The sequence below is a fragment of the Pseudomonas sp. UYEF17 genome, from assembly GCF_040546125.1.
Classification (GTDB): domain Bacteria; phylum Pseudomonadota; class Gammaproteobacteria; order Pseudomonadales; family Pseudomonadaceae; genus Aquipseudomonas; species Aquipseudomonas putida_Z.
In genome coordinates, this window is record NZ_JBEPNE010000005.1 from 280,397 (window position 1) to 335,928 (window position 55,532).

Annotated in this window: 54 protein-coding genes (2 of these 54 running past the window's edge); 25 read left to right on the plus strand and 29 right to left on the minus strand. The window is 64.3% G+C overall.

Annotated elements, in window-relative coordinates; all coding sequences use genetic code 11:
- From ilvD to ABIB24_RS11050, 3 genes are all read right to left on the minus strand, one after another.
- Nucleotides 1-275: the 5' end (the start) of a dihydroxy-acid dehydratase gene (gene ilvD, locus ABIB24_RS11040; protein WP_274078235.1), read on the minus strand. The gene continues 1,567 nt to the left of window position 1, outside the view; the window shows 275 of its 1,842 coding nt (coding positions 1-275); it begins with the start codon at nt 273-275; the stop codon falls past the left edge of the window.
- 271 nt (nt 276-546) lie between these two features.
- Nucleotides 547-1,743 (minus strand): class I SAM-dependent rRNA methyltransferase, encoded by a 1,197-nt coding sequence (locus tag ABIB24_RS11045; protein WP_354316448.1) that lies wholly within the window; start codon nt 1,741-1,743, stop codon nt 547-549.
- A 201-nt stretch (nt 1,744-1,944) separates the two neighbouring features.
- Nucleotides 1,945-2,484: a type 1 glutamine amidotransferase domain-containing protein gene (locus tag ABIB24_RS11050; protein ID WP_137162601.1), complete on the minus strand. Its 540-nt coding sequence runs from the start codon at nt 2,482-2,484 to the stop codon at nt 1,945-1,947.
- Nucleotides 2,485-2,675: 191 nt separating this feature from the next.
- Here ABIB24_RS11050 and ABIB24_RS11055 point away from each other — a divergent pair, with 191 nt between their 5' ends.
- The gene (locus ABIB24_RS11055) at nt 2,676-3,494 is read left to right on the plus strand and encodes an HDOD domain-containing protein (RefSeq protein WP_170978883.1); all 819 of its coding nucleotides are present in this window, start codon (nt 2,676-2,678) and stop codon (nt 3,492-3,494) included.
- A 3-nt stretch (nt 3,495-3,497) separates the two neighbouring features.
- Nucleotides 3,498-4,310, plus strand: coding sequence for a bifunctional DNA-formamidopyrimidine glycosylase/DNA-(apurinic or apyrimidinic site) lyase (mutM, locus tag ABIB24_RS11060; protein WP_354316449.1), 813 nt, complete (start codon nt 3,498-3,500; stop codon nt 4,308-4,310).
- 156 nt (nt 4,311-4,466) lie between these two features.
- Here mutM and ABIB24_RS11065 read toward each other — a convergent pair whose 3' ends face one another.
- The 5 genes from ABIB24_RS11065 to ABIB24_RS11085 all read right to left on the minus strand — a co-directional run bounded on the left by ABIB24_RS11065 (nt 4,467) and on the right by ABIB24_RS11085 (nt 8,964).
- Nucleotides 4,467-4,718, minus strand: a complete 252-nt coding sequence (locus ABIB24_RS11065) for a YfhL family 4Fe-4S dicluster ferredoxin (protein WP_013974644.1) — start codon at nt 4,716-4,718, stop codon at nt 4,467-4,469.
- A 108-nt stretch (nt 4,719-4,826) separates the two neighbouring features.
- Nucleotides 4,827-5,306: a pantetheine-phosphate adenylyltransferase gene (gene coaD / locus ABIB24_RS11070; RefSeq protein WP_014861498.1), complete on the minus strand. Its 480-nt coding sequence runs from the start codon at nt 5,304-5,306 to the stop codon at nt 4,827-4,829.
- Nucleotides 5,307-5,418: 112 nt separating this feature from the next.
- Nucleotides 5,419-7,017 carry a GMC family oxidoreductase gene (locus ABIB24_RS11075; protein ID WP_354316451.1) on the minus strand — a complete coding sequence of 533 codons (1,599 nt, stop codon included), beginning with the start codon at nt 7,015-7,017 and terminating at the stop codon, nt 5,419-5,421.
- A gap of 20 nt (nt 7,018-7,037) precedes the next feature.
- Complete coding sequence (locus ABIB24_RS11080) at nt 7,038-7,523, minus strand: twin-arginine translocation pathway signal protein (RefSeq protein ID WP_274078233.1); 486 nt, start codon at nt 7,521-7,523, stop codon at nt 7,038-7,040.
- Nucleotides 7,524-7,533: 10 nt separating this feature from the next.
- On the minus strand, nt 7,534-8,964 hold the full coding sequence (locus tag ABIB24_RS11085; RefSeq protein ID WP_137162598.1) for a coniferyl aldehyde dehydrogenase: 1,431 nt from the start codon (nt 8,962-8,964) through the stop codon (nt 7,534-7,536).
- A 151-nt stretch (nt 8,965-9,115) separates the two neighbouring features.
- Between ABIB24_RS11085 and ABIB24_RS11090 the strand changes: the two genes are divergently transcribed.
- Nucleotides 9,116-9,781: a TetR/AcrR family transcriptional regulator gene (locus tag ABIB24_RS11090; RefSeq protein ID WP_025340981.1), complete on the plus strand. Its 666-nt coding sequence runs from the start codon at nt 9,116-9,118 to the stop codon at nt 9,779-9,781.
- Nucleotides 9,782-9,828: 47 nt separating this feature from the next.
- Nucleotides 9,829-10,683 carry a sulfurtransferase gene (locus ABIB24_RS11095; protein ID WP_025340980.1) on the plus strand — a complete coding sequence of 285 codons (855 nt, stop codon included), beginning with the start codon at nt 9,829-9,831 and terminating at the stop codon, nt 10,681-10,683.
- 140 nt (nt 10,684-10,823) lie between these two features.
- Here ABIB24_RS11095 and ABIB24_RS11100 read toward each other — a convergent pair whose 3' ends face one another.
- The 6 genes from ABIB24_RS11100 to ABIB24_RS11125 form a co-directional block, all read right to left on the minus strand.
- Nucleotides 10,824-11,816, minus strand: coding sequence for a hydrolase (locus ABIB24_RS11100; RefSeq protein ID WP_137162597.1), 993 nt, complete (start codon nt 11,814-11,816; stop codon nt 10,824-10,826).
- Between the two features lie 60 nt (nt 11,817-11,876).
- Nucleotides 11,877-13,250: a M16 family metallopeptidase gene (locus ABIB24_RS11105; RefSeq protein WP_137162596.1), complete on the minus strand. Its 1,374-nt coding sequence runs from the start codon at nt 13,248-13,250 to the stop codon at nt 11,877-11,879.
- Nucleotides 13,243-14,544: a M16 family metallopeptidase gene (locus ABIB24_RS11110; protein ID WP_274078232.1), complete on the minus strand. Its 1,302-nt coding sequence runs from the start codon at nt 14,542-14,544 to the stop codon at nt 13,243-13,245. Before ABIB24_RS11110 ends, ABIB24_RS11105 begins: the two co-directional genes overlap by 8 nt.
- Before the next feature lie 94 nt (nt 14,545-14,638).
- Nucleotides 14,639-15,241 (minus strand): 16S rRNA (guanine(966)-N(2))-methyltransferase RsmD, encoded by a 603-nt coding sequence (gene rsmD / locus ABIB24_RS11115; RefSeq protein ID WP_274078231.1) that lies wholly within the window; start codon nt 15,239-15,241, stop codon nt 14,639-14,641.
- Nucleotides 15,241-16,731 carry a M16 family metallopeptidase gene (locus tag ABIB24_RS11120; RefSeq protein ID WP_274078230.1) on the minus strand — a complete coding sequence of 497 codons (1,491 nt, stop codon included), beginning with the start codon at nt 16,729-16,731 and terminating at the stop codon, nt 15,241-15,243. Before ABIB24_RS11120 ends, rsmD begins: the two co-directional genes overlap by 1 nt.
- On the minus strand, nt 16,724-18,079 hold the full coding sequence (locus tag ABIB24_RS11125) for a M16 family metallopeptidase (protein ID WP_274078229.1): 1,356 nt from the start codon (nt 18,077-18,079) through the stop codon (nt 16,724-16,726). Before ABIB24_RS11125 ends, ABIB24_RS11120 begins: the two co-directional genes overlap by 8 nt.
- A gap of 230 nt (nt 18,080-18,309) precedes the next feature.
- Between ABIB24_RS11125 and ftsY the strand changes: the two genes are divergently transcribed.
- The 4 genes from ftsY (at nt 18,310) to rpoH (ending at nt 22,480) form a co-directional block, all read left to right on the plus strand.
- Nucleotides 18,310-19,821 (plus strand): signal recognition particle-docking protein FtsY, encoded by a 1,512-nt coding sequence (gene ftsY, locus ABIB24_RS11130; protein WP_274078228.1) that lies wholly within the window; start codon nt 18,310-18,312, stop codon nt 19,819-19,821.
- A 2-nt stretch (nt 19,822-19,823) separates the two neighbouring features.
- Nucleotides 19,824-20,495 (plus strand): cell division ATP-binding protein FtsE, encoded by a 672-nt coding sequence (gene ftsE, locus ABIB24_RS11135; RefSeq protein WP_013974630.1) that lies wholly within the window; start codon nt 19,824-19,826, stop codon nt 20,493-20,495.
- On the plus strand, nt 20,492-21,514 hold the full coding sequence (ftsX, locus tag ABIB24_RS11140; RefSeq protein WP_013974629.1) for a permease-like cell division protein FtsX: 1,023 nt from the start codon (nt 20,492-20,494) through the stop codon (nt 21,512-21,514). The genes ftsE and ftsX overlap by 4 nt, the downstream gene beginning before the upstream one ends.
- A 111-nt stretch (nt 21,515-21,625) precedes the next feature.
- Nucleotides 21,626-22,480, plus strand: coding sequence for an RNA polymerase sigma factor RpoH (gene rpoH, locus ABIB24_RS11145; protein ID WP_003249083.1), 855 nt, complete (start codon nt 21,626-21,628; stop codon nt 22,478-22,480).
- 182 nt (nt 22,481-22,662) lie between these two features.
- Here the strand turns inward: rpoH and mtgA are convergent, their stop codons facing one another.
- Complete coding sequence (gene mtgA / locus ABIB24_RS11150) at nt 22,663-23,373, minus strand: monofunctional biosynthetic peptidoglycan transglycosylase (RefSeq protein WP_137162590.1); 711 nt, start codon at nt 23,371-23,373, stop codon at nt 22,663-22,665.
- Nucleotides 23,374-23,437: 64 nt separating this feature from the next.
- Here mtgA and ABIB24_RS11155 point away from each other — a divergent pair, with 64 nt between their 5' ends.
- The 4 genes from ABIB24_RS11155 (at nt 23,438) to trmB (ending at nt 25,693) form a co-directional block, all read left to right on the plus strand.
- Nucleotides 23,438-23,809, plus strand: coding sequence for a DUF423 domain-containing protein (locus ABIB24_RS11155; protein ID WP_015272153.1), 372 nt, complete (start codon nt 23,438-23,440; stop codon nt 23,807-23,809).
- A 103-nt stretch (nt 23,810-23,912) separates the two neighbouring features.
- Nucleotides 23,913-24,113: a sulfur carrier protein ThiS gene (gene thiS, locus ABIB24_RS11160; RefSeq protein WP_003257817.1), complete on the plus strand. Its 201-nt coding sequence runs from the start codon at nt 23,913-23,915 to the stop codon at nt 24,111-24,113.
- Nucleotides 24,114-24,166: 53 nt separating this feature from the next.
- On the plus strand, nt 24,167-24,961 hold the full coding sequence (locus ABIB24_RS11165; RefSeq protein ID WP_013974625.1) for a thiazole synthase: 795 nt from the start codon (nt 24,167-24,169) through the stop codon (nt 24,959-24,961).
- 9 nt (nt 24,962-24,970) lie between these two features.
- Nucleotides 24,971-25,693: a tRNA (guanosine(46)-N7)-methyltransferase TrmB gene (gene trmB / locus ABIB24_RS11170; RefSeq protein ID WP_013974624.1), complete on the plus strand. Its 723-nt coding sequence runs from the start codon at nt 24,971-24,973 to the stop codon at nt 25,691-25,693.
- A gap of 799 nt (nt 25,694-26,492) precedes the next feature.
- Here trmB and ABIB24_RS11175 read toward each other — a convergent pair.
- From ABIB24_RS11175 to ABIB24_RS11215, 9 genes are all read right to left on the minus strand, one after another.
- Complete coding sequence (locus tag ABIB24_RS11175) at nt 26,493-26,819, minus strand: DUF3392 domain-containing protein (protein ID WP_003257821.1); 327 nt, start codon at nt 26,817-26,819, stop codon at nt 26,493-26,495.
- Nucleotides 26,820-26,828: 9 nt separating this feature from the next.
- Nucleotides 26,829-28,004, minus strand: coding sequence for a radical SAM family heme chaperone HemW (hemW, locus tag ABIB24_RS11180; RefSeq protein ID WP_075046652.1), 1,176 nt, complete (start codon nt 28,002-28,004; stop codon nt 26,829-26,831).
- Nucleotides 28,001-28,597, minus strand: coding sequence for an RdgB/HAM1 family non-canonical purine NTP pyrophosphatase (rdgB, locus tag ABIB24_RS11185; RefSeq protein ID WP_003257822.1), 597 nt, complete (start codon nt 28,595-28,597; stop codon nt 28,001-28,003). The genes hemW and rdgB overlap by 4 nt, the downstream gene beginning before the upstream one ends.
- Nucleotides 28,594-29,028, minus strand: coding sequence for a DUF4426 domain-containing protein (locus tag ABIB24_RS11190; RefSeq protein ID WP_354316453.1), 435 nt, complete (start codon nt 29,026-29,028; stop codon nt 28,594-28,596). The genes rdgB and ABIB24_RS11190 overlap by 4 nt, the downstream gene beginning before the upstream one ends.
- Before the next feature lie 22 nt (nt 29,029-29,050).
- Nucleotides 29,051-29,671: a methionine biosynthesis protein MetW gene (metW, locus tag ABIB24_RS11195; protein WP_015272149.1), complete on the minus strand. Its 621-nt coding sequence runs from the start codon at nt 29,669-29,671 to the stop codon at nt 29,051-29,053.
- 7 nt (nt 29,672-29,678) lie between these two features.
- Entirely contained in the window at nt 29,679-30,818 is a 1,140-nt protein-coding gene (gene metX, locus ABIB24_RS11200) for a homoserine O-succinyltransferase MetX (protein WP_013974620.1), read from the minus strand.
- A gap of 99 nt (nt 30,819-30,917) precedes the next feature.
- Entirely contained in the window at nt 30,918-31,508 is a 591-nt protein-coding gene (locus ABIB24_RS11205) for a YggT family protein (protein ID WP_013974619.1), read from the minus strand.
- Between the two features lie 10 nt (nt 31,509-31,518).
- A complete protein-coding gene (gene proC / locus ABIB24_RS11210) occupies nt 31,519-32,337 on the minus strand; it encodes a pyrroline-5-carboxylate reductase (protein ID WP_025340969.1) in 819 nt (272 codons plus the stop codon).
- A gap of 38 nt (nt 32,338-32,375) precedes the next feature.
- On the minus strand, nt 32,376-33,062 hold the full coding sequence (locus ABIB24_RS11215; RefSeq protein WP_274078227.1) for a YggS family pyridoxal phosphate-dependent enzyme: 687 nt from the start codon (nt 33,060-33,062) through the stop codon (nt 32,376-32,378).
- A gap of 65 nt (nt 33,063-33,127) precedes the next feature.
- Here ABIB24_RS11215 and ABIB24_RS11220 point away from each other — a divergent pair, with 65 nt between their 5' ends.
- A complete protein-coding gene (locus ABIB24_RS11220; protein ID WP_354316454.1) occupies nt 33,128-34,126 on the plus strand; it encodes a type IV pilus twitching motility protein PilT in 999 nt (332 codons plus the stop codon).
- Nucleotides 34,127-34,253: 127 nt separating this feature from the next.
- Here ABIB24_RS11220 and ABIB24_RS11225 read toward each other — a convergent pair whose 3' ends face one another.
- Nucleotides 34,254-34,889, minus strand: a complete 636-nt coding sequence (locus tag ABIB24_RS11225) for a C40 family peptidase (RefSeq protein WP_025340966.1) — start codon at nt 34,887-34,889, stop codon at nt 34,254-34,256.
- Between the two features lie 166 nt (nt 34,890-35,055).
- On the opposite strand from ABIB24_RS11225, the gene ABIB24_RS11230 reads away from it, so the two are divergent.
- The gene (locus tag ABIB24_RS11230) at nt 35,056-35,475 is read left to right on the plus strand and encodes an NINE protein (protein WP_013974614.1); all 420 of its coding nucleotides are present in this window, start codon (nt 35,056-35,058) and stop codon (nt 35,473-35,475) included.
- A gap of 146 nt (nt 35,476-35,621) precedes the next feature.
- Here the strand turns inward: ABIB24_RS11230 and ABIB24_RS11235 are convergent, their stop codons facing one another.
- The 3 genes from ABIB24_RS11235 to ABIB24_RS11245 form a co-directional block, all read right to left on the minus strand.
- Complete coding sequence (locus ABIB24_RS11235) at nt 35,622-36,320, minus strand: SPOR domain-containing protein (RefSeq protein ID WP_025340965.1); 699 nt, start codon at nt 36,318-36,320, stop codon at nt 35,622-35,624.
- Between the two features lies 1 nt (nt 36,321).
- A complete protein-coding gene (argS, locus tag ABIB24_RS11240) occupies nt 36,322-38,058 on the minus strand; it encodes an arginine--tRNA ligase (protein WP_137162586.1) in 1,737 nt (578 codons plus the stop codon).
- A gap of 229 nt (nt 38,059-38,287) precedes the next feature.
- On the minus strand, nt 38,288-40,507 hold the full coding sequence (locus ABIB24_RS11245; RefSeq protein ID WP_274119833.1) for a primosomal protein N': 2,220 nt from the start codon (nt 40,505-40,507) through the stop codon (nt 38,288-38,290).
- 167 nt (nt 40,508-40,674) lie between these two features.
- On the opposite strand from ABIB24_RS11245, the gene rpmE reads away from it, so the two are divergent.
- From rpmE to ABIB24_RS11260, 3 genes are all read left to right on the plus strand, one after another.
- Nucleotides 40,675-40,890, plus strand: coding sequence for a 50S ribosomal protein L31 (gene rpmE / locus ABIB24_RS11250; protein ID WP_003257833.1), 216 nt, complete (start codon nt 40,675-40,677; stop codon nt 40,888-40,890).
- A gap of 2 nt (nt 40,891-40,892) precedes the next feature.
- A complete protein-coding gene (locus tag ABIB24_RS11255) occupies nt 40,893-41,714 on the plus strand; it encodes a thermonuclease family protein (protein WP_137162584.1) in 822 nt (273 codons plus the stop codon).
- Nucleotides 41,715-41,891: 177 nt separating this feature from the next.
- On the plus strand, nt 41,892-43,160 hold the full coding sequence (locus ABIB24_RS11260) for a malic enzyme-like NAD(P)-binding protein (protein ID WP_137162583.1): 1,269 nt from the start codon (nt 41,892-41,894) through the stop codon (nt 43,158-43,160).
- A gap of 214 nt (nt 43,161-43,374) precedes the next feature.
- Here ABIB24_RS11260 and ABIB24_RS11265 read toward each other — a convergent pair whose 3' ends face one another.
- Nucleotides 43,375-45,825 (minus strand): penicillin-binding protein 1A, encoded by a 2,451-nt coding sequence (locus ABIB24_RS11265; protein WP_420793911.1) that lies wholly within the window; start codon nt 45,823-45,825, stop codon nt 43,375-43,377.
- Nucleotides 45,826-46,032: 207 nt separating this feature from the next.
- Here ABIB24_RS11265 and pilM point away from each other — a divergent pair, with 207 nt between their 5' ends.
- From pilM to gltB, 8 genes are all read left to right on the plus strand, one after another.
- A complete protein-coding gene (pilM, locus tag ABIB24_RS11270) occupies nt 46,033-46,914 on the plus strand; it encodes a type IV pilus biogenesis protein PilM (RefSeq protein WP_137162581.1) in 882 nt (293 codons plus the stop codon).
- Nucleotides 46,911-47,447, plus strand: coding sequence for a PilN domain-containing protein (locus tag ABIB24_RS11275; protein ID WP_137162580.1), 537 nt, complete (start codon nt 46,911-46,913; stop codon nt 47,445-47,447). The genes pilM and ABIB24_RS11275 overlap by 4 nt, the downstream gene beginning before the upstream one ends.
- An 11-nt stretch (nt 47,448-47,458) precedes the next feature.
- On the plus strand, nt 47,459-48,460 hold the full coding sequence (locus ABIB24_RS11280; RefSeq protein ID WP_137164748.1) for a pilus assembly protein PilP: 1,002 nt from the start codon (nt 47,459-47,461) through the stop codon (nt 48,458-48,460).
- Nucleotides 48,384-49,652 (plus strand): type IV pilus secretin PilQ, encoded by a 1,269-nt coding sequence (locus ABIB24_RS11285; RefSeq protein ID WP_137162579.1) that lies wholly within the window; start codon nt 48,384-48,386, stop codon nt 49,650-49,652. Before ABIB24_RS11280 ends, ABIB24_RS11285 begins: the two co-directional genes overlap by 77 nt.
- A 4-nt stretch (nt 49,653-49,656) precedes the next feature.
- Nucleotides 49,657-50,175, plus strand: coding sequence for a shikimate kinase AroK (gene aroK / locus ABIB24_RS11290; protein ID WP_025340956.1), 519 nt, complete (start codon nt 49,657-49,659; stop codon nt 50,173-50,175).
- A 96-nt stretch (nt 50,176-50,271) separates the two neighbouring features.
- On the plus strand, nt 50,272-51,369 hold the full coding sequence (gene aroB / locus ABIB24_RS11295; protein ID WP_015272135.1) for a 3-dehydroquinate synthase: 1,098 nt from the start codon (nt 50,272-50,274) through the stop codon (nt 51,367-51,369).
- 15 nt (nt 51,370-51,384) lie between these two features.
- On the plus strand, nt 51,385-53,019 hold the full coding sequence (locus tag ABIB24_RS11300) for an SPOR domain-containing protein (protein ID WP_137162578.1): 1,635 nt from the start codon (nt 51,385-51,387) through the stop codon (nt 53,017-53,019).
- A 372-nt stretch (nt 53,020-53,391) separates the two neighbouring features.
- Nucleotides 53,392-55,532: the start of a glutamate synthase large subunit gene (gltB, locus tag ABIB24_RS11305; protein WP_274078224.1), read on the plus strand. It continues 2,305 nt past the right edge of the window; 2,141 of the gene's 4,446 nt are visible here — the first part of the coding sequence; its start codon is at nt 53,392-53,394; its stop codon lies beyond the right edge, outside the window.

Below are 55,532 nucleotides of genomic sequence, written 5' to 3' on the forward strand. Positions count from 1 at the left end.
TAGAGCATGCCGTCGTGGCCCATGGCGATGCCGTCATCGACCGCGATGGTGTTGAATTCCTTGGCCACGCCACCGGCGCGTTCGATTTCGCGGGCGACCAGCTGGCCCAGGTCCTTCAGGTGCACGTGACCCGGGACGAACTGGGTGAACGAGTTGGCGATGGCGATGATCGGTTTCTTGAAATCTTCGTCCTTCATCCCGGTGGCGCGCCACAGGGCACGGGCGCCGGCCATGTTGCGGCCTTGGGTGGAAGTCTTGGAACGATAATCAGGCATGAAACACTCCTGGCGGCTTAATCAGGTCACAAAAAGGGGAGTGAGCTTCTCTTGTCCTTTGTACCGCAGGCCGGTTGCCACTGGCACGGATGGGGCCGAAGACCGCGCGGGATCGCCGCGTGCTTGGGCAGAGCTCATAAACCCGCCGGGGATGACTGGCGATGAATAGGCCGATTCTACACCGCTGGCGCGGCGAGGGAATGCAGATGTGGATAGCTGGCGGGGAGATTGCAGCAGGAAAGGGCCGCTTGGCGGCCCTTTTTAGCGGATATCAGCTGTTTGGCAGCAAGCGGCAGGTGATGCTCTTGATGTAGCGGGTTTCGGCGATGGCCGGGTGCACCGGGTGGTCCGGGCCCTGGCCGCCGCGTTCGAGCAACTGCAGGTTGCGGTCCAGGTGACGGGCGCTGGTCAGCAGGATGTTGTGCAGGTCGTCCTCGGGCAGGTGCATCGAGCACGAGGCGCTGACCAGGATGCCGTCCTTGGTCAGCATGCGCATGGCCTGTTCGTTCAGGCGGCGGTAGGCCGCTTCACCGTTCTTCAGGTCTTTCTTGCGCTTGATGAAGGCGGGTGGGTCGGCAATGATCACGTCGAAGCGCTCTTCGGCGGCCTTCATTTCGCGCAGGGCCTCGAACACATCGCCTTCGATGCAGGTCAGTTTCTCGCTGATGCCGTTCAGCGCGGCGTTACGCTCCACGCCGTCCAGGGCGAAGCCCGAGGCGTCGACGCAGAACACTTCGCTGGCGCCGAAGGCACCGGCTTGCACGCCCCAGCCACCGATGTAGCTGAACAGGTCGAGCACGCGCTTGCCTTTCACGTACGGTGCCAGGCGTGCACGGTTCATGCGGTGGTCGTAGAACCAGCCGGTCTTCTGGCCTTCGCGTACCGGGGCTTCGAACTTGACGCCGTTTTCTTCCAGCGGCACCCAGTCCGGCACTTCGCCATAGACGGTCTCGACATAGCGCTGCAGGCCTTCGGCGTCACGTGCGGAGGAGTCGTTCTTGAACAGGATGCCGCTTGGCTTGAGCACCTGTACCAGGGCTGCAATCACGTCGTCCTTGTGCGCTTCCATGGTGGCCGAGGCCAATTGCACCACGAGGATGTCGAAGAAGCGGTCGACAACCAGGCCTGGCAACAGGTCGGAATCGCCATAGACCAGGCGGTAGCACGGTTGGTCGAACAGGCGCTGGCGCAGCGACAGGGCGACGTTCAGGCGGTGCACCAGCAGCGACTTGTCCAGCGGCAGCTTGGCGTCGCGCGACAGCAGGCGGGCGCAGATCAGGTTGTTCGGGCTCAGTGCGACGATACCCAGCGGCTTGCCGTTGGCCGCCTCGAGAACAGCCTGCTGGCCGGCCTGGAAGCCTTGCAGCGGGGTCGCGCTTACGTCGACTTCGTTGCTGTAGACCCACAGGTGGCCGGCGCGCAGGCGGCGGTCGGCATTGGCTTTGAGGCGTAGGCTGGGCAGGGACATGACGTCGCTCCGGGAAAAAAGAGCGGGATTATAGCCTGTTGCCGGGCCGCATGCCCGTTGTGGGAGCGGCCTTGTGTCGCGAAAGGGCTGCGCAGCAGCCCCAGGGTTTCAGCAGCGCTGCATGGATTGCCGGGGCCGCTTTGCGGCCCTTTCGCGACACAAGGCCGCTCCTGCAGGTCTCGCGTAGGCCATGAGATGGCGTCAGGCTGCCAATGCCTTGATCAGTTGCTGGTTGAACGCCGGAATGTCGTCGGGTTGGCGGCTGGTGATCAGGTTGCCATCGACTACCACTTCTTCATCCACCCAGTCTCCGCCGGCATTGCGGATGTCGTCCTGCAGGGTCTTGTAGCTGGTCAGCCGCTTGCCCTTGGCTAACCCGCACGACACCAGCAACCAGCCACCGTGGCAGATCACCGCCAGCGGCTTGCCAGCCGAATCGTGGCTTTTCACCAGTTTCTGCGCGGCGGGGATCAACCGAATCGTGTCAGAGTTTTGCACGCCGCCGGGCAGCACCAGGGCATCGTAGAGGTCCAGGTGGGCGCTTTCGAAGGTTGCGTCCACGGCGAATGCGTCGGCCGGCTGGTCGTGGTTCCAGCCGCGTACCGTGCCCTCCTTGTCGCTGAGGATGTCCACCACCGCGCCGCTCTGTTCCAGGGCTTCGCGAGGGCCTGTCAGTTCCACTTGCTCGAAGCCGTCGGTGACCAGGAAAGCCACTCGCTTGCCGTTCAGTTCTGTACTCATGGGCCTTGCTCCTTTCCTTGATGAATATGAGAGAGAGGCCCGCATGGATAGAGTAAAGTTCCGGCGCAACGATTCAGTGGTTGGTCCCTTTCCGGTCTGGAGGGTTAGAATCGCCGGTCCCAAACGAGTGTGCACGTATGTCCCAAGAACTCAGCGCCGAACAGATCCAGCAAGCCTTGCAAGGCATCACCATCCCGCCGCAACCGCAGATCATGGTCGATCTGCAGTTCGAGCAGTACATGCCTGACCCGGACCTGGAAACCATCGCCAAGCTGATTTCCCAGGACCCGGGCCTCTCGGGCGCCTTGCTCAAACTGGTCAACTCCCCGCATTTCGGCCTTTCCAACAAGATCGGTTCGATCCAGCGCGCGGTGAACCTGCTGGGCAGCCGTTCGATCATCAACCTGATCAACGCCCAGTCGATCAAGGGCGAGATGAGCGACGAGACCATCGTTACCCTCAACCGCTTCTGGGACACCGCCCAGGACGTGGCGATGACCTGCCTGACCCTGGCCAAGCGCACCGGCATCCAGGCGGCGGACGAGGCCTACACCCTGGGCCTGTTCCATGACTGTGGCGTGCCGCTGATGCTCAAGCGCTTCCCCGACTACATGGATGTGCTGGAAGAGGCCTATGCCAAGGCCGACGACGAAACCCGCGTGGTCGACACCGAAAACCGCGCGTTCAACACCAATCATTCGGTGGTCGGCTATTTCACTGCGAAGTCCTGGCGCCTGCCCGAGCACCTCAGTGCGGCCATTGCCAACCACCACAACGCCCTGGCGGTGTTCCGCGACGAGAGTTCGCGCAATACCCAGAGCCAGCTTAAAAACCTGCTGGCGGTGCTGAAGATGGCCGAGCACATCTGCGCGTCGTACCGGGTGCTGGGCAACCAGGCCGTGGACCACGAATGGAATGTGGTCGGCCCGCTGGTGCTCGATTACATTGGCTTGTCGGAATACGATTTCGAAAACCTCAAGCAGAACATTCGCGAGTTGGGCGGGCACTGACACATGCCGGAATTGCCAGAAGTAGAAACCACCCGGCGCGGTATTGCGCCCCACCTGGAAGGCCAGCGCGTCAGCCGGGTGGTGGTACGTGACCGGCGCCTGCGCTGGCCGATTCCGGAAGACCTGGATGTGCGCCTGTCGGGGCAGCGCATCGTCAGTGTCGAGCGGCGCGCCAAGTACCTGTTGATCAATGCCGAGGTCGGCACCCTGATCAGTCACCTGGGCATGTCGGGCAACCTTCGCCTGGTCGAGCTGGGCTTGCCGGCGGCCAAGCATGAGCACGTGGATATCGAGCTGGAGTCGGGGTTGATGCTGCGCTACACCGACCCGCGCCGCTTTGGCGCGATGCTGTGGAGCCTGGACCCGCTCAACCACGAACTGCTGCTGCGCCTGGGGCCGGAGCCGCTGACCGACCTGTTCGACGGCGAGCGGCTGTTTCAGCTGTCCCGTGGGCGGTCGATGGCGGTCAAGCCGTTCATCATGGACAACGCGGTGGTGGTGGGGGTGGGCAACATCTACGCCACCGAGGCGCTGTTTGCCGCTGGCATCGACCCTCGACGGGAAGCGGGCGGGATTTCCTGGGCGCGTTACCTGAAGCTGGCGATCGAGATCAAGCGCGTGCTGGCGGCGGCGATCGAGCAGGGCGGCACCACGCTACGCGACTTCATCGGTGGCGACGGGCAGCCGGGGTACTTCCAGCAGGAATTGTTCGTGTACGGGCGGGGTGGGCAGCCGTGCAAGGTGTGTGGCACGGAGTTGCGCGAGGTGAAGCTGGGGCAGAGGGCGAGTGTGTATTGCCCGCGCTGCCAGCGCTGAGGCAAGTCACGCGGAAACTTGTAGGAGCGGCCTTGTGTCGCGATGGGCTGCGAAGCGGCCCCGGCAATTTCTGCTGCGGAGCTGAAATTTGGGGGCGCTTCGCACCCCATCGCGACACAAGGCCGCTCCTACAGGTACAGCGTAGGGCCGAGCGGATCAGGCCTTGCCAGTAATCCGGCGGTACTTGGCCATCAGCTCTTCTTCGGTTTCCGGGTGCGCTTCATCCAGCGGGATGCAGTCGACCGGGCAGACCTGCTGGCATTGCGGCTCGTCGTAATGGCCCACGCACTGGGTGCACAGGTTAGGGTCGATCACGTAGATCTCTTCGCCTTGGGAGATGGCCTCGTTCGGGCACTCGGGTTCGCAGACGTCGCAGTTGATGCAATCGTCGGTGATGATCAGGGACATGGGGACTCCGGCCGGGGCTCTGCGCCCGGGCATGTTCAACGCAGTGGGCACAATTGTGCCGCATTCGCGCCCGCAGTGCACGCGGGCGCGATGATCAGCCGCTAAAGGTCACTTCTTGAAGCGTTCGGTCAGCGCCTCGGCCACCACCGGGTGGACGAACTTGCTGATATCACCGCCCAGCGCGGCAATTTCCCGGACCAGGGTCGAGGAAATGAACGAATAGCGCTCCGAAGGCGTGAGGAACAGGCTCTCGACGTCGGGAGCCAGTTGCCGGTTCATGTTCGCCAGCTGGAACTCGTACTCGAAGTCGGACACCGCGCGCAGGCCACGCAGGAAGACGTTGGCGCCCTGTTCCTTGGCGAAATGCGCCAGCAGCGAGGAGAAGCCGATGACTTCGACATTGGGCAGGTGCTTGGTGACCTCACGGGCGAGCTCCACCCGTTGTTCCAGCGGGAACAGCGGGTTTTTCTTCGGGCTGGCCGCCACCGCGATGATCACGTGGTCGAACAACCGCGAGGCGCGCTCGACCAGGTCGCCATGGCCTTTGGTAATGGGGTCGAAAGTACCCGGGTACAACACTCGGTTCATCGCGTCATCCTGGCTGGAGTGCGTTGGGGAGTCGGATGGTAGCGCAGCGACGGCGCCCCGGCCAAGTCATGCGGCCGGCTGATGGCACTATAGACAGGGGGCCTGTTCCTTGTCATGCGCTGTGTGCCAGGCGGGCGACCAGCGCTTCGGTGAGCCTGGCGCTGATGGCATACACCGACAGTTGCGGGTTGGCGCCGATACTGGTGGGGAACAGCGAGCCGTCGTGAACCGACAGGTTTTCCAGCTGGTGATGGCGGCCAAGGCTGTCGCATACCGCCTGGCGCGGGTCGTCGCCGAGGGCGCAGCCACCCATCACGTGAGCGCTGCCCAGGCGCGTGCGGAACGGCTCCAGGCGCAACTGGTCGATCATGGCCAAGGCCTGCTCCAGGTTGGACGCGGCGCTGGCATCGCTGTGCACGGGGGTGACCTGGGTGGCGCCGGCGGCGAACTGGATCTGCGCCATGCTGCGGTAGGCGCGGCGCAGGCCGTCGCGCAGGTAGTCGGTGACCGGGTAATCGAGCACCGGTGAGCCATCGCCGCGCAGCTCCACGGCCCCTCCCTGGCTTTGCGGGTGGAAGCCGTCACGCAGCAGTGCCAGCATCACGTGGGTATGTGGCAGCTCGGCCATGCGCCGGGCATTCTCGTGACCATGCCCGCCCAGCAGCGTGCTGGCCAGGGCCGGGTGCAGCGGTGGTACTTCCAGCTTGTAGCCAACCGGGCCGTCGCTGCCGCCTTGCCATTGGAAATGGTCGCTGTAGATGGACTGCGGGGCGCCGTAATAGGGGTCGATACGGTCGTTGAAGCGTGCTGCACTGAAGTTGACCAGGTGCAGGAAGGTGCGTTTGCCCAGGCGGCCATGCGGGTCGGGCGCGTCGGAACGCAGCAGCAGGGCCGGGCTGTTGATGCCGCCACCGGCAAGTATGTAGTGACGCGCGCGAACGCGGACCTGCCGGCCTGTGGCGTGTATGCCCTGGCTATCCAGGGCCTGACATGACAGGCCCTGGATGCGCTCGCCGTTGTGTTCGAAGCGCTCGGCCCGAGCCAGGTACAGCAGCTCGCCGCCTTGTTCGAGGGTGGCGGGAATACGCGTTACCAGCATCGACTGCTTGGCATTCACCGGGCAACCCATGCCGCAGTAGCCCAGGTTCCAGCAGCCGCGCACGTTGCGCGGGATCACCGCCCAGCGGTAGCCCAGCTGTTCGCAGCCACGGCGCAGCACGTCGTTGTTGGCGTTCGGTGGCAGGGCCCAGGGGGTGATGCTCAGTTCCTGCTCGATGCGCTCGAACCAGGGGCGCATTTGCTCTTCGCCCAGGCCGCTCACGTTGTGGGCTGCGGCCCAGTGCGCCAGGGTCTGTGGCGGCGTGCGAAAGCTCGAGGTCCAGTTGACCAGCGTGGTGCCGCCCACGGCGCGGCCCTGGAGGATGGTGATGGCGCCATCCTTGCTCATGCGGCCCAGGCCTTCCTGGTACAGGCTGGCATAGGCTTCGTTTTCCAGCAGGTGGAAATCGCTGCTGGTCTTCAGCGGGCCTTCTTCGATCAGCAGCACCTTGAAGCTGGCAGTGCTGAGCATTTGCGCGCTGGTAGCGCCACCGGCACCGCTGCCGATCACGGCAACGTCGGCTTCCAGCGTGAGGTCGTGCTCCAGGCGCGAGGCGTCGTGGGTGATCCAGCCGCTTTCCAGGCCTTGGCGAAACGGGTCGGGTACAGGCATTGGCGCTGCTCTTGTTGTTTTCAGATTTTCGGTGGCCCGGGGTAGCCGCAGGCAGCCCAGGATTCGGGGCGTTCGTACCAGGCCATCTGCAGCAACTGCAGCAGCGAGGCGTGGCCCATGCGCAGCAGGTTCAGCGAGCTGTCCTGCCAACGTTGCAGGAAGGCCGTGACCTGCGCAGTGCCGGCTTGCTCCCAGGCGCCCCAGACCCCGGTCAGGGGGCCGCGGGTGAGTGGCAGGTTGAGCACGTCGAACAATTGCCGGGTGAGTTTGAGCATTTCCGGCGATAGCGCCGCCAGCTTGTGGTCGAGGCTATGCAGCACCAGTGTCTCGGCGGCCTGGGTGCCGGCCAGTACCACCGGGATCAGCGCGCGCAGCAGCGGCAAGTCGTCGTCGCGCAGTACCTGGTAACCCGTTGCGGCTGTCTGTGCGCTGCAGCCGACCAGGCTGGTACCGGCCAGAAAGACGCTGGCGCCAAGGCTGAAGCGCAGCAGTTCGCGGCGGTGCATGGGCTCGCCCTCAGCGGATGAAAAGCTTGAAGACCAGGCGCTGCAAGGCTTTGCCATAAGGCGGGTAGATCAGCCGGGCAGCGTTGAAGCGTTGCTTGGCCAGCACCGCCTTGGCCTTGCTGAAGGTCAGGAAGCCGTCGTGGCCATGGTAATGGCCCATGCCTGAAGGGCCTATGCCGCCGAACGGCAAGTCATCCTGGGCCACGTGCAGCAGGGTGTCGTTCAGGCACACTCCGCCGGAGTGGGTGTGGCGCAGCACCTGCTCCTGGGCTGCGCGGTCATAGCCGAAGTAGTAAAGCGCCAGCGGGCGCGGGCGCTGGTTGATGTAGGCCAGTGCCTGCTCGAGGCTGTCGTAGGGCACCAGCGGCAGCAATGGGCCGAAGATTTCGTCCTGCATCACCTGCATGCCGTCGTTCACCCCCAGCAGCAGGTGGGGTGGCAGGCGCCGGCCCTGGCGGGTTTCACCGGGGTACAGGTCGAGTACCTGCGCACCTTTGGCGTGGGCATCGTCCAGTAGATGTTGCAAGCGCTGCAGCTGGCGCTGGTTGATGATGGCGGTGAAGTCGGGGTTGCCGGCGATGCGCGGATACAGCCGGCGCACGGCACGCTGGTAGGCGTCGCTGAAGGCCTCCAGGCGCTCGCGTGGCACCAGCACGTAGTCGGGGGCGACGCAGGTCTGGCCGGCATTGAGGGTCTTGCCGAAGGCGATGCGCTCGGCGGCGCTGTCCAGCGGTACGTCGGCAGAGACTATGGCCGGCGACTTGCCACCCAGTTCCAGGGTGACGGGGGTCAGGTTGTGCGCTGCAGCCAGCATTACCTGGCGCCCCACGCTGGTGGCGCCGGTGAACAGCAGGTGATCGAACGGCAGGCGGGCAAAGGCCTGGCCTACCTCGACCTCGCCTAGCACCACGCTGACCAGGTCGGTGGGGAACACCTGCTCCAGCAGTTGCTTGAGCGCCTGGCCAGTGGCAGGGGTGGCTTCGCTGAGCTTGAGCATGACCCGGTTGCCGGCGGCCAGGGCGCAGGTCAGCGGGCCGATGGCAAGGAACAGCGGGTAGTTCCACGGCACGATGATGCCGACCACGCCCAGGGGTTGGTAGCGCACCTGAGCGCTGGCCGGCTGGAAGGCCAGGCCTACCTTGCGCCGGCTGGCGCGCATCCAGCGCTGCAGGTGCTTTTCGGCGTGGCGCAGGCCTTGCACCGAGGGTAGCAGCTCGGCCAGCAGGGTCTCGTCGGCGCTGCGCCCCTCAAAGTCCTGGCCGATTGCCTCAATCAGGTCGGCCTGGCCGGCCAGCAAGGCTTCCCGCAGGCTTTTCAGCCATTGGCGCCGCTGCGCCGCCGCTGGCAATGGGTTGCCGGCAAAGGCCTGGCGCTGGGTGGCGAACGTCGCCGCAAGGTCGAGGTCGGATTGCACAGGGGGCAAGGCACTGGGCGAGTTCATGGCGGCGTCGAGTCCGGGCAGGGAATCCCTAGAGCCTATACTCTAATTTGTACGATGGTGCGAATTTTTCCGCGTTGTCGAGCGGTGCATTCCACCGCCAATACGCCGTAAGATGACCCTTTGATGAAGGCCCGCAGACTGGGAGCTGAGCATGGCCCCGCGCATGAAGACCCGAGAGCGCATCGTGCAGAACAGCCTCGAGCTGTTCAACCAGCAGGGCGAACGCAGCGTCAGTACCAATCACATTGCCGCGCACATGGAAATTTCGCCCGGCAACCTGTATTACCACTTCCCCAACAAGCAGGCGATCATCGCTTTGCTGTTCAGCCAGTACGAAGAACTGGTGGACAGCTTCCTGCGCCCGCCGCAAGGCCGCGCGGCGACCGTGGAGGACAAGCGCTTCTACCTCAAGGCCCTGCTGGCGGCGATGTGGAACTACCGTTTTCTGCACCGCGACCTGGAGCACCTGCTGGACAGCGACCCGGAGCTGGCCGCCCGTTATCGGCGCTTTTCCGAGCGCTGCCTGCGCCAGGGCCAGGCGATCTACCGCGGCTTTGTCGAGGCGGGCATCCTGGCCATGGCACCAGCGCAGATCGAATCGCTGACCATCAACGCCTGGATCGTGTTGACGTCCTGGGTACGTTTTCTCAGCACCACGCGGGAGCATTCCGCGCACCTGGGTGAAGAAGCCTTCAAGCGCGGCGTCTACCAGGTACTGGTGCTGGAGCTCGGCTTCGTCACCGACAACGCCCGCAATGCCGTGGACGCCCTGTGCCAGGAATTCCATGTACCGTTCAACCAGGCCCTGGAGCACTAACCCAGGGCCTAAGTGCTATCGATAGTGCCATCGATCAGGAGATTGTCATGCCCCTTGCGCAATTGATCACCCCGCAGCAGTTGGCCGAGCGTCTGGGCTCGCCCAAGTTGGTGATCCTCGACTGCCGCTTTGCCCTCGAGGATGTGGACTATGGCCAACGCAGCTATGCCCAGGGGCATATTGCCGGGGCGCATTTTGCCGACCTGGAGCGTGACCTCAGCGGGCCGGTGAGCAAGGGGCGTACCGGGCGCCACCCGTTGCCGGATGCGCGCCGGCTGGTCGAGCGCCTGCGAGAGTGGGGCCTGGACGATGACAGCGAGGTGGTGCTGTACGACGACGGCCCTGGCGCTTTTGCTGCCCGTGCCTGGTGGCTGCTGGCCTGGCTGGGCAAGCGCAGCGGCGTGGCGATCCTCGACGGTGGCCTGAAGGCCTGGCATGCGGCGCACCTGCCGCTCAGCCTGGACCCGCCGCTCAAGCGGGAAGGCACCTTCAACGGTGAGCCGGACGGCAAGCTGCTGATCGATGCCGAGCACCTGGCCAAGCGCTTGGGTAACGCAGACCTGACCTTGATCGATGCGCGTGCCTTGCCGCGTTTCCGTGGCGAAGTGGAACCGATCGACCCGGTGGCGGGGCATATTCCGGGGGCGCAGTGCGCGGCGTTTACCGACAACCTGGGGGCTGATGGGCGTTTTCTGCAGCCGGACCAGCTAAAACAGCGCTTTGCCGAAAAGCTGGCCGGGCGGGCGCCGGAGCAGTTGGTGGCGTATTGCGGGTCAGGGGTGACGGCGTGTCATAACCTGTTTGCCCTGGCGTTGGCCGGGTACCCGCTGGGCAAGCTGTATGCCGGGTCGTGGAGTGAGTGGATCAACGATCCGCAGCATGGCGTAGCCACTGGCGAGTAAGCCGGTCAAATCCTGTAGGAGATCGCCCAGGCCCTGTGGGAGCGGGCGAGCCCGCGAAGCATGCAACGCGGTGGCTGGCACCGGCTGCGCCGGTGTTCGCGGGCGCGCCCGCTCCCACAGGGTTCCTGCAAAACAATCGCTTATGTGCCCTCCACCAGCCACTGTGGAATCCGCCGCTCCAGGTAATAGCCCGGGTTGCGCAGGCTGCCATCGACAAAGCCCACATGGCCGCCGCGGCTGTGCAGTTCGAAGCGGGTTTGCGGCGCCAGTTCGCGGGCCGTTGGCAGGCTGTGGCCGGAGACGAAAGGGTCATCGCTGGAGTGGATGATCAGCGTCGGCGTGCGGTTCTGGCCGAGGAAGAAATGACTCGATGAGCGGCGGTAGTAGTCGTGCGCATCGCGAAAACCGTTCAGCGGTGCGGTGACCTTGCCGTCGAAATCCCAGAACGTGCGCAGGTTGCCCAACGGCCCCAGCCGTTGCAGCGTCGCCAGCCCTTCATGCTGGCCCTTGTCGTGGAAGTGCCGCTGCTTGAGCTGCACATAAGCCAGCATCTCGCGCATGAAATGCGCCTGGTACACCTTTGAAAAGCCCTGGCCGATGCGGTCGGCGCAGTGGTCCAGGCGAAACGGCACCGACACCGCTACCGCAGCCTGCAACTGGCTGGCGACACCGCTTTCGCCCAGGTATTTCAGCAGCACATTGCCTCCCAGCGAATAACCCACCGCATACAACGGCGCCAACGGGCGCTGGGCGCGCAGGTGGCTGACGATTTCGGCCAGGTCTTCGCTGGCACCGGAATGGTAGCTGCGTGGCAGCAGGTTGGGCTCGCCCGAGCAACCGCGCCAGTTCACCGCCACGCTGGCCCAGCCGCGGCCTTGCAGCGCTTGCTGCAAGCCTTTGACGTAGGGCGAGTGGGAGGAACCGGTCAAACCGTGCAGCACCAGCACCAACGGCGCGTGGGGCTGGTGCGGGCCGTGCCAGTCCAGGTCGATGAAGTCGCCATCGGCCAGCCATAGCCGCTCGCGGTTGCGCTGCAGTTCAGGCAGCTTGCGCCACAGTGGCCCCCACAGAGTTTGCAGGTGGGGGTTGGACAGGCCGATGGCCGGGCGGAATGTGGCGCTGGGGCTGGGCATGCTAGGCGACTCGTGATGTGCCTGCCTAGAGTGCCATGAAACAACGCCACTGTACCTGCGCTATTGGTCGGTGGCTGGCAGCGGTTGCTGGTCGACACGTGGGCCGACACTGACCAGTACCTCGCAGTTCAAGTCGAGACGGTCTTGCATCGCCGCGCAGATATCTGCCGGGCTCAGCCTACCGATGCGCTCGATGTAGCTGTTCAGGTGGTCTGCAGGCTGATGTTGGTGGGTTATCTCCGTCAGCAATGCTGCCAGGCTGTTGTTTTGCGCCACACCACGCAGTAATTGCCCGGCCAGCTGTTTGCACGCCAGCTGCAGTTCGGCCTTGGTTGGCCCTTGCTCGATGAAATCGCACAGCAAGGTTGCTACCAGTTCCTGCGAGCATTGCACGTACCGTGGCGCGATGTCCCACTCTATGGTGAACAGCCCGCCGGCACTCAACGGCGAAGCGCGGCTGTAGATGCCGTAGGTCAACCCGCGACGTTGGCGCAGTTCCACCATCAGGCGCGATTCAAGGCCTGAAGCCAACACTTCACTGGCTAGCACAATGGCTGGGAAATCCGGGTCATTGGCGGGAACGTTCATGGGCAATGCCAGCAGCACTGCGCTGCTGTTGCCGGGCTGTTCGACGTTGATGGTTGCATGGGTAGCTTCCGGAACGGCTGGCAGGTCAGCGGCGGACCAGCCTTGCGGCAGGGCTTGGCTGATCTGTTGCGCGATGGCTTGCGCCTCGCTCAGGGTCAGGTCCCCGACAAGCACCATTTCCAGGTTGCTGGCGCTGTAGGCGCGTTGGTGGAATGCCCGCAAGTCTTCAGGGCTGACGGCGTTCACGCCTTGAATGGTGCTGCCCAGCGGGTTGCCATAGGGATGGCCCTGGAACAGATGGCGAAACGCCTCGCTACGCGCCCTGAGCCTGGGGCGCCGTTCGCGGGATGCGTTGTGCTGCACGAGCTGGCGCTTGATCTTTTCCAGGGCAGGCGCGGGGAAAGCCGGGTTTGCCACAAGGTCGGTAAACAGGTCCAGGGCTGGTGTGAGTATCGTTTTCGTGCTCACGCTGCGCAGGCTCAGCGTTGCATGCTCCAGGCGTATCTGCTTTTCCATGATCGCGCCCAGGCGCTCCATGCCCTCAGCTTGCCTGGCGCTGGTATAGCGCCGGCTGCCCTCGTCGAGCATGTACAGCGTCAAGGCTGCCAGGCCGGGTTGCAAGGTGTCCTGGGCCGTGCCTGCCTTGAACCGCAAGACCACATCGACGATAGGCAGCCCGCGGGCTTCGACGAACTTCACGCCTGTACCTGCTTCCGTGGTCCACGCCTGCACCTGCGTCTGAGGGGTTTCGAGCTGGTCCAGATCAACGCCTTGGACCGAGACCAGACCACTGTGACTTCCGTTGGCTACAGCCGGTTGCGGGATGCTCGCGATCTTGTCATTCATCGGTACTTTCCTTGTGGTGCATGAAGGTGAAGGCCGCACGGGCTTCAGTCAGGAATTCCAGCGCAATCAGGCCTACCTGCTCGGCTGTCACGGCTTCGATGGCTTGTCGCTCATCGTCCAGGGCAACGGGGTCCAGACCGCAGGCGGCCTGTTTGCCGATGGCCTCTGCCTGTTTGCCGATGTCGTCTCTTGCGAATAGTTGCCTGGCCAGCAGGCGAGCCTTGGCGCGTTGAAGATCTTCCTTGGAGGGGGCCGACTGGCGGAACGCTTCGATTTCCTGCATCAGCCTTTCGGCTGCTGCCTCCGGCGTAACCTGCGGGCTGCAGAACGCGTACAAGGTCAGCAGGCTGTCACCGCGCTGCCATGGCTCATAGGTCGCTCTCAGGCCCTGTAGCAGCGGAGTGTCTTGTATCAACAGGCGCTGCAGCGTGCTGGCGTGGCCTTCAGCAAGAATGTCCGGCAGCAGGCGCAGTGCGCAGGCTTGTGAGCCAGAGCGGGCGGTGCATTGGCTGGGAAGGTTGAAGCTGATGAGCACGCCGGTGTTCAGGCCATGCCAGCGCAGGGTCTGGCTGCGCCGAACCTGCCCAGAAGGCATTGTGGGTTTTTGCCGTGTTGGCAGGCGGTTGGCGGGGATCGCTGCAAAGTGCCGTGTAACCAGCTTTTGCAGCTGGGCCAGGGCAATGTCACCAGCCACGGCGAGCGTGGCATTGTTGGGGTGGTACCAGGTCTGGTACCAGGTGCGCGCCGCCGTCGGGGTCATATGGTCGAGGTCGGTCTTGTGGCCGGTCACGGGGTTGCCATAGCCGCTGTTGCCATAGACCAGCAACTGGTGATGTTCCACTGCCAGTGCCAAGGGGCTGTTGTCGATATCCTCGCGGCGCTCGGCCATGACTACTGCCAGTTCACGGGCAAAAGGCATGTCGCTGAGGGTGGCGCTGGCCATGACGTCGGCCAGCGCCTCCAAGGCAATTTCCAGGCGGTTGCGTGGCAAAGTCAGCGGAAAGACCGTGGCATCGGGGTAGGTAAAGGCATTTGGGTCACCGCCCAGGCGGCTCATGAGGGCTGAATACTGGCCTGGAGCCAGTTTGCTGCTGCCCTCGAACAGCAGATGCTCCAGGGCGTGGGACAGGCCGGTGTGGCCCTCAGGCTCGTAGCTGGAGCCTACGTGGTACCACAGCTGCACGCTGACCAGCGGCGCGCGGTTGTCTTCACGCAGGTAGACGCGCAGGCCGTTGGCGAGGGTGAAGGTGTACACCGAGCCTGCCAGCGCGGGTGGGGCGGGGTGGTCGGTCATGGTTGAAGTGCTCCTGCAAAATTGGAGGAGCAGCTTCAGCCATGAAGGCGATGAGTTTGTGGTAACTAAATACGGCAAACTCAGGCTTAGCGGATCAACCCCGTTGCCAAAGTGCGTAGTGCACCTGGCCGGTCTTCTTCTCGCGGTGCAGGCGCCAGTTGCCTGGTAACTGCAAGGTCGATGGTGCCGCCTCGCTTTCGGTATAGACCCATGCCTGTTCCCGCAGCCACTGGTTCTTCTCCAACAGGTTGCAGGTGTCGGCCAGCAGGTCCTGGTGGAACGGCGGGTCGAGGAACACCACGTCGAACTGCTGCTTGGCCGGGCCTTGCAGATAGCGCAGGGCGTCGGTCTGCAGGATCTGCCCGCGCGGGCAGCGCAGGATCTCGAGGTTGTTCTTCAGGTTGGCGATGGCAGCCGGATTGCTGTCCAGCGCGACGGCGTCCTCGGCCCCGCGGGACAGGGCTTCGAGCACCAGGGCGCCGCTGCCGGTGAAGGCGTCCAGCACGCGGGCACCCTCGATATAGGGCGCCAGCCAGTTGAACAGGGTTTCGCGCACACGGTCGGGCGTTGGCCGCAGGCCTTCGCCTTCCGGCACCGCCAGACGGCGGCTGCGCCATTCGCCGGCGATGATGCGCAGGTGGCCCTGGCCCTTGCTTTGGCCCGGTTGCGGGCGGGCGGGAGGGGTGGATCTTGGCATTAGTGCTCCGGTACCCCGAGCGGCTGCTCGGAGGGCTTGTCAGTGGGTGCTGGCAGCGGTTTTTGCGGCACTTTCGGGCCAGCGGTGACGATCACCAGTTTATCGGCTGACAGGTGTTTGTTCATGGCCGTTCTTACCTGCTCGACGGTGAGGGCCTGGGACTGCTGCATGAAGTCCTCCAGCCAGGTCAGCGGCAGGTTGTAGAAGCCAATGGCACCCAGTTGGCCGACGATGCTGGCGTTGCTGGCATTGGACAGCGGGAAGCTGCCGGCCAGTTCGCGCTTGGCATCGTCCAGCTCCTGCTGGGTGGGGCCGGCTTTGAGGTAGTCGGCGAGAATATCCTGCACCAGCTTGAGCGTGCCCTCGCTGAGTTCGGCACGGGTCTGCAGGTTGATCATGAACGGGCCGCGAACCTGCATCGGGCTGAACACCGAGTACACGCCGTAGGTCAGGCCGCGCTTTTCACGTACCTCGCTCATCAGCCGGGTGCCGAACGCACCGCCGCCGAGGATCTGGTTGCCCAGTGACAGGGCCGGCCAGTCCGGGTCCTGGCGGTCGATGCCGAGTTCGGCCAGCATCAGGTGGGTCTGCTTGGACGGGAAGTCGATGTGGGTCAGGCCTGCCTTGGCTTCGCCGGGTTGGGCCGGTGCGGCCAGCGCGGGGCCTTTGGGCAGACCGGCTGACACCTGGGCGGCGATGGCTTCGGCCTCGGCGCGGCTGAGGTCGCCGACCAGGGCGATGACCGCGTTGCCGCTGGTGTAGGCCTTGGCGTGGAAGGCGCGCAGCTGTGCCAGGGTGATGCCGCTGATGCTTTCGGCAGTGCCGTCGCTCGGGTGGGCGTAGGGGTGGTCGCCGTAGAGCTTGGCGAACAGGGCCTTGCCAGCGACCTTGCCGGGGTTCTGCTTTTCATACTCGAAGCCGGCCAGCATCTGGTTCTTGATGCGCTTGAGGGCGTCTTCGGGGAAGGTCGGCTTGCCAGCCACCTCGGCGAACAGCTTGAGCGCCGGTTCGCGCTTGTCCTTGGCGCTGAGGCTGCGCAGCGAGGCCACGGCCATATCGCGGTAGGAGCCGTTGCCAAAGTCGGCGCCCAGGCCCTCGAAGCCTTCGGCGATGGCAGTCACATCCTTGCCGGCTACGCCCTCGTTGAGCATGGCGTTGGTCAGGGCAGCCAGGCCTGGCGTTCCGCCATCCTGGCTGCTGCCGGCGGCGAAGGTGATGCGCAGGTCGAACATCGGCAGTTCGCGGGCCTCGACGAACAGTACCCGGGCACCTTCGGCGGTGTTCCAGTGCTGGATGTTCAACTGGCGCCGGCTGGGCGCCTTGCCATCCAGCTCGGCCAGCGACTGCAAGGTGTTGGCCGGGCGTGCCGCGTTGCTGTCGGCCTTGGCGGCGTTGTCGGCCATGGCCGGGGCGGCCAGCACCGCCGCCAGCGCCAGGGCGCGGATGCCCGTGGCCAGCAGGGTTGGGCGTGGTGCGCGGCGATCACTCATGAGCGGACTCCTCGGGCAATACATGGGCAACGCTCAGGCGTTCGCGGGTGAAGTAGGTGCGCGCGGCGCTCTGGATGTCCTGCGGGGTAACGCGCTTGAGCTCGTCCAGCTCGCTGTCGATCAGCTTCCAGGACAGGCCGACGGTTTCCAGCTGGCCGATGGTGGTGGCCTGGCTGCTGATGGAGTCGCGGTCGTAGACCAGGCCGGCAATGACCTGGGCGCGTACGCGCTCCAGCTCTTCGGCGCTGGGTGGGGTGGTCTTGAGCTCATCCAGTAGCTGCCAGACGCCTTTCTCGACATCGGCGAGGGTTTTCTGCTTCTGCACGTTCGGCGTGGCCGAGATCAGGAACAGGCTGTCGCCGCGGGTGAAGGCGTTGTAGCTGGAAGAAGCACCGGCCACCAACTCCTGGCCACGTTCCAGGCGTGCCGGCATGCGGGCGCTGTAGCCGCCGTCGAGCAGCGCCGAGATCAGGCGCAGGGCATGCACCGTACGCGGGTCCTTGGCGGTGGACAGGCCAGGTACGTTGAAACCGTAGATCAGGCTCGGCAACTGGGTGCGCACGTGCAGGGTCAGCTGGCGCTGGCCTGGTTCGGCCAGTTCGAGCGGCAACTTGGCCGGCGGCACGGCACGCTTGGGGATGCTGCCGAAGTACTTCTGCGCCAGGCCCTTGACCTCATCGGCGGTGACATCGCCGACTACCACCAGAGTGGCGTTGTTGGGGGCGTACCAGGATTCGTACCAGTGGCGCAGTTCCTCGACCTTCATGCGCTCCAGGTCGGCCATCCAGCCGATGGTCGGGGTGTGGTAGCCGCTGGCCGGGTAGGCCATGGCGCGGAACAGCTCGAACGCCTTGGAGTTGGGCTGGTCGTCGGTGCGCAGGCGGCGTTCTTCCTTGATCACCTCGATTTCACGGCTGAATTCGTCAGCGGGCAGGCGCAGGCTGGCCAGGCGGTCGGCCTCGAGTTCCAGGGCCACCGGCAGGCGGTCGCGTGCCAGCACCTGGTAATAGGCGGTGTAGTCGTCGCTGGTGAAGGCGTTTTCTTCGGCGCCAATGTCACGCAGTATGCGCGAAGCCTCGCCGGGGCCGACCTTGGCGCTGCCTTTGAACATCATGTGTTCCAGCGCGTGGGACAGGCCAGTCTGGCCCGGGGTTTCATAGCTGGAGCCAACCTTGTACCAGATCTGCGAGACCACCACCGGGGCGCGGTGGTCCTCGCGCACGACCACTTTCAGGCCGTTGTCGAGGATGAATTCGTGGGTGGGTTGCACATCGGCGGCGAAGGCCGCGAGCGGCAGGCAGAGCGTGCCGAGCAACAGGCCAGCGGCGCGGCGGGCTAGAGCATTCATACGGTGTTTAACCTGTTCGGCGGCCCGCTGGTTTAGCGTCGGCGGGCCAGGAGGTGCTAGGATACTGATCCGGTTGCCTGGCGACCATGCCTGTCGCCGTTCTGGCCCGCAGGACACTAAGACAAAACGTTGCGCATGAACCAGCCGGCTTCAAGATAGTCTGTTCTGCGTAGAGAGAATTCCCGATGCGCCATAGCTGGCCCATCGCTACCCTGAGATAGCCGTCTTCCATGTTTGGTTCCAACGACGACAAAAAAGCGCCGGCCGAGGCTGGTGAGAAGAAAGGCCTGTTCAGCTGGTTTCGCAAGAAACCGCAGCAACCTGTGGCAACGGGCGTGCCCGCGAATGAACCCCCAGCCGTCGAGCAGCCTGCAGCCGCTCCGGTCGAAGGGGCTACCGCCGAAGCGCCACAGGCCCCTGAACCCGTTCAGGCCCCTGCGGCCCCACAGCTGACAGAACCGCAGCAGGTCGCCGCACCCGTTCAATCCCCGGTGGTCGAGGCCCCTGTCCCCGAACCGGTTGCTTCCCAGCCGTTGCAGGCCCCTGAACCCGAGCCGGTCGCGTCCCAGCCACTGGTGGCACCTGCACCGCAGCCGGTCGCTTCCATGCCCTTGCAGGCGGCCCCGGTCGAGCCGGCCCCGGTCGTCGAGCCGGTCGCGCCGGTCAGCAACCTGGTGCTGCCGGTTGCCGAAGAGCCCGTGGCCCTGGTGCCGGATCTGGAGCCGAAAGCGCCGCCCGCCATCCCGGAACGCCCTGCACCAGAGCCTGCTGCCCCTGTGGCTGCAGCCCCGGTCGCCGCGCAGGCCGAGCAGGCCAAGCCCGGCTTCTTCGCCCGCCTCAAGCAGGGCCTGTCGAAGACCAGCGCCAGCATCGGCGAGGGCATGGCCAGCCTGTTCCTGGGCAAGAAGGTCATCGATGACGACCTGCTCGACGAAATCGAAACCCGACTGCTGACCGCCGACGTTGGCGTGGAAGCCACTTCCACCATCGTCCAGAACCTGACCCAGAAGGTTGCCCGCAAGCAGCTGGCTGACGCCGATGCCCTGTACAAGTCGCTGCAGGAAGAACTGGCTGCGCTGCTGCGCCCGGTCGAGCAGCCGCTGGTGGTGCAGGCGCAGAACAAGCCCTATGTGATTCTGGTGGTCGGTGTGAACGGCGCCGGCAAGACCACCACCATCGGCAAACTGGCCAAGAAGCTGCAGCTCGAAGGCAAGAAAGTGATGCTGGCTGCTGGCGACACCTTCCGTGCCGCTGCAGTCGAGCAGCTTCAGGTGTGGGGCGAGCGTAACCAGATCCCGGTGATCGCCCAGCACACCGGCGCCGACTCTGCTTCGGTGATCTTCGATGCCGTACAGGCCGCCAAGGCCCGTGGCGTCGACGTGCTGATCGCCGACACCGCTGGCCGCCTGCACACCAAAGACAACCTGATGGAAGAACTGAAGAAGGTTCGCCGGGTCATCGGCAAGCTCGACGCCGAGGCGCCGCACGAGGTGCTGCTGGTACTCGATGCGGGCACCGGCCAGAACGCCATCAGCCAGGCCAAGTACTTCAACCAGAGCGTCGAACTGACCGGCCTGGCCCTGACCAAGCTGGACGGCACTGCCAAGGGCGGGGTGATCTTCGCCCTGGCCAAGCAGTTCAAGCTGCCGATCCGCTTCATCGGTGTCGGAGAAGGCATCGACGACCTGCGTACCTTCGAAGCCGAGCCGTTCGTCAAGGCTCTGTTCGCCGAGCGAGACTGAACATGATCCGATTCGAACAGGTTGCCAAGCGCTATCCCAATGGTCATGTGGGTTTGCATGAGCTGAGTTTCCGGGCGCGCCGGGGCGAATTCCTGTTCGTCACCGGCCACTCGGGCGCGGGCAAGAGCACCTTGCTGCGCCTGCTGCTGGCCATGGAGCGCCCGACCAGCGGCAAGCTGATGCTGGCCGGGCAGGACCTGGGCCAGATCAGCAATTCGCAGATCCCGTTCCTGCGCCGGCAGATCGGCGTGGTGTTCCAGAACCACCAGCTGTTGTTCGACCGCACGGTGTTCAACAACATCGCCTTGCCGCTGCAGATTCTCGGCCTGTCCAAGGCCGAGGTCGCCAAGCGCGTGGACTCGGCACTGGAGCGAGTGTCGCTGGCCGACAAGGGCGAGCTGTTCCCGGCCGACCTGTCCACCGGGCAGCAGCAACGGGTAGGCATCGCCCGCGCCATCGTTCACCAGCCAGCCCTGCTGCTGGCCGACGAACCCACCGGTAACCTCGACCCGCGCCTGGCCGCGGAGATCATGGGGGTGTTCGAGGACATCAACCGCCTGGGTACCACGGTATTGATCGCCAGCCACGACCTGGCACTGATTGCGCGCATGCGCCACCGCATGCTGACCTTGCAGCGCGGCCGCTTGATCGGCGATGGGGAGGCCGGGCAATGAGCACTACACGTACGCCGAAGGTTTCCGAGCGGGTTGCGCCGAAACCGGCCGACCCGCAACCGGCGAAGAAAAAGCACGACGACGATGACGGCCCGGATTTCCGCACGCTGCTGCATGCCTGGCTGGAAAGCCACCGTGCCAGCATGGCCGACAGCCTGCGTCGGCTGGGCAAGCAGCCGATCGGCAGCTTCTTCACCTGCCTGGTGATGGCGGTGGCGCTGAGCATGCCCATGGGCCTGTCGCTGCTGCTGAAGAACGTCGAGAAGCTTGGCGGCTCGTGGCAGCGCGCCGCGCAGATTTCGCTGTATCTCAAGCTCGATGCAGGCAGCCGCGAAGGCGAGGCGCTGCGCGACGAGATCAAGGGCATGCCTGGCGTGGCCGACGCGCAGTATGTCAGCCGCGAGCAGGCGCTGGAGGAGTTCCAGCAACAGTCCGGCCTGGGCGAAGCCCTGCGTGAGCTGCCTGACAACCCGCTGCCTGGCGTGGTGGTGGTGACCCCTACCGAAGTCGACAAGCCGGCCCTGGAAGCCCTGCGCCAGCGCCTGTCGGAGCTGCCGCGGGTGGAAGTGGCGCAACTCGACCTGGTTTGGGTCGAGCGCCTGGCGGCCATCCTCAAGCTGGGTGACCGCTTTGTCTTTGGCCTGGCCGTGATGCTGATTTCCGCCCTGCTGTTAGTAATCGGTAACACAATTCGTCTACACATTGAAAACCGCCGTACCGAGATCGAAGTGATCAAGCTGGTCGGTGGCACGGATGCCTACGTACGCCGGCCTTTCCTGTACATGGGCGCGCTGTATGGCCTGGGTGCTGGGGTGATCGCATGGGGCATCCTGGCGTTTGGCCTGAACTGGCTGAACGAGGCGGTGGTAGGGCTTTCCGGGCTGTACGGCAGCGACTTCGCCCTGGGCGGGGTGCCGGCGTCCGATGGTCTGTCGCTCTTGATCGGAGCGGTGCTGTTGGGGTATATCGGTGCATGGATCGCAGTGGCCCGCCATTTGAACGAGCTGGCGCCGCGATAGTTTTTACGTGCCAGCATTGACAAATTCTTCACTATGGAACTTGTACCGTCGTTCCAGGTCAATGTTGGCAGCGCCCACAAGGCGCGAGTTCTGTAAGTCGGAGGTTCTTGAATGACCACATCGTTGCAACCTGCCTATGCCCTGGTACCCGGTGCAAACCTGGAAGCCTACGTGCACACGGTCAACAGCATCCCGCTGCTGACTGTCGAGCAGGAGCGTGATCTGGGCGAGCGTCTCTATTATGAGCAGGATGTCGAGGCCGCTCGTCAAATGGTGATGGCCCACCTGCGTTTCGTCGTACATATCGCCCGTAGCTATGCCGGCTACGGGCTGGCCCAGGCCGACCTGATCCAGGAAGGCAACGTCGGCCTGATGAAAGCCGTCAAGCGCTTCAACCCGGAAATGGGCGTGCGCCTGGTGTCGTTCGCCGTGCACTGGATCAAGGCAGAGATCCACGAGTTCATCCTGCGCAACTGGCGCATCGTCAAGGTGGCCACCACCAAGGCCCAGCGCAAACTGTTCTTCAACCTGCGCAGCCAGAAGAAGCGTCTGGCCTGGCTGAACAACGACGAAGTGCACCGCGTGGCGGAAAGCCTGGGCGTAGAGCCGCGTGAAGTGCGCGAGATGGAAAGCCGCCTCAGCGGCCAGGACATGGCGTTCGACCCGGCAGCGGAAGCTGACGACGACAGTGCCTTCCAGTCGCCTGCGCATTACCTGGAAGACCACCGTTACGACCCGGCGGTGCAGCTGGAGGATGCCGACTGGAGCGACAACTCCACCAGCAACCTGCACGAAGCACTGCAAGGGCTGGACGAGCGTAGCCGCGACATTCTCTACCAGCGCTGGTTGGCGGAAGAGAAGGCCACGTTGCATGAGCTGGCGGACAAGTACAGCGTTTCGGCTGAGCGGATTCGCCAGCTGGAGAAGAATGCGATGAACAAGGTCAAGGCGCTGATCGCGGCCTGATCGAGCCCTGGCTGCAAGGAAAAGCCGCTGGTCCGCATAGGGTGAGCGGCTTTTTTTTGGCCGGGGATTTTGGGGCCGCTTTGCGGCCCTTTCGCGACACAAGGCCGCTCCTACAAGAGACTGCGATCCCCTGTAGGAGCGGCCTTGTGTCGCGATGGGCTGCGCAGCAGCCCCAAAAAGGCTCAAAGTTTGCGCGAAGTGTCGAGCTGCATCAGGTAGCTGGGCCCACCCAACTGGCTCATCTGCCGGCGAATCCAGCCGGCCCGGCTGGCCACGTAGGTGCTCGGCCGGCTGGCACTCCACTTGATCGGGCTCGGCAGCACCGCCGCCAGCTGCGCCGCCTGCTGGCGGCTAAGCCTGCTCGCATCGACGCCAAAGTGGTAGCGCGCTGCCGCCTGGGCGCCAAACACACCTTTTCCCCATTCGGCACTGTTCAGGTAGACCTCGAGAATCCGCTCCTTCGACCAGAACAGCTCGATCAACGCGGTGAACCAGGCCTCCAGCCCTTTGCGGAACCAGCTGCGCCCGGACCACAGGAACAGGTTCTTGGCCACCTGCTGGGTCAGGGTGCTGGCACCGCGAATGCTGCCGCCGCGCTCGTTGTAGGCCAGCGCCGCCTGGATAGCCGGGATGTCGAAGCCCCAGTGGTTGGCGAACTTCTGGTCCTCGCCAGCAATGACCGCGACCTTGAGGTCGTCGGAGATGTTCTCCCACGGCTCCCAGTCGCGCTGCAGGTCGATCGGCTCGCCATTCACCCAGGACTGCACCTTGCGCTCGACCATCAGCGCCGTACCGGGTGGTGGCACCCAGCGGAACACCAGCACCAGCACGATGCTGCCGGCAGCGAACCAGAGCAGGGCGCGGGAGAGGCGGCGGAGAAGGGTTGGCAGCATGACGATGGCTTGGCCGTACGGGTGGAAGGGGCCATTATACAGACCCGATCCAAGGAGTCGTCCCATGCTTCGCAGCTTCCTGATGCTTGCCGCCTTTTTCGGCTTCACCGGTGTGGCCTTGGGCGCTTTCGCCGCCCACGGCCTGAAAAGCCGGCTGACGGCCGACTATCTGGCGATCTTCCAGACTGGTGTGACCTACCAGTTGGTGCATGCCCTGGCGATCTTCGCTGTCGCCGTGCTCTCGGTGCACCTGCCAGGGCGCCTGGTCGGCTGGGCTGGCGGCCTGTTTGCCGTGGGGATAGTACTGTTCTCCGGTAGCCTGTACCTGCTGACCCTCAGCGGCCTGGGCAAGCTCGGCATCATCACCCCGATTGGTGGCCTGTGCTTCCTCGCCGGCTGGCTGTGCCTGGGCCTGGCAGCCTGGCGGCTCGGTTGACCGAGTGGTCCACAATCGCGACTAATGGCGTGCAGCGCCCTTGGGTTGCAGGGCGGTTCAGCGCTAGAATGCGGGCCCCCAAAGAACAATGGTGGCCGTGCGCATGCGCATTCAACTGAACGGTGAACCTTACGAATTGCCCGCTGGCGAAAGCGTCGCGGCCCTGCTGGCCCGCCTGGAGCTGACCGGGCGCCGCGTCGCGGTGGAACTTAACCTGGATATCGTGCCGCGTAGCCAGCACGACAGCACGCTGTTGAACGACGGCGACCAGGTCGAAGTGGTCCACGCCATCGGTGGCGGCTGATTCCGGCCGGCGATTCACCTGCAAGCCCAGCAACCTTTTCCCGAGGAACAACCATGAGCAACGTTCGTAGCGACAAGCCCTTCACCCTGGCCGGGCGTACTTTCCAGTCGCGCCTGCTGGTCGGTACCGGCAAGTACCGTGACATGGAAGAAACCCGCCTGGCCATCGAAGCCTCGGGTGCCGAGATCGTCACCGTTGCCGTGCGCCGCACCAACATCGGCCAGAACCCGGGCGAGCCGAACCTGCTCGATGTGCTGCCACCGGACCGCTACACCATCCTGCCGAACACCGCTGGCTGCTACGACGCGGTCGAAGCCGTGCGCACCTGCCGCCTGGCCCGCGAACTGCTGGATGGCCACAACCTGGTCAAGCTGGAAGTACTGGCCGACCAGAAAACCCTGTTCCCCAATGTGATCGAAACCCTCAAGGCCGCCGAAGTGTTGGTCAAGGATGGTTTCGACGTGATGGTCTACACCAGCGACGATCCGATCATCGCCCGCCAGCTGGCCGAAGCCGGCTGCATCGCGGTCATGCCGCTGGCTGGCCTGATCGGTACCGGCCTGGGTATCTGCAACCCCTACAACCTGCAGATCATCCTGGAAGAGTCCAAGGTGCCGGTGCTGGTCGATGCTGGCGTGGGTACCGCCTCCGACGCCACCATCGCCATGGAAATGGGCTGTGAAGCGGTGCTGATGAACTCGGCCATCGCCCACGCCCAGCAGCCGGTGCTGATGGCCGAGGCCATGAAGCACGCCATCGTCGCCGGTCGCATGGCCTACCTGGCCGGCCGTATGCCGAAGAAACTCTATGCCAGCGCCTCTTCGCCGCTGGATGGTCTGATCAAGTAAGAGCCCCTGATGACTGAATCGCACGATACGCCGATCACCCCCGACGGCGAAGCCCGCCCGCACCGCCGCATCAAGAGTTTCGTGATGCGCGCCGGGCGCATGACCGAAGGCCAGCAACGTGGCCTGGAGCAGGGCGGCCCGCTGTACATCCTGCCGCTGGCCGACAGCCCGGTGGACTACGACCAGGTGTTCGGCCGCTCGGCGCCGCGTACCCTGGAGATCGGCTTCGGCATGGGCCATTCCCTGCTGGAAATGGCTGCTGCCGCGCCTGAACAGGACTTCATCGGTGTGGAAGTACACCGCCCGGGTGTTGGCGCGCTGCTCAACGGCGTGCTGACCCAGGGCCTGAAGAACCTGCGGGTATATGACTGCGATGCCATCGAAGTGCTGAACCGCTGCGTGGCGGACAACAGCCTCGACCGCCTGATGCTGTTCTTCCCCGACCCATGGCACAAGGCGCGCCACCACAAGCGCCGCATCGTCCAGCTGGAGTTCGCCGAGCTGGTACGACGCAAGCTCAAGCCCGGTGGCGTGTTCCACATGGCCACCGACTGGGAACCGTATGCCGAGTACATGCTGGAAGTGATGAGCGCTGCCCCGGGCTATCGCAACCGTGCGGCTGACGGTACCTACGTGCCGCGCCCGGAAGAGCGCCCGATCACCAAGTTCGAGCGCCGCGGCGAGCGGCTGGGGCATGGGGTTTGGGATTTGAAGTTCGAGAAGGTGGATTGACCGGCTGATACGGCCTTTCGATATGCCGATGCCTGCAGAAATGCAGGCGAAAAAAAACCGCCTTGAGAAGGGCGGTTTTTTTATGTGAGCGACAGGACTGAGTATCCTTCGCTCTGAGGTTTCACAGAAAACCCTCACACAGTTGGCTGATCATAGGCAGCGTAGCGGGGGAACGTCAATGCTCAGAAATATCCGGCATCACGTGTGTCGGAGCGGTTAACAGTCTTGGGTGAGCATTCCAAGTATCATCGCGCTGCTCCTGTGTGGATGAAATCAGTGATGGGCCGGGTAGGAGAAGAATTCTGCTTTCCGGCCCCTTCGACACGGCCTGAGAACCGTGCCGGTGCACCTCTTCGAAGGGCCATTGACCTGGCCACTTCACAGAAGACTCTCACACAGTTTTCGAAGGCATCGAAGTACCGGTTAGATGCTGGAAGATTGGCCCGCCAACACGGAGGCCAAGGCATATGAAGCGTTTGCTTGATGCGCTGAGCCGCGTTTGGACGTTCATCCGGATCTTGACTGTGCTCAAGACCGTTCGGGACTTCATGCGCGATCACTTCGATGATGCCCAGTAAGGGCTAGTCAGGTGGTAGGGCTGCCCTGGTTCACCGGGGCAGCTTTTACAACCCATCTCTGTACTCGCCAGATTACGCGGTCATTGTAGGAGCGGCCTTGTGTCGCGATGGGCCGCGTAGCGGCCCCAGGATGTCAGCGGTGAGGCAGCAATTGCTGGGGCCGCTTTGCGGCCTATCGCGACACAAGGCCGCTCCTGCAAGGTTCAGTGCAAGGCCGTGGCTCAGCCCCGTCGATCCGCCACCACCCCGATCAGCACCAGTACCACCAGCAACACCGGCGCCAGCGCGTAGTTGTTGAACTGGCTCAGCCCTTTCACCACCCAAGGCGTGGCATAGATCAGCGCCGCACCGCTGCCTATCATCACCAGCAAAGCCATGAACGGTACGCGCAGGGCGCCCGCCAGGCCGCCCAGGCGCTGTTCCACCCAGCCCTTGATATCGGTGCCGAAAAGCACCAGCAGGCAGCCTACCAAGGCCAGTGAAATCTCCGACAGGTTGCTGCGGCTCCAGCGAGAAACCGTCGCGAGCAGATCAAGTACCAGATCCATGGGTCATCCTTAGGTCAAGAAATACTGCAGCAGGTCATTGAGGAACAACTGGCCCCTCGGCGTGGCCACCAGTCGATCCGGTTCGACCTGCAAAAGGCCCTTTTGTTCGGCCGCGCGGCGTGCCTCGCGCAGTTGTGCCAGCGGCAAACCGGTGCGTTGGGTGAACAGTTCGGCTTCCACCCCATCGGTCAGGCGCAGGGCGTTCATCAGGAACTCGAACGGCAGCTCGTCGACTGGCAGCAGCTTTTCGCCGGCCTTGAACGGCTTGGCCAGGTTCAGGTAGTCCTTGGGCAGGCGGGTTTTCCACGTGCGCAGGATGCGCCCGTCGGCGAAGGTCAGCTTGCCGTGGGCACCAGCGCCGATGCCGATGAAGTCGCCAAAGCGCCAGTAGTTGAGGTTGTGCCGGGCAGCGCGCCCCGCCTGGGCATAGGCCGAGACCTCGTACTGGCGGAAGCCGTGTTCGGCCATCAGTGCCTGGCCGGCCTCCTGGATATCCCAGAGGATGTCGTCCTCGGGCAGCTCGGGCGGCTGGTTCCAGAACACCGTGTTCGGCTCCACGGTCAGCTGGTACCACGACAGGTGCGTCGGCCCCAGGTCGATGGCCTGGCGCAGGTCGCCCAGCGCGTCGTCGAGCGACTGGTCGGGAAGGCCGTGCATCAGGTCCATGTTGAAGTTGTCGAAACCGGCGGCGCGTGCCATGCCGGCGGCGCGGACCGCTTCATCGCCATTGTGGATACGCCCCAGCGCCTGCAGTTTGGCTGGCTGGAAGCTTTGCACACCGATGGACAGACGGTTGATACCGGTTTGCCGGTAGGCCTTGAACTTGTCCTGCTCGAACGTGCCCGGGTTGGCCTCCAGGGTGATTTCGATGTCCGGCGCAAACGGGATGCGTTGCTCTACGCCACGCAGCAGTCGGCCAAGGGCGTCGGCACTGAACAGGCTCGGGGTACCGCCGCCGAAGAAGATCGAGCTGATCGGCCGGCCTTGCACGGCGGCCAGTTCCTGGTCGAGGTCGGTCAGCAGGGCGGCAACGTAGGCATCTTCCGGCAGTTCAGGCCCGGCAGCGTGGGAGTTGAAGTCGCAGTAAGGGCATTTGCGTACGCACCACGGGATGTGGATGTACAGCGCCAGCGGCGGCAGGCTGGTGAAGCCCGCCGCGCCGGGGGTGGACAGCGTTTCGATCATGCCAGGCCCAGACGTTGGCGCAGCAGGGCCATGGCGCGGGCGCGGTGGCTGAGCTGGTTCTTGTCCACAGGGGCCAGGTCGGCGCTGGAGCAGCTGCGCTCCGGTACCCAGAACAGCGGGTCGTAGCCAAAGCCGTGCTCGCCACTGGCCTCGAACATGATGCGCCCGTGCCACAGGCCTTCGCACAGAATCGGCAGCGGGTCGTCGGCATGGCGCACCAGTGCCAGGACGCAGACGAACTGTGCGCCGCGCTCGGCTTCAGGCACGTCTTTCAGTGCTTCGAGCAGCTTGGCGTTGTTCGCCGCGTCACCCTTGCCGTCGGCATAGCGCGCCGAGTAGATGCCCGGCGCGCCGCCGAGGAAATCCACCGCCAGGCCCGAATCGTCGGCCAGGGCCGGCAGGCCGGAAATGCGTGCGGCATTGCGCGCCTTGAGGATGGCGTTCTCGACGAACGACAGGCCGGTTTCTTCCGGCTCGACCTGGCTGAACTCGCCGATCGAGCGCAGTTGCACGGACGCGCCGAGCATGGCCTGGAGTTCCTTGAGTTTGCCGGCGTTGTGGCTGGCCAATACGAGTTGCTGGAAATTCATCATTCGCCTGGGAAAACGTCCTGATTGAAGCTGAGGGAGTTGCTGATGCCGCCGGTTTCGATATTCAGGTCGAAGGTGACGGTTTCTGCCTGGTCGATCTTGAACTGGGCGATGTAGTACACCGCGCCCTGTTCGGTGATCTGCTTGAATGACAGCGGGCTGCTGCGCCCGGTCAGGTCCTTGACCGTGCCGCTGACCACCGCCGTGGCGGGCTTGTTGGCCTTGAGCACGGCGATGTTGAGTACGCCCTGGTTCTTGCTGCGTACCAGGCCGGTGGCTGCGGCCACCTCCGGTGTCAGCATGCTCGAGGTGAACGCGCTGTAGTGCACCGTCACATCGCCAAACACTTCCTTGCGCTCGGGACGGGCAGCATCGGCAGCCAGTACCGGCAGGGCCAGGCACAGGCTGATCAGGAACAGGGCTAGGCGACGCATGGGGTGATTCCTCCGGTGGGCGTCAGACCGCGAGCTGATGTTCTTGCAGGCCCGGGCTGCTGACGCGGTAGATGCCGATCTCACCTAGAAGATTAGGCCAAAGCCGGCCACCCCACCCGTTGCGGTGCAAGTGGTCGACCGCCAGGCGGTCTAGCACCTTGGCGCGGCGCTCGTGGCACAGCTCTTCGAAGTCGGCGAAGGTGCAGAAGTGGATGTTTGGCGTGTTGTACCAGGTGTACGGCATGAAGTCCGAAACCGGCATGCGGCCTTTGGTCGCCAGGTACCAGCGGCAACGCCAGTGGCCGAAGTTGGGGAAGGTGATGATGCACTGGCGGCCCACGCGCAGCATCTCGTCCAGGATGCGGTCGGGGTACTCCACGGCCTGCAGGGCCTGGGTCATGATCACCACGTCGAAACTGTTGCTGGCGAAGTTGCCCAGGCCCTTGTCCAGGTCCTGCTCGATGACGTTGACGCCCTTGGCCACGCAGGCGGCGATGTTGTCGGCGTCGATCTCCAGGCCATAGCCGGTGACCTGCTTGCGGTCGCGCAGCGAGGCCAGCAGTTCGCCGCTGCCGCAGCCCAGGTCGAGTACCCGGCTACCGGCGGGGATCCAGTCGTGGATGATTTCCAGATCGGCTCTCATGCTGTCCTCAGATGGCAATGCGGTTCATGTAGTTCGAGAAACCCTGCATGTAGCGAGGCGTGGGGATCAGGAAGGCGTCGTGCCCGTAAGGCGAGTCGATCTCCAGGTAGCAGACGTTCTTGCGCGCGGCCATCAGGGCGTCGACGATCTCGCGCGAACGGGCCGGGGAGAAGCGCCAGTCGGTGGTGAACGACATGATGCAGTAATCCGCCTTGACGTGGGCCAGGGTGGCCGCCAGGTCGCCGCCCTGGGCGGCGGCGGGGTCGAAGTAGTCCAGCGCCTTGGTCATCAGCAGGTAGGTGTTGGCGTCGAAGCGCCCGGAAAACTCCTCGCCCTGGTAGCGCAGGTAGCTCTCGACCTGGAATTCGACGCTGTGGAAGTCGTAGTTGAGCTTGTCGCTCTTCAGCTCGCGGCCGAATTTTTCACCCATCGAGTCGTCCGACAGGTAGGTGATGTGGCCGACCATTCGCGCCAGCATCAGGCCGCGCTTGGGGATCACGCCCTGGTCCTGGAACGAACCACCGTGGAATTCGGGGTCGGTGAGGATGGCCTGGCGTGCCACTTCGTTGAAGGCGATGTTCTGTGCCGACAGCTTGGGCGCCGAGGCGATGTCGACGCAATGGCGCACGCGCTCGGGGTAGCTGATGGTCCACTGCAGCGCCTGCATGCCACCCAGGCTGCCACCGACCACGGCGGCCCACTGCTGGATGCCCAGGCGCTCGGCGAGACGCACCTGGCTGTGCACCCAGTCTTCCACGGTCAGCACCGGGAAGTCGGCGCCATAGGGCTTGCCGGTGGCCGGGTTGATGCTGCTGGGGCCGGTGCTGCCGTTGCAGCCGCCCAGGTTGTTCAGGCTGACCACGAAGAAGCGGTTGGTGTCGATCGGCTTGCCAGGGCCGATGCAGCTGTCCCACCAGCCCGGCTTGCGGTCGGTGGCGGCATGGTAGCCAGCGGCATGGTGGTGGCCGGAAAGGGCATGGCAGATCAGCACGGCGTTGCTCGCGCTGGCGTTCAGGGTGCCATAGGTCTCGTAGACCAGTTCGTAACTGGCCAGGGAGCGGCCACAAGCCAGTGCTAGCGGTTCATCGAACCGGGCGGTTTGCGGTACTACCAGACCGACGGAATCTTCGGGAAAGACAGTGGACATCGACCCTGCTCACGCTTGACGGAGGCGTAAGTCTAAAGAGCGCTACCCCCAGCGGCAAGCAGAGGCTTGTCGCTGGAAGCAACCCGGGTCAGGTGAGGCTCAGATCATCCGCCACAGCTCTTGTGGCATGCCGGCGTAGGCGGCCAGCGGCGGCATGACGAACGACTGGATTACCTGGATCGCGAGGAAGGCGAAGATCGGCGAGATGTCCATGCCGCCCAGGTTGGGCACGATGCGGCGGAACGGTGCCAGCACCGGTTCGCTGATCTGGTAGGCCAGTTCGGCCGCCGGGTTGTGGCTGTTGGGAGCAACCCAGGACACGATCACCATGACGATCATCGCCACCCAGAAAATCTTCAGGAACAGCGAGGTGATACCGATGATGGCCCACATCAGCAGGTGCAGGATGTCACCGAAGGTGCCGTAGGTGACCATCAGCACGAAAGCCATCAGCAACGCCTGGATGACCACCGACAACAGCAGCGACGAGGTATCCAGCCCACCAACGCTGGGGATGACCCGGCGGATCGGCTTGAGCAGCGGTTGTGTGGCGCGTACGGCGAACTGGCACAGCGGGTTGTAGAAATTGGCCTTGACCAGCTGCAGCACGAAGCGCAGCAGGACGATCACCAGGTACAGGCTGACCAGGGTTTGCACCACGAAGATCGCGGCGCCGGACAGTGCATTCATCTAAGGCTCCTTATTTGCCCAGTTGTTCGGCCAGCTCGGCGGAACGTGTAGCCGCAGCCTGCAGCGCCTGTTCGACGATGGCTTCGAAGCCGCTGGCCTGGAACGACTTGATCGCCGCTTCGGTAGTGCCGGCAGGCGAGGTGACACGGCGGCGCAGTTCGGCAGCATCGACATCGCTGGCAACCGCCATGCGTGCGGCGCCCAAGGCTGTCTGCAGGGTCAGCTGCGAGGCGGTTTCACGTGGCAGGCCAAGCTTTTCGCCTGCCGCGGTCATGGCTTCGATCAGCAGGAAGAAATACGCCGGGCCGCTGCCGGAGACAGCCGTCACGGCGTCCAGTTGCTGCTCCTGCTCCAGCCACAGGGCGGTGCCCACGGCCGACAGCAGTTGCTCGGCCTGTTGGCGTTGTTCGCTGGATACTTCCGCGGTGGCGTACAGGCCGCTGACGCCTTGGCGCAGCAGTGCCGGGGTGTTGGGCATGCAGCGCACCACCGGGCGAGCGCCGACCCAGCTTTGCAGGCTGGCGCAGGTGATGCCGGCGGCGATGGAAACGATCAGCTGGCCATCCTGCAGGTTTGGTTGCAGGGCTTGGCACACGGCTTTCATGACCTGGGGCTTGACCGCCAGGACGATGACGTCGGCACCATCGATGGCCTGGGCGTTGTTCTCGAAGGTTTCGATGCCGTGCTCGGCCTGGATGCGGCTGCGGGTCTCGGCGCCCGGGTCGCTGGCGCGGATCTGCGAGGCGTCCAGGCCCTGGGCACGCAGACCACCGATCAGGCTGGCGGCCATGTTGCCGGCGCCGATGAAGGCAATACGAGTCTTGCTCATGTCAGGTCCTTGTGGGAAAGAGTGAGTAAAGCATGGAATCAGGGCTGCCCGTAGTCGCGGGCACCGAACAGGGCGGTACCGATACGCACCCAGGTCGCACCCTGTGCAATGGCCGCTTCCAGGTCGTGGCTCATGCCCATGGACAGGGTGTCCAGGCCAAGGCCAAGGCCTTCCTGCAATTGGCGCAGGGTGGCGAAGGCAGCTTCCTGGGCGGCGCGGTCATCAGTGGGTTCTGGGATGGCCATCAGCCCGCGCAGGCGCAGGCTGGGCAGCGCGGCTACCGCCTTGGCCAGGGCCGGCAGGTCGGCGGGGGCGCAGCCAGATTTGCTGTCTTCGCCGCTGACGTTCACCTGCAGACAGATGTTCAGTGGCACCAGCCCGGCCGGGCGCTGCTCCGAGAGGCGTTGGGCGATTTTCAGGCGGTCCACGGAATGTACCCAGTCGAAATGCTCGGCGATGGCTTTGGTCTTGTTCGACTGAATGGGGCCGATGAAGTGCCAGATCAAGGGCAGGTCGCCGAGCGCCTGCTGCTTTGTCAGCGCTTCCTGTAGGTAGTTTTCCCCGAAATCGTACACGCCGGCGGCGTGGATCTCGCGGATGGCGCTGGCTGGCTTGGTCTTGCTCACGGCCAGCAACTGGACGCTGGCCGGTTCACGCCCGGCAGCCTGGGCAGCGCTGGCGATACGGGCGGAAATAGCGGAAAGGTTGTCTGCTAGGGTGGACATGGACTGATGCCGGCGGCTGTGGGGTTTGCGGCATTCTACCTACTTGAAGGCCTTTGGGGAGTCTCATGGATGTGACCGACCTGTTGGCCCGGGCCGTGGATGCGGGGGCTTCCGACCTGCATCTGGCGGCGGGCCAGATACCGATGTTGCGCCTGGATGGCGAGCTGCAGCGCATGGCCCTGCCGACCTTGGGCCCTGCCGCCTTGACCGAGGGCATGGCACCCATGCTGGATGAAGACCAGCGCCGACAGTGGGCCCAGGGTGATGAGCTGGACATGGCGCTGGAATTGCCGGTGCTGGGGCGCTTTCGGCTGAACCTGTTTCGCCAGTTGCATGGCCCTGCGGCCACCTTTCGCCTGATCCCGTGGCATATCGCCACGCTCGATGAACTCGACCTGGGGGATGTGTTTCAAGCTGTTGCGCAGTGCAGCGATGGCTTGATCCTCGTGGGTGGGCCGACCGGCAGCGGCAAGTCCAGCACCTTGGCGACACTGCTTGACCAACTGAACCGCGATCGGGCTCTGCATATCATCACCCTCGAAGACCCTGTCGAGGTTATCCACAGTAGCCAGCGCAGCCTGGTCAACCAGCGTGAGGTCGGCCGCCATTGCGGTGGGTTCGCCCAGGGGCTGCGCAGTGCCCTGCGTCAGGACCCGGATGTGATCATGATCGGTGAGCTGCGCGACCTGGAAACCATTCGCCTGGCTTTGCGAGCGGCCGAGACTGGGCACCTGGTGCTGGCGACCGTGCATACGCGTTCGGCGGTGAGCAGTATTGACCGGTTGGTGGAGGTGTTCGCTGCCGAAGAGAAGCCGCTGGTGCGGGCGATGCTGGCCGAGTCGTTGCGCCTGGTGGTGGCGCAGGTGCTGGTCAGGCGTGCGGGCGGTGGGCGGGTTGCTGCGCGGGAAGTGCTGGTGGTGACGTCAGCGGTGCGTAACCTGGTTCGGGAAGGGCGGATGGCGCAGTTGTGCTCGGTGATGCAGGCGGGTGGTGCGGACGGGATGCGGACGATGGAAAGGGCGATGCGGGGGTTGAAGGAGAGGGGGCTGATCAGCGATCTATAGTGCCTGTGCTGGCCCTTTCGCGGGTGAACCCGCTCCCACATGGATAACACAGCCTTCGAATGCTGTGGTGTACCTGTGGGGGCGGGTTTACCCGCGAAGAGGCCCGGACAGGAGAGCGCCGATCAGATCAGCGCTTGGCCAGGTTCAGCTGCTGCTGTTCTTTCGGCAGCACTCGCTTGGCCACCACGTAATGCTTCTGCCAGTAAGGCTTGCTCAGGGTGTCGATGCTTACCCGCTTGCCACGGCGTGGAGCATGGATGAAGCGGTCGTTGCCCAGGTAGATGGCAACGTGGTTCACCCGGCGGCTCTTGATGTTGAAGAAGATCAGGTCACCTGGCTTCAGGTCACCCTTGGCTACCTTGACGCCATGGCCCTGGGCCATGGCATTGGAGGTGCGCGGCAGGTCGACGTCGGCGACGTCGTTGAAGGCGTATTTGACCAGCCCGCTGCAGTCGAAGCCTTTCTTCGGGCTGCTGCCGCCCCAGACATAAGGGGTGCCGAGTACATTCACCGCACGGCTGAGCACATCGCTGCTCTGCTTCGGCGACATGGCGGCGACCGGCGCACCGGGCACGCTGCGGCTGCTGGCGGCATTGCTTGGGCGGGTGCGCAGCGCGGTCTGCTTGACCGGTGCGTGTCTTACCGAGGCATTGGTGGTGTAGCCGGTAAAACCATTGGGAAGACGTTGCTCACGATTGGTGGCGTGGGCGGCCAGGGGCAATAATAGGCAGAGGGTCAGCCATGTCTTGAGTAAAGGCGGCATAGATGAAGCTCTTATGAATAGTTATGTGTTGGGCGCGCAACTTTATAACAGCTTTTTGATCAATCTTTGATCCGTTGGTCGATTGCCCAGGTGCCGTACGTCGGCCTGCGACAAGAAAGTCACATTTTTTCTTAGAAAATTTTCGGATAACCCACGGGGGCTATGAATGAACAGTTATCAACAGGGGGCGCCGTTTCACGACACCCACAGCAAGACCATTGGCTACCTGCTATGGATTTTCGGCTTTACCGGGTCGCATCGTTTCTATTACGGCAAGCCGGTAACCGGCACCATCTGGTTCTTCACCCTGGGCCTGCTGGGTATCGGCTGGTTGATCGACCTGTTCCTGATCCCGTCCATGGACCGTGAAGCCGACCTCAGGTTCCAGTCCGGGCGCATTGACTACAACATCGCCTGGATCCTGCTGACCTTCCTCGGGGTGTTTGGGCTGCACCGGCTGTATCAGGGCAAGTGGATCACCGCGATCATCTACTTCTTTACCGGCGGGCTGTTCCTGGTGGGGGTGCTGTATGACTTCTGGACGCTGAACAGCCAGGTTTCCGAGCGGAATGCGGGGCGGGGTTGAGTTCACATGGGGGCTGCTTTGCAGCCCTATCGCGACACAAGGCCGCTCCTACAGGGATCGCGTAAACCCGACTTTCAGGTTTACCCGCACATTGTAGGAGCGGCCTTGTGTCGCGATAGGGGCGCAAAGCGCCCCCCGAATGCAGGTTACTGACGGGTCTGCCGCTGTTGCAGCAGCAGGTTGCTGAAACCTGCCCCAGCCAGTTGCTTCTGCGCCCCGGTCAGCTGCTCGCGGTTGCTGAACGGCCCCACCAGTACGCGGTACCAGGTTTCGTCCTTGACCGTGCCCGACTCCACCTTCACCGACTGGCCCAGCAGGATGATCTGCGCGCGCACCTTGTCGGCATCGGCCTGCTTGCGGAACGAACCAGCCTGCAGGAAGAACTGGGTGGTTGCCGCCGGCTTGATCACCGGTGGTGCCGGTGGCGGGGTCTGGCCCATCAGCGCCGCCTGGGCTCGCGCCGTGTCGATCTTCGCCGCTTCGGCCGGCGTCACCGGGGTCACCGGCTGGGCCGGGACAGGTGGCGTCTTCTCTGGCACGGCCTCCGGCGGCACGATCACCTCGGACTCCGGCAGCAGCGTGTAGAAGTCGTACTTCGGCTTCACCGGCTGCTGCGGGGTGGCCTGCGCCGGCTTGCCGGCTTCGGCCACTTTCTCCGCCTTCTGCTGCTCGGGCTTGGTGCGCTTGATGTCTTCGCCACCGGGCTCGAGCTTCATCAGGAACACGATGAACGCGCCTACGGTCAGGCCGACCGCCAGCCATACCCAACCGGGAATCGGCTGCTTGGCCGGCGCCGTCTGGCGGCTGGCGCCGCGTTTGGGTGCGGGTTTTTTCTTGGCAGCCAACTTACATGCGCTCCAGGGTTTCCAGGCCGAGCAGTTCCAGACCTTGCTTGAGAGTGCGGCCGGTCAGCGCCGCCAGGCGCAGGCGGCTCTGCTGCTGCTGCGGGGTTTCGGCGGCAAGAATCGGGCAATTCTCGTAGAAGCTGGAGAACAGGCCGGCCAGGTCGTACAGGTAGCTGCACAGCACGTGCGGCGTGCCCTTGTCGGCGACGTTGTTGAGGATTTCGCCAAACTGCGCCAGGCGCGCGGCCAGGTCTTGCTCGTGGGCAGCCTGCAGCACGATGTTGCCGTCGACTTCATCGAAGCCCTTGCCCAGTTTGCGGAATACGCCGGCCACGCGGGTGTAGGCGTACAGCAGGTAAGGCGCGGTGTTGCCTTCGAAGTTGAGCATCAGCTCGAAGTTGAAGCTGTAGTCGCTGGTGCGGTGCTTGGACAGGTCGGCGTACTTCACTGCGCCAATGCCCACCACTTCGCCGATGTGGCGCAGTTCTTCGTCGGCCAGGCTCGGGTTCTTTTCCTTGACCAGCGCGTAGGCGCGCTCCTTGGCCTCGGTGAGCAGGTCGATCAGCTTCACGGTGCCGCCGTCACGGGTCTTGAACGGGCGGCCATCGGCGCCGTTCATGGTGCCGAAGCCCATGTGCTCCATCTGCATCGGGTGGCCGACGAAGCCTGCGCGGCGTGCAACTTCGAACACCTGATTGAAGTGCAGGGCCTGGCGCTGGTCGACGAAGTACAGGGCGCGGTCTGCCTTGAGCACGTTGCTGCGGTAGCGCACGGCAGCCAGGTCGGTGGTGGCGTACAGGTAGCCACCGTCGGCCTTCTGCACGATCACCGGCAGTGGTTCGCCTTCGCTGTTCTTGAACTCGTCGAGGAACACGCACTGGGCGCCCTGGTCTTCGACCAGCAGGCCCCTGGCCTTGAGGTCGGCGACCACGTTGGCCAGGTCGTCGTTGTAGGCGCTTTCACCCATCACGTCGGCCATGGTCAGCTTGACGTTGAGCAGCTCGTAGGTCTTCTGGCAGTGCGACAGCGAAATGTCCTTGAAGCGCGTCCACAGGGCCATGCAGTCCGGGTCGCCGGCCTGCAGCTTGACCACCAGGCCACGGGCACGGGTGGCGAACTCTTCGGATTCGTCGAAGCGCTTCTTGGCGGCGCGATAGAAGTTTTCCAGGTCCGACAGCTCGTCGCTGGTGATCGGGTTTTCTTCCAGGTAGGCCAGCAGCATGCCGAACTGGGTGCCCCAGTCGCCCACGTGGTTCTGGCGGATCACGTCATCGCCGAGGAACTCCAGCACGCGCGCCACGCTGTCACCGATGATGGTCGAACGCAGGTGGCCGACGTGCATCTCCTTGGCCAGGTTGGGTGCCGACATGTCGATCACAACCTTTTGCGCAGGGCCGGCCTTGCGCGCGCCCAGGTGGGCGTCGGCCAGTGCGGCATCCAGGCGGTTGGCCAGGGCGTCGGTGTTCTGGAAGAAGTTGAGGAAGCCGGGGCCGGCGATCTCGACCTTGCTGATGTCGGCGCTGGCCGGCAGGGCATTGATCAGTTTCTCGGCCAGGTCGCGCGGCTTCATGCCGGCCGGCTTGGCCAGCATCATGGCGATGTTGCTGGCGAAGTCGCCGTGGGTCTTGTCCCGGGCGTTTTCCACCTGGATCGCCGGCGACAGCCCTTCAGGCAGCACACCGTCGGTGACGAGTTGGGTGAGGGCTTGCTGGATCAGCTGGCGAATGGTGTCTTTCATGGGGATCTCTTTTCGACCGCAAGCGCGGTGGAGCGCTTGGATGCGCAGGTGGAAAAACTGGGCATTATCCGTGGCTGGGGGCGGGTTGCCAACCTTTGGGGGTTGCTTGCCTTGAGAATGCCGGGGCCGCTTTGCGGCCCATCGCGACACAAGGCCGCTCCTACAGGCGTTACGCGCCCCCGTGTAGGAGCGGCCTTGTGCCGCGATGGGCTGCAGAGCAGCCCCAACGTCAGTACAGGTCGACTGGATCGACATCCAGCGACCACCGCACCTGGCGCCCGCTCGGCATCTGCTCCAACACTAGCAACCAGGCGCTGATCAGTCGATGCAAAGGCGCCCGCGTATTGGCCTGTATCAACAGTTGCGCGCGGAAGCGCCCGGCGCGGCGCTCCATCGGTGCTGGCACCGGCCCCAGCAACTCGATGCCGGGCAGGCGCTGTTCGGCCACCAGGCGCTCGGCGGCGGCGCAGGCCTCGTCGAGGAAACCTTCGGCCTGCCCGGGCTTGTGCGCTTCGGCGCGCAGCAGCGCCAGGTGCGAGTAAGGCGGCAGCCCGGCGGCGCGGCGTTCGTCCAGGGCCTGCTCGGCGAAGGCGAAGTAGCCCTGCTCGGTAAGCTGCACCAGCAGCGGATGGTCGGCCAGGTGGGTCTGGATGATGACCTTGCCGGGTTCCTCGGCTCGCCCGGCCCGCCCGGCAACCTGCACGATCAGCTGTGCCATGCGTTCGCTGGCGCGGAAATCGCCGGAGAACAGCCCGCCATCGGCATCGAGGATGGCCACCAGGGTCACCCGCGGGAAGTGATGGCCCTTGGCGAGCATCTGGGTGCCGACGAGGATGCTCGGCTGGCCGCGCTGGATGGTGCTGAACAGGTTGTGCATGGCGTCCTTGCGCGCCGTGCTGTCGCGGTCCACACGCAGGATCGGGTAATCCGGGAACAGCACTTTCAGGCGTTCCTCGGCACGCTCGGTGCCGGCGCCGACCGGGCGCAGGTCAACGTGGTTGCACTGCGGGCACTGCTGCGGCAGGTGCTCGTCATAGCCGCAATGGTGGCAACGCAGCACGCCGGAGCGCTGGTGCACGGTCATGCGCGCATCGCAGCGCGGGCATTCGGACAGCCAGCCGCAATCGTGGCAAAGCAAGGTCGGGGCGAAACCGCGGCGGTTGAGGAACACCAGCACTTGCTGGCCCGCTTCCAGGGTTTGGCGGATGGCCTGCTGCAGTGGGCCGCTGATGCCGCTGTCCAGCGGCAGGCTCTTCACATCCAGGCGCAGCATGCGTGGCGGGCGGGCACCGCCGGCGCGCTGGTTCATGCGCAGCAGGCGGTAGCGACCGGTCAGGGCGTTGTGCAGGGTTTCCAGCGATGGCGTGGCAGAACCGAGCAGGATCGGGACGTTTTCCTGGTGGGCGCGCACCAGCGCCAGGTCGCGGGCGTGGTAGCGCAGGCCTTCCTGCTGTTTATAGGAACCGTCGTGCTCCTCGTCGATGATGATCAGGCCGGGGTTCTTCATCGGCGTGAACAGCGCCGAGCGGGTGCCGATGATGATGTCGGCCTCGCCGTCCCTGGCTGCCAGCCAGGCATCCAGGCGTTCGCGGTCGTTCACCGCCGAATGCAGCAGGGCGATGCGGGCGTTGAAGCGTTGCTCGAAGCGGGCCAGGGTCTGCGGGCCGAGGTTGATCTCCGGGATCAGCACCAGGGCCTGCTTGCCGGCTTCCAGTGTTTCGCGGATCAGCTGCAGGTACACCTCGGTCTTGCCGCTGCCGGTGACACCGGCCAGCAGGAAGGCGCCGAAGCCGCCAAAGCCTTCGCGCACGGCGTCGAAGGCGCCGCGTTGCTCTTCGTTGAGCGGCAGTTCCGGCTGTGCCAGCCAGTGTTCGTGGCGCAGCGACGGCAAGTGGCGGCGGACCTCGATCTGCACCAGGTCCTTGGCCAGCAGCAGGTCCAGGCTGTCCTTGTTCAGGTTGAGCTTGGCCAGCAGGCTGTGGGCCACGCCGTGCGGGTGCTGGGCCAGGGTCTTGAGGGCATCGCGCTGGCGTGGTGCGCGGGCGATGCGCGGGTCTTCCAGACGAGCGCCGGGGGCGACGTGCCAGAAGCGCTCCTGGCGCATCTCGGCGGGTTCGCCCTGGCGCAGCAGGGTCGGCAAGGCCCAGCTCAGGGTGTCACCCAGGCTGTGTTGGTAGTACTGGGCGGTCCACAGGCACAACTTGAACAGCGACGGCGGGATCGGCGACACCGGGTCGAGCAGGGCGCTGGCCGGCTTGAGCTTGTCGGCGGGCACTTCGCTCTGCTCGCACACCTCCACCAGCACGCCGATCATTTCGCGGCGGCCAAATGGCACGCGAATGCGCATGCCCGGGGTCAAGGCCTGGCGCGCCATGCTTGCCGGCGCCTTGTAGTCGAACAGGCGACGCAGCGGGGAGGGCAGGGCAAGGCGCAGGATGACGTCGGACACGCGGAAAGTCTCGGAGGGCGTTTCAAAGACTGGCGAGCCTAGCAGACGACGGTCGGTGCAAGCGACAACTTGCGTTGGCGTGATGCTCTGGTATTATTCGCCGCCTAATTACGTGCGGTATTCAACAATTGGTGTTGGGTGGCGGCACGCAGCTCGAGGAAGTGACCATGAAAGCAGATATTCATCCGAACTACGAAGTAGTTGCAGTCACCTGCAGCTGCGGCAACAAGTTTGAAACCCGTTCGACCCTGGGCAGCACCCTGGCGATCGACGTTTGCAACCTGTGCCACCCGTTCTACACCGGTAAGCAGAAAGTCCTGGACACCGGTGGTCGCGTACAGAAGTTCGCCGATCGCTTCGGTATGTTCGGTACCAAGAAGTAATCATGCGCATGGCGAACCCCTCGGGTTTCGCATTGCTGCAAAAAAAGGCGCCCCTTGTGGGCGCCTTTTTTATGGGCGTCATCTGGCATTTCCCGGCCCTGGCGTTCTGCCCGCTACCAGGCAGCCCTCAGCAGGTGGCGGTGCGCCAGGTGGTCGATGGCGATACCTTGCGTCTGGTCGATGGCCGCAGCGTGCGACTGATCGGCATCAATGCCCCGGAAATCGGCCGTAACGGGCGCACCAGCGAGCCCTATGCCGAGGCCGCCAGGCAGCGTTTGCAGGCCTTGGTCAAAGCCAGCGACGGGCGTATCGGGCTGGAGCCGGGCGTAGAGGCCAGGGACAAATACGGCCGCACGCTGGCGCATATCTACGGCCGCAATGGCGACAATATCGAAGCACAGTTGCTCAGCGAGGGCTTGGGCTATCGCGTCGCGGTTGCCCCAAATGTGCGCCTCAGCGCTTGCCAGCAGCTTGCCGAGCAGGCTGCGCGCAAGGCTGGCTCCGGGCTGTGGCGTCGTTCGCCGGTGGTGCGTGCCGGGGATGTCCGGCAGTCGGGTTTCGCGGTCATTGCGGGCCGCATCGAAGGCGTGGAGCGCAACCGTGGCGGGGTCTGGCTGAACCTGGACGGTGCGGTGGTGCTGCAGGTTCCCGCTCGTCTGCAGCGCAACTTCCCCGCCAGCTTCTTCGATAACCTCAAGGGACGCCAAGTCGAGGCGCGTGGCTGGGTGCTGGATCGTTCCCGCAAGGGCGGCCTCAAGCCCGGGCAGCGACGCTGGCTGTTGCCGTTGACCGATCCGAGCATGTTGGAACGCATTTCAGGCTAAAAGATGTAGACATTTCGCTATTGGATTGTACACACTGTTAGCCGTATGCCCCGTGGGTTATAGCGTAAAGTCGTAGGCTAAAGGCCTTGACACAAGTGACCGACCAGTCTTGTGGCTCCCCGGCTCTTTGCGTATCCTCGGCGGTCCGTCAGAACAGTAAATAGCGGAATGCCCACCATGTCAGACCTGAAAACCGCCGCTCTCGAATATCACGCTCAACCTCGTCCGGGGAAACTGAGCGTCGAACTTTCCAAGCCCACCGCCACCGCCCGTGACCTCGCTCTGGCCTACAGCCCAGGTGTTGCTGAGCCCGTGCGTGAAATCGGCCGTGATCCAGAGCTGGCTTACAAATACACCGGCAAAGGCAACCTGGTTGCGGTGATTTCCGATGGCACCGCCATCCTCGGTCTGGGTGACCTCGGCCCACTGGCTTCCAAGCCGGTCATGGAAGGCAAGGGTGTTCTGTTCAAGCGTTTCGCCGGTATCGACGTGTTCGACATCGAAGTGGAATCGGAAAGCCCGCAGGCGTTCATCGACACCGTTCGCCGCATCTCGATCACCTTCGGTGGCATCAACCTCGAAGACATCAAGGCGCCTGAGTGCTTCGAAATCGAGCGCACCCTGATCGAACAGTGCGACATCCCGGTATTCCACGATGACCAGCACGGTACCGCCATCGTGACCGCGGCCGGCATGATCAACGCCCTGGAAATCGCCGGCAAGAAGCTGGAAGACGCCAAGATCGTCTGCCTGGGTGCCGGCGCTGCTGCCATCTCCTGCATGAAGCTGCTGGTGAGCATGGGCGCCAAGGTCGAGAACATCTACATGATCGACCGCAGCGGCGTGATCCACGCTGGCCGTGACGACCTGAACCAGTACAAGGCGCAGTTCGCCCACGCCACCGACAAGCGCACCCTGGCTGACGCCCTCGACGGTGCCGACGTGTTCGTAGGCCTGTCCGGCCCGAACCTGCTGAGCGCCGAAGGCCTGAAGTCGATGGCTGCCAACCCGATCGTGTTCGCCTGCTCGAACCCGGACCCGGAAATCTCGCCAGAGCTGGCGCATGCCACTCGCAGCGACGTGATCATGGCTACCGGTCGTTCCGACTACCCGAACCAGGTCAACAACGTACTGGGCTTCCCGTTCATCTTCCGTGGTGCCCTGGACGTTCGCGCCAAGCGCATCAACGAAGAAATGAAAATCGCCGCCGCCATCGCCCTGAAAGACCTGGCCAAGCTGCCAGTGCCGAAGGAAGTGTGCGAAGCCTACGGCGTACAGGCTCTGGAATTTGGTCGTGAGTACATCATTCCGAAGCCGCTGGACGCTCGCCTGATCACCGTCGTTTCCGACGCTGTGGCCAAGGCCGCCATCGAATCCGGCGTGGCTACCCTGCCGTATCCGAAGCACTACCCGCTGACCAGCGTGGATGACGTGTTCAAAGGCTGATTGCTGCCTGGCGACACAAAAAGCCCCGGCTCGTATGAGCCGGGGCTTTTTGTTTACACGCTGCACTGATGATGCGGTCCCTTGTAGGAGCGGCCTTGTGTCGCGAAAGGGGTGCGAAGCGCCCCCGGGGTTCATGCATCAAGCAGACATTGCTGGGTCCGCTTTGCGGCCCTTTCGCGACACAAGGCCGCTCCTACACGGATGGCGTTAACCTTCAGAACAGATCCATCGGCGCCGCTTCATCCGCCGGCAACGGGCTGCCCGGTGCTGCGCCAGTGCCCAGTTCGTCCACCGACGGCGGCGAGTCTTCGGCCTTGAACAGCTCGAAGTAGGCATTCGGCGTGCTCGGCGAAGCGGCACGGCCGCTGACCGGGTCGACGCGCAGGCTGAGGATGCCTTCCGGCTCTGCCGGGGCATGCGCAGGCTTGTCCTTGAGTGCTGCGCCCATGAAGCTCATCCAGATCGGCAGTGCCGCGGTGCCGCCGTACTCGCGGCGACCAAGGGTTTCGGGCTGGTCGAAACCGACCCACACGGTGGTCACGTAGTCGGCGTTGTAGCCGGAGAACCAGGCGTCCTTGGACTCGTTGGTGGTACCGGTCTTGCCTGCCAGGTCGGTGCGGCCCAGGGCCAGCGCCCGGCGGCCGGTACCGCGCTTGATCACGTCCTGCAGCATGCTGGTGAGGATGTAGGTGGTGCGCCCGTCGATGATCTGCTCGGCCACGGCCGGCGCCTGCGGTGCAGACGCCACCGGGCTGAAGGCGGCGGGTGCCTCGCCCGGCATGGCAGCGGTGCTGATCGGCTGTTCGGGCGCGGCCACACCTGCCTGGTCCTCGGCACCTTGCGGTACCCGGGCCGGGTTGGCGGTGAACAACGTCTCGCCGCTGCGGCTTTCGATGCGTTCGATCAGGTACGGGGTGATCTTGTAACCGCCGTTGGCGAAAGTGCTCCAGCCTGTGGCGATTTCCATCGGGGTCAGGGTGGCGGTGCCCAGTGCCAGCGACAGGTTGCGCGGCAGGTCCTGCTTGTTGAAGCCGAACTTGGCGATGTAGTCGATGGTGCGGTCCACGCCCATGGCCTGCAGCAGGCGGATCGACACCAGGTTGCGCGACTTGTACAGCGCTTCGCGCATGCGGATCGGGCCAAGGAAGGTGTTGGTGTCGTTCTTCGGTCGCCAGACCTTGTCCAGGTACTCGTCGACGAACACGATCGGTGCATCGTTGACCAGGCTGGATGCGGTGTAGCCACTGTCCAGGGCGGCGCTGTAGATGAACGGTTTGAAGCTCGAGCCCGGCTGACGCTTGGCCTGCATGGCGCGGTTGTAGTTGCTCTGCTCGAACGAGAAGCCGCCGACCAGGGCGCGGATGGCGCCGTTGTAAGGGTCGAGGGTGACCAGCGCACTCTGCGCGCCAGGTACCTGGCTGAACTTGAACTTGCCATCCTCCAGGCGCTGCAGGCGCACCAGGTCGCCGACCTGGGCCACGTCTGCCGGCGACTGCGGCGCACGGCCCTGGGAGTTGCTGTTGATGAACGGGCGCGCCCATTTCATGGTGTCCCAGGCCACCTGCTCTTCCTGGCCGCTGCGGGTCAGCACCTTGAGGCCGGTTTTTTCGACCTGGGTGACGATGGCCGGCTCCAGGCCGCCAAGGCTGCGCTGCTTGCCCAGCTCCTGCAGCCAGGCCGCCTGGGTGCGGCCCGGGAAGCGTGCTTCGGGGCCGCGGTAGCCGTGGCGCTCATCGTAGTCGGAGAGGCCGTTGAGGATGGCCTTGTTGGCCATTTCCTGCATGTCGCTGGGCACCGTGGTGGTGACGCGGAAGCCTTCGGTGTAGGCGTCGCTGCCGTAGCGGCCGACCATTTCGGCGCGGGCCATTTCGGCGATGTAAGGCGCATTCACTTCAGGCGTGGGCACGTGGTAGCTGGCGTTGAGCGGCTCGGCCAGGGCGGCCTGGTAGCTGGCTTCGTCGATCTTGCCCAGCTTGTACATGCGGCCGAGGATCCAGTCGCGGCGCTCCTTGGCGCGCACCGGGTTGGCCAGCGGGTTGAAGCGCGAGGGTGCCTTGGGCAGGCCGGCGATCATCGCCATCTGCGCCAGGCTCACGTCGCGGATCGACTTGCCGTAGTACACCTGCGCGGCGGCATCGATACCGTAGGCGCGGTTGCCCAGGTAGATCTTGTTCACGTACAGCTCGAGGATCTCGTCCTTGGTCAGCTCACGCTCGATCTGCAGGGCCAGCAGAATCTCGTTGGTCTTGCGCGAGAAGCTGCGCTCGCTGGTGAGGAAGAAGTTCTTCGCCACCTGCATGGTGATGGTACTGCCGCCGGTCTGGATATGGCCGGTTTTCACCAGCTGGGTCGCGGCGCGCATCAGGCTGCTGGGGTCGACACCATAGTGGTTGAGGAAATTGTCGTCCTCGGCCGACAGGAGCGCCTGGATGAATTGTGGGGGAATTTCCGCAAAGCGGATCGGCGAGCGGCGCATTTCGCCGAACTCGGCAATCAGCTTGCCGTCGCTGCTGTACACCCTGAGGGGGATCTGCAACTGGATGCTTCTGAGCGACTCGACCGAGGGCAGGCTGGGGCTAAGATACAGAAACGCACCGCTCACACCGAGTACGAGCGCGCAAATGACTGCGACGGAAGACCACCAGAAGAACTTCAGCAGACGTATCAAGGCTTTTCGGTGTCCAGGTTGGGAGTGGATTGCACGCAGGTCCGGCGGACCAAAAAACGCTGGGCATTATAAGCATTTTTTCGCCTCTCCGGGTTACCGGCCAGGCTGCCCGTCGCCTCGATGGGCCGGCGCGGCCTAGTATTGACGCGGGGTTGGGGCAGGTAGCCGCGACAGATGGCGGCGACAGACAACAAGGATGCCACGATGCTAGGACGCTTCGGCAAGGATGCCGGTTCACTCGTGGGGGTGGAAATTGCCCCCGACTCCGTTCGGATTGTGCAACTGCAGCGGCGTAACCGGCGCTGCCGTGTGCTTGCCTCGGTACAAGAACCGTTCGAATCACCGGCTGGCAGTGACTGGGCGGCAGAGCCTGGCGCCGTGGCGGCTGCCTTGAGGCGCGCCTACCGACGCAGCGGCCTCAGGCAGCGCCGGGTCGCGCTGGCACTGCCGGGCAACCAGGTGATCTGCAAGCTGTGCCACCTGCCAGTGGAACAGGGCGGGGCAGAAATGGAGGCGCAACTGCTGGCTGACGCCGAACGGTTGTTTCCATTTCCGCTGGAAGACCTGGCCCTGGATTTTCAGGTACTGGGAGGCTCTCGTGTCCAGCCGGGCTGCGCCGAGGTGATGGTGGCTGCGTGTCGGCAGAGTGCACTGGCGCCACTTGAGGGCATCGTCGAGGAGGCCGGATTGCAACTGGAGGCCGTGGAGGTCGACAGCATTGCCTTGGGGCGCATGCTGCCGCTGGGCAGGCACCAAAGCTCGGCGCTGCTGCGTATCGAGGCGCAAAGCACCACCCTTCATGGCTGGCAGTCGGGTCGGCCTCAGCAACGGCGTGAGCTGAACTTGGGGCTGTCGACGATAGCGGGGGCGCTGCCGGAGCGCCTGCTGGCCTTGCTCGCTGGTGAGCCTTTGCCCGATTGTCTGTTGATCGCCAGCTGTTCTCCGATCGAACCAAGCCAGTTGCAGAGCCTCGGCTCCCGGTTGAACCTGCCGTGTCGCCTGGTACCCGACCTGGCGCGCGTGGAACACGTCGATGGCGCGATGATCCTGGCGTGCGCCCTGGCTCTCGGAGGGTTGCGCCGATGATGCGGCTGAACCTTCTTCCCTGGCGCGAACGGCAACGCCAGGCTGCGTTGCGATCTTTCCGCAGGCAACTGGTCGCCGGCGCGCTGCTGGCCCTGTGTGGCGTGACGCTGGTCGACCAGCTGGCCCGCCAGCGCGGGCAGCAGCAGGCGCTGGCCAATATCCGGCACCAGGCGGCCCTTGAGGTGTTGGGCGAGCAATTGCAGCCGCTGGCCGATGTGCGTGCGCAGCATGAGGCGCTACTGGCACGTGCGGTGGCGCTGGAAGGCCTGCGTGCCAACCAGGATGTGCTGGCCGGGGTGTTCGCTGACCTCGAGCGGGCGTTGCCAGTGGGTGTGCAACTGCTCGACCTCAGCCTGGAAGACGGCAGCCTGCAGATGACCGGGCTGGCTACGTCCGGTGCCGTGGTCGCGCAGTTCATGCGGGACCTGAGCCGCTCGAGTGCGCTGGTTGGTCTGGAACTCAAGCGCATCAGGAGCCTGCCGGGCGGCGATGAATTCCTGCTGGGCGCGCGCGTTTCGGCGTTCTGGTCGTGAATGCTGCACAGGTGCTCGGCTGGCTGGCCATGGCCGAGCGCTCCAGCCGCTTCAGGCAACTGACGCCAGTGCTGGTGGCCTTGGCGTTGTTCTGCCTGGGCTGCGCCATACGTCTCCCGGCAGCGCTGCAGCAGCAGGCGCAGGAGGAGGCTCGGCACGCCGAGTTGCACGAACAGCATTCAGCCGGCGCGGTGCAGCTGGCCGAGCTGGAGCAACTCCACGCGTCTGTGGCCATTGCCGAACGACGCTTGCGGGAGGCGCACTGGCACCTGGCGGCCGGGGAGGGCATGAGCGACCTGCTCGAGCGCCTGGCAGCGTCGGGGCATGCGCATGGTTTGCTCATCGAGCGCTTCGATGTACATGAAGACGAACAACAGGCTGGCTTGCGCAAGGTACCGCTGGAGCTACAGGTGGTGGGGCGATACGCGGCCTTGCGCCAGTGGTTGGGCGACTGGTTGGGCCAGGCGCGTGTGCTGCGCAGCGGTGACCTGCAGCTGGCTGCAGCCGATGGCAAGCCTGGCCTGCTGCGCCTGCAGTTGCGGGTTGATGCCTATCAGGCGCTGGCGCCAGTGCCGGAGCCTGCGATGCTTGCGCGCATGCCGGCCAGGGGCGTGACGGCAGCGCCCCCGGTGGACCCGTTTGCGCCCGGGGCGACGCGATTGACGGGTAGCGGGTTGGCCGACGTGCCTTTGGCGCAACTGGAGATGGTCGGCAGCCTGTCGCGTGGGGCGGAGCACGAAGCACTGCTGATGGCGGCCGGCAGGCTCTATCGCGTGCGCCCTGGTGACCGGGTCGGGCGCGACCAAGGTGTGGTGGCGAGGGTTGATCAAGCCCAGGTCGAAGTACGCGAACGGCTGTTCATGGCAGGGGTGTGGCATGAACGCACGGCGTTCATCACACTCGCAAAGCACCTGGGCAAGGAGGCCCCGGACGACGATGAAAACATTGATGAAATGGATGCTGGCAGCCCTGCTGCCGGTCCCGCTGGCGTCGGCGACGCCTTATCAGGGTGAACCACTGTCGCTGAACTTCCAGGATGTGGAAGTGCGCTCGGTGCTGCAGGTGCTGGCTGACTATGCCGGCGTCAACCTGGTAGCCAGCGATGCCGTGCAGGGTAGTGTCACCTTGCGTTTGCAGGACGTGCCATGGGACCAGGCGCTGGACCTGGTGCTGCGCAGCAAGGGCCTGGCCCGGCGCCAGGAGGGCAATGTGCTGCTGGTGGCGCCTGCGGCCGAGTTTGCCGCGCAGTCTGTCGATGCTCGTGTGGGCCAGGCGCTGGATGCGCAGTTGCAGCCGTTGCGCCGGGAGCTGTTGCCCATCCATCACGCCAAGGCCGCCGAACTTGCGGAGCTGCTGCTGGCGAGCCTGGCAGATGACGGCATACTCACCGGTCGGGGCAGCCTGAGTGTCGATGAGCGCACCAATACGCTGGTGGTGCATCAGCCGGCCGACCGCCTTGCCGAGCTGAGGCAACTGGTGGCGCAGCTGGATGTGCCGGTGCGTCAGGTGGCGATCGAGGCGCGTATCGTCGAGGCCAACGTCGATTACGAAAAAAGCCTGGGGGTGCGCTGGGGTGGGCCGCTTTACGTTGAAGACCCGCTGCCGGGCAAGGACCTGTTCGTCGACCTCGGGGTGGAGCGGGTGGGCGGCAGCATCGGCCTGGGCCTGCTGCGTGGCGACGTGCTGCTCGACCTGGAGCTCAGTGCCATGGAAAAGAGCGGCAACGGCGAAATCATCTCGCAGCCCAAGGTGGTCACGGCCGACAAGGAAACCGCCAGGATCCTCAAGGGTACCGAGGTGCCGTACCAGGAAACCAGCAAGAGCGGCGCTACCTCGGTAGCGTTCCGCGAAGCCTCGCTGTCGCTGGAGGTGACCCCGCAGATCACCCCGGACAACAAGGTGATCATGACCGTCAGGGTGACCAAGGACGAGCCGGATTACGTCAATGCCTTGAACAACGTACCGCCGATCCGCAAGAACGAGGTCAATGCCAAGGTTCGCGTGGTGGACGGTGAAACGATCGTGATTGGTGGTGTGTACTCGACTTCGCAAAACAATGTGGTCGACAAGGTGCCATTTTTCGGCGATCTGCCGTATGTTGGGCGGCTGTTTCGACGCGATGCATTACAAGAGAAAAAATCCGAGCTGCTGGTCTTCCTGACTCCGCGTATCATGAGTGACCAGGCGATTGCTGTGAGTCGTTGATTCTGTGCGAAATTTGATACTTGTGGGGCCCATGGGCGCTGGTAAAAGCACCATCGGACGCCTATTGGCCAAAGAGCTGCGCCTGCTGTTCAAGGATTCCGACAAGGAAATCGAACTGCGATGCGGCGCCAACATCCCGTGGATTTTCGACAAGGAAGGCGAGCCGGGTTTCCGTGACCGCGAGCAGGCGATGATCGCCGAGCTGTGCGCACTCGACGGCGTGGTCCTGGCGACCGGCGGTGGCGCGGTAATGCGCGAAGCCAACCGCCAGGCCCTGCACCAGGGTGGCCGGGTAATCTACCTGCATGCTTCGGTGGAACAGCAGGTTGGCCGCACCGCGCGTGATCGCAATCGCCCCCTGCTGCGCACCGCCAATCCCGAGGCGACCTTGCGCGCCCTGCTGGAAACCCGCGACCCGCTCTACCGCGAGATCGCCGACCTGGTAGTGGAAACCGACGAGCGGCCGCCACGCATGGTGGTGATCGATATTCTCGAGCGCTTGCAGCAGTTGCCGCCCCGTTAGCCCGGGACTATTCTCGGCCACCAGCGCCGAGGCGAGGTTCAACGTTACCGCGCGGGTGCCTGAACGGCGCCGCGCCCAAGTACATTGTGGGGATACATGCAGACACTAAAGGTCGACCTGGGCGAGCGTAGCTACCCGATCTACATTGGCGAAGGCCTGCTGGACCAGCCCGAGCTGCTGGCGCCGCACATCGCCGGGCGGCAGGTTGCCATCGTTTCCAACGAGACCGTCGCGCCCCTGTATCTCGAACGCCTGAGCAAGACCCTGGGTGCCTATTCGGTGCTGCCGGTGGTATTGCCCGATGGCGAAGCCCACAAGAACTGGGAAACCCTGCAACTGATCTTCGATGGCCTGCTGACTGCACGGCACGACCGCCGCACCACCGTGGTCGCCTTGGGTGGCGGCGTGATCGGTGATATGGCCGGCTTCGCTGCCGCCTGCTACCAGCGCGGCGTCGACTTCATCCAGGTGCCGACCACCTTGCTGTCCCAGGTCGACTCTTCGGTCGGCGGCAAGACCGGCATCAACCACCCGCTGGGCAAGAACATGGTCGGTGCCTTCTACCAGCCCAATGCGGTGCTGATCGACACCACCAGCCTCAAGACCCTGCCGGCGCGCGAGCTGTCCGCAGGCCTGGCCGAAGTGATCAAGTACGGCCTGATCTGCGACAAGCCGTTCCTCGCCTGGCTCGAGGACAATATGCAGGCGCTGCGTGCCCTCGACCCGGTGGCGCTGACCGAAGCCATCCGCCGCTCCTGCGCGGCCAAGGCCGCGGTGGTGGGTGCCGACGAGCGCGAGTCTGGCGTACGCGCCACGCTGAACCTGGGGCATACCTTCGGGCATGCCATCGAGACCCACATGGGTTACGGCGTGTGGCTGCACGGCGAAGCCGTGGCGGCAGGCACGGTGATGGCCCTGGAGATGTCCATGCGCCTTGGCTGGATCGACCAGGCCGAGCGCGATCGCGGAATCCGCCTGTTGCAGGACGCAGGTTTGCCGGTGGTGCCACCACAGGAAATGACCCCGGCGCATTTCATGGAGCACATGGCGGTCGACAAGAAGGTGCTCGACGGCCGTCTGCGTCTGGTGCTGCTGCGCCAGATGGGCGAGGCCGTGGTGACCGACGACTATCCGAAAGAGATTCTACAGGCCACGTTGTCGGCGGATTACCGCGCGATCGTGGCCCAGCTTTGAGGTTGTGACAGCGCAATGACCAGTTTGCATGCCGATGAGGCCTTTCTCGACCATTACCAGTTGAGCCACGATCCGTTCGCGCCCCGCGTGCCCGGCTTCAAGTTCTTCCCGGCCCAGCGCAAGCCCGTGCTCGGCCAACTGCACCACCTGGCGCGCTACAGCCAGCTGATGCTGGTTGTCACCGGCCCGCTGGGCAGCGGCAAGACCCTGCTGCGCCAGGCCCTGGTGGCCAGTACCAACAAGCAGGCGGTGCAGAGCGTGGTGGTGTCCGCCCGTGGCGCCAGCGATGCCGCCAGCGTACTCGGCCAGGTCGCGCAGAGCCTGGATGTGGCCGAGGCCGAAATGCAGGCGATCCTGGCCAAGGTGGTGCAACTGGCACTGACCGGCCAGGAAGTGTACTTGCTGGTGGACGATGCGGAACAACTCGACGAGTCGGCACTCCAAGCGTTGCTGGAATTGGCGGCGGGTGTGCCGGAAGGGCGCCCGCATGTGTTCCTGTTCGGTGAGCCGTCGCTGATTGCCGGGCTGGACGAGATCAATATCGAGGAAGAACGCTTCCACATCATCGAACTCGCCCCCTACAGTGAAGAAGAAACCCGCGAGTACCTGGAGCAGCGCCTGGAAGGTGCTGGCCGGGGCATCGAGGTGTTCAGCCGTGAACAGATCGTCGATATCCATGAAAACTCTGACGGCTGGCCTGGCAACATCAACCAGGTCGCCCGTGACACTTTGATCGAAGCCATGATCGCCAGCCGCTCGACGGCCAAGCGACCATCCATGGGGTTCAAGATGCCTAAAAAACATGTGCTCGCGCTGTCCGCTGTGGTTGTGGTCGCCGTTGCGGCCGCGGTGTTGATGCCGAAGAAAGGTGACAAGGCGCCTGCCGAAGCGCCTGCCGCCCAGGCCCAGTTGCCGCTTGGCGAGGGCCAGGGCAATGGTGGCAACCCGGCCATCGAGTTCTCGGGTTCGTCCCAGCCGATGCCGCTGCCGCTGGTTGGCCAGTCGCAGCCGGTGATGCGCGAGCCGCTGGCCCAGGCCGCGGGCATGGGTGAGGGTGAAGAGGGCAGCCCGGCCGGTGATACCGCCCTGCAGCCAGGCAACCCGCCGCCAACCGTGACCACCATCGCACCGCCGCAAGGTGTGCCAGCGGGCCCGGCACCGGTACCTGCCCAGCCAGTAGCCGCGGCGCCAGCCCAGCCGGTACAGCCGCAACCGCAGCCGGTTGCGCCTGCGCCAAAACCTGTCGCAACCCAGCCTGCCAAGCCGGTTGCGCCAGCCAAGCCTGCACCAGCACCGACTCAGGTCGCCGTGGCCAAGCCGGCCGCCAAACCTGTCGAGAAGCCGGCCACCGGTGGCAGCGGTAACAGCGGCTGGTACGCCGGGCAGAAACCGGGCAATTACGTGGTGCAGATCCTGGGTACCAGCTCCGAGGCTTCGGCCCAGGCGTTCGTCAAGGCCCAGGGTGGCGACTATCGCTACTTCAAGAAAAACCTGCAGGGCAAGCCGCTGTACGTAGTCACTTACGGCAACTTCGCCAACCGCGACGCAGCAGTTGCGGCAATCAAGAACTTGCCAGCGAAGGTCCAGGCTGGTAAACCTTGGCCACGTACCGTCGCCAGCGTCCAACAAGAGCTGGCCTCGGCCCGCTGATACCTTCCGGGCGGCACCACCCCGCCGCCCAGTTGCTGAGCGATTACCGACTTTCGACTAGCCTGCTGCGTTGTCACGCGGCAGGCTTTTCTGTCCCAGACTGCTTGCCACAAGCCTTACTTGCAGTCATGGCTGAAACGCTTCAGACTCGAGCCAAGCCGCTATCACGGCGCATGGCGCAAAAACATTCAAAATTGCGACATAAATTTTCAATGGTGAGACATGAAAATTTGTGGGCATCGCTGTCGCTGTGCAACAATGGTTTTCCATGGCCACCGCAAAAAAGCTGGCGTTTGATCGGCGTGGATGGTAAGTGGTTGTTAAAAAAGAGATTTACCTCCGTTGAGAGGTGAACCTGGTGAGAATGTGTCTATGAAAACAGGTCTGTACCATCCCGAAGAATTCAAGGACAACTGTGGTTTTGGCCTGATCGCCCATATGACGGGCGAACCGAGCCACCACCTTCTGCAAACCGCCATGCAGGCACTGACCTGCATGACGCACCGCGGCGGTATCAACGCCGACGGCAAGACCGGTGACGGTTGCGGTCTGCTCATGCAGAAGCCCGATCAATTCCTGCGTGCCGTGGCCCAGGAGCACTTCGCTGTCGAGCTGCCCAAGCAGTACGCCGTCGGCATGGTGTTCTTCAACCAGGACCCGGTCAAAGCCGAAGCCGCCCGCGCCAACATGGACCGCGAAATCCTCGCTGCTGGCCTGAAGCTGGTCGGCTGGCGCAAGGTGCCGATCGATACCAGCGTGCTCGGCCGCCTGGCCCTTGAGCGCCTGCCGCAGATCGAGCAGGTATTCATCGGCGGTGAAGGCCTGAGCGACCAGGAATTCGCCATCAAGCTGTTCAGTGCCCGTCGCCGTTCGTCCGTGGCCAACGCCCACGACGCCGACCACTACATCTGCAGCTTCTCGCACAAGACCATCATCTACAAAGGCCTGATGATGCCGCGCGATCTCGCGGCCTTCTACCCAGACCTGGGTGACGAGCGCCTGCAAACCGCGATCTGCGTGTTCCACCAGCGCTTCTCCACCAACACCCTGCCGAAATGGCCGCTGGCGCAGCCGTTCCGCTTCCTCGCCCACAACGGCGAGATCAACACCATCACCGGCAACCGCAACTGGGCCATGGCCCGTCGCACCAAGTTCGCCAACGACCTGATCCCCGACCTCGACGAGCTCGGCCCGCTGGTCAACCGCGTCGGTTCCGACTCCTCGAGCATGGACAACATGCTGGAGCTGATGGTCACTGGCGGCATCGACCTGTTCCGTGGCGTGCGCATGCTGGTACCGCCAGCCTGGCAGAACGTCGAGACCATGGACGCCGACCTGCGCGCCTTCTACGAATACAACTCCATGCACATGGAGCCGTGGGATGGCCCGGCCGGTATCGTAATGACCGAAGGCCGCCATGCGGTGTGCCTGCTCGACCGTAACGGCCTGCGCCCGGCGCGCTGGGTGACCACCAAGAACGGCTACATCACCCTGGCGTCGGAAATCGGCGTATGGGACTACAAGCCCGAGGACGTCATCGCCAAGGGCCGCGTCGGCCCGGGCCAGATCTTCGCCGTGGACACCGAAACCGGCCAGATCCTCGACACCGACGCCATCGACAACCGTCTGAAGTCGCGCCACCCGTACAAGCGCTGGCTGCGTCAGCACGCCACGCGCATCCAGGCGACGCTGACCGATGACCAGGGCGTGGCCAGCTACGACGCTGACCAGCTCAAGCAGTACATGAAAATGTTCCAGGTCACCTTCGAAGAGCGTGACCAGGTGCTGCGCCCGCTCGGCGAGCAGGGCCAGGAAGCGGTCGGTTCGATGGGTGACGACACGCCAATGGCCGTGCTGTCGCAGCGCGTGCGTTCGCCGTACGACTTCTTCCGCCAGCAGTTCGCCCAGGTGACCAACCCGCCGATCGACCCGCTGCGCGAAGCGATCGTCATGTCCCTGGAAATCTGCCTGGGTGCCGAGCGCAACATCTTCCAGGAATCCCCGGAGCACGCTTCGCGGGTAATCCTCAGCTCGCCGGTCATCTCGCCCGCCAAGTGGCGTTCGCTGATGAACCTGGAGCGCGAAGGTTTCGACCGCCAGCTGATCGACCTCAACTATGAAGAGAGCGTCGGCCTGGAAGCGGCCATCCGCAACATCGCCGACCAGGCTGAAGAAGCCGTGCGCGCTGGCAAGACCCAGCTGGTGCTGAGCGACCGCTACATCGCCCCGGGCAAGCTGCCGGTGCACGCCTCGCTGGCCGTTGGTGCGGTGCACCACCGCCTGACCGAACAGGGCCTGCGTTGCGACAGCAACATCCTGGTGGAAACCGCCACCGCCCGCGACCCGCACCACTTCGCCGTGCTGCTGGGCTTCGGTGCCTCGGCCGTTTACCCGTACCTGGCCTATGAAGTGCTGGCTGACCTGATCCGTACTGGCGAAGTGCTGGGCGACCTGGACGAAGTCTTCAAGTACTACCGCAAGGGCATCTCCAAGGGCCTGCTGAAGATCCTGTC

Bases quoted from the DNA above. Each gene is read 5' to 3' on its own strand.
- ABIB24_RS11045 (WP_354316448.1), bottom strand. From the start codon at position 1,743: ATGTCCCTGCCCAGCCTACGCCTCAAAGCCAATGCCGACCGCCGCCTG.
- ABIB24_RS11050 (WP_137162601.1), bottom strand. From the start codon at position 2,484: ATGAGTACAGAACTGAACGGCAAGCGAGTGGCTTTCCTGGTCACCGAC.
- mutM (WP_354316449.1), top strand. From the start codon at position 3,498: ATGCCGGAATTGCCAGAAGTAGAAACCACCCGGCGCGGTATTGCGCCC.
- ABIB24_RS11065 (WP_013974644.1), bottom strand. From the start codon at position 4,718: ATGTCCCTGATCATCACCGACGATTGCATCAACTGCGACGTCTGCGAA.
- coaD (WP_014861498.1), bottom strand. From the start codon at position 5,306: ATGAACCGAGTGTTGTACCCGGGTACTTTCGACCCCATTACCAAAGGC.
- ABIB24_RS11075 (WP_354316451.1), bottom strand. From the start codon at position 7,017: ATGCCTGTACCCGACCCGTTTCGCCAAGGCCTGGAAAGCGGCTGGATC.
- ABIB24_RS11080 (WP_274078233.1), bottom strand. From the start codon at position 7,523: ATGCACCGCCGCGAACTGCTGCGCTTCAGCCTTGGCGCCAGCGTCTTT.
- ABIB24_RS11085 (WP_137162598.1), bottom strand. From the start codon at position 8,964: ATGAACTCGCCCAGTGCCTTGCCCCCTGTGCAATCCGACCTCGACCTT.
- ABIB24_RS11090 (WP_025340981.1), top strand. From the start codon at position 9,116: ATGGCCCCGCGCATGAAGACCCGAGAGCGCATCGTGCAGAACAGCCTC.
- ABIB24_RS11095 (WP_025340980.1), top strand. From the start codon at position 9,829: ATGCCCCTTGCGCAATTGATCACCCCGCAGCAGTTGGCCGAGCGTCTG.
- ABIB24_RS11100 (WP_137162597.1), bottom strand. From the start codon at position 11,816: ATGCCCAGCCCCAGCGCCACATTCCGCCCGGCCATCGGCCTGTCCAAC.
- ABIB24_RS11105 (WP_137162596.1), bottom strand. From the start codon at position 13,250: ATGAATGACAAGATCGCGAGCATCCCGCAACCGGCTGTAGCCAACGGA.
- ABIB24_RS11110 (WP_274078232.1), bottom strand. From the start codon at position 14,544: ATGACCGACCACCCCGCCCCACCCGCGCTGGCAGGCTCGGTGTACACC.
- rsmD (WP_274078231.1), bottom strand. From the start codon at position 15,241: ATGCCAAGATCCACCCCTCCCGCCCGCCCGCAACCGGGCCAAAGCAAG.
- ABIB24_RS11120 (WP_274078230.1), bottom strand. From the start codon at position 16,731: ATGAGTGATCGCCGCGCACCACGCCCAACCCTGCTGGCCACGGGCATC.
- ABIB24_RS11125 (WP_274078229.1), bottom strand. From the start codon at position 18,079: ATGAATGCTCTAGCCCGCCGCGCCGCTGGCCTGTTGCTCGGCACGCTC.
- ftsY (WP_274078228.1), top strand. From the start codon at position 18,310: ATGTTTGGTTCCAACGACGACAAAAAAGCGCCGGCCGAGGCTGGTGAG.
- ftsE (WP_013974630.1), top strand. From the start codon at position 19,824: ATGATCCGATTCGAACAGGTTGCCAAGCGCTATCCCAATGGTCATGTG.
- ftsX (WP_013974629.1), top strand. From the start codon at position 20,492: ATGAGCACTACACGTACGCCGAAGGTTTCCGAGCGGGTTGCGCCGAAA.
- rpoH (WP_003249083.1), top strand. From the start codon at position 21,626: ATGACCACATCGTTGCAACCTGCCTATGCCCTGGTACCCGGTGCAAAC.
- mtgA (WP_137162590.1), bottom strand. From the start codon at position 23,373: ATGCTGCCAACCCTTCTCCGCCGCCTCTCCCGCGCCCTGCTCTGGTTC.
- ABIB24_RS11155 (WP_015272153.1), top strand. From the start codon at position 23,438: ATGCTTCGCAGCTTCCTGATGCTTGCCGCCTTTTTCGGCTTCACCGGT.
- thiS (WP_003257817.1), top strand. From the start codon at position 23,913: ATGCGCATTCAACTGAACGGTGAACCTTACGAATTGCCCGCTGGCGAA.
- ABIB24_RS11165 (WP_013974625.1), top strand. From the start codon at position 24,167: ATGAGCAACGTTCGTAGCGACAAGCCCTTCACCCTGGCCGGGCGTACT.
- trmB (WP_013974624.1), top strand. From the start codon at position 24,971: ATGACTGAATCGCACGATACGCCGATCACCCCCGACGGCGAAGCCCGC.
- ABIB24_RS11175 (WP_003257821.1), bottom strand. From the start codon at position 26,819: ATGGATCTGGTACTTGATCTGCTCGCGACGGTTTCTCGCTGGAGCCGC.
- hemW (WP_075046652.1), bottom strand. From the start codon at position 28,004: ATGATCGAAACGCTGTCCACCCCCGGCGCGGCGGGCTTCACCAGCCTG.
- rdgB (WP_003257822.1), bottom strand. From the start codon at position 28,597: ATGATGAATTTCCAGCAACTCGTATTGGCCAGCCACAACGCCGGCAAA.
- ABIB24_RS11190 (WP_354316453.1), bottom strand. From the start codon at position 29,028: ATGCGTCGCCTAGCCCTGTTCCTGATCAGCCTGTGCCTGGCCCTGCCG.
- metW (WP_015272149.1), bottom strand. From the start codon at position 29,671: ATGAGAGCCGATCTGGAAATCATCCACGACTGGATCCCCGCCGGTAGC.
- metX (WP_013974620.1), bottom strand. From the start codon at position 30,818: ATGTCCACTGTCTTTCCCGAAGATTCCGTCGGTCTGGTAGTACCGCAA.
- ABIB24_RS11205 (WP_013974619.1), bottom strand. From the start codon at position 31,508: ATGAATGCACTGTCCGGCGCCGCGATCTTCGTGGTGCAAACCCTGGTC.
- proC (WP_025340969.1), bottom strand. From the start codon at position 32,337: ATGAGCAAGACTCGTATTGCCTTCATCGGCGCCGGCAACATGGCCGCC.
- ABIB24_RS11215 (WP_274078227.1), bottom strand. From the start codon at position 33,062: ATGTCCACCCTAGCAGACAACCTTTCCGCTATTTCCGCCCGTATCGCC.
- ABIB24_RS11220 (WP_354316454.1), top strand. From the start codon at position 33,128: ATGGATGTGACCGACCTGTTGGCCCGGGCCGTGGATGCGGGGGCTTCC.
- ABIB24_RS11225 (WP_025340966.1), bottom strand. From the start codon at position 34,889: ATGCCGCCTTTACTCAAGACATGGCTGACCCTCTGCCTATTATTGCCC.
- ABIB24_RS11230 (WP_013974614.1), top strand. From the start codon at position 35,056: ATGAACAGTTATCAACAGGGGGCGCCGTTTCACGACACCCACAGCAAG.
- argS (WP_137162586.1), bottom strand. From the start codon at position 38,058: ATGAAAGACACCATTCGCCAGCTGATCCAGCAAGCCCTCACCCAACTC.
- rpmE (WP_003257833.1), top strand. From the start codon at position 40,675: ATGAAAGCAGATATTCATCCGAACTACGAAGTAGTTGCAGTCACCTGC.
- ABIB24_RS11255 (WP_137162584.1), top strand. From the start codon at position 40,893: ATGCGCATGGCGAACCCCTCGGGTTTCGCATTGCTGCAAAAAAAGGCG.
- ABIB24_RS11260 (WP_137162583.1), top strand. From the start codon at position 41,892: ATGTCAGACCTGAAAACCGCCGCTCTCGAATATCACGCTCAACCTCGT.
- pilM (WP_137162581.1), top strand. From the start codon at position 46,033: ATGCTAGGACGCTTCGGCAAGGATGCCGGTTCACTCGTGGGGGTGGAA.
- ABIB24_RS11275 (WP_137162580.1), top strand. From the start codon at position 46,911: ATGATGCGGCTGAACCTTCTTCCCTGGCGCGAACGGCAACGCCAGGCT.
- ABIB24_RS11285 (WP_137162579.1), top strand. From the start codon at position 48,384: ATGAAAACATTGATGAAATGGATGCTGGCAGCCCTGCTGCCGGTCCCG.
- aroB (WP_015272135.1), top strand. From the start codon at position 50,272: ATGCAGACACTAAAGGTCGACCTGGGCGAGCGTAGCTACCCGATCTAC.
- ABIB24_RS11300 (WP_137162578.1), top strand. From the start codon at position 51,385: ATGACCAGTTTGCATGCCGATGAGGCCTTTCTCGACCATTACCAGTTG.